The 57,671-nt window shown below is 51.4% G+C and carries 45 protein-coding genes, 1 tRNA gene and 1 pseudogene (1 of these 47 running past the window's edge); 19 read left to right on the forward strand and 28 right to left on the reverse strand.

What is annotated here, in order from left to right; genetic code table 11:
* Positions 1–42: 42 nt before the first annotated feature.
* From efeB to phoH, 4 genes are all read left to right on the forward strand, one after another.
* On the forward strand, positions 43–1,338 hold the full coding sequence (gene efeB / locus UC15_RS15130) for an iron uptake transporter deferrochelatase/peroxidase subunit (protein ID WP_112289208.1): 1,296 nt from the start codon (positions 43–45) through the stop codon (positions 1,336–1,338).
* A 272-nt stretch (positions 1,339–1,610) separates the two neighbouring features.
* Entirely contained in the window at positions 1,611–2,666 is a 1,056-nt protein-coding gene (locus tag UC15_RS15135) for an N-acetylmuramoyl-L-alanine amidase (protein ID WP_255563951.1), read from the forward strand.
* Positions 2,667–2,871: 205 nt separating this feature from the next.
* On the forward strand, positions 2,872–3,285 hold the full coding sequence (locus UC15_RS15140; RefSeq protein ID WP_112289209.1) for a hypothetical protein: 414 nt from the start codon (positions 2,872–2,874) through the stop codon (positions 3,283–3,285).
* A 63-nt stretch (positions 3,286–3,348) separates the two neighbouring features.
* Positions 3,349–4,137 (forward strand): phosphate starvation-inducible protein PhoH, encoded by a 789-nt coding sequence (gene phoH, locus UC15_RS15145; RefSeq protein WP_112289210.1) that lies wholly within the window; start codon positions 3,349–3,351, stop codon positions 4,135–4,137.
* 79 nt (positions 4,138–4,216) lie between these two features.
* Here the strand turns inward: phoH and UC15_RS15150 are convergent, their stop codons facing one another.
* From UC15_RS15150 to UC15_RS15165, 4 genes are read right to left on the reverse strand one after another with little or no spacing between them, the layout of a single operon-like run.
* Positions 4,217–5,062, reverse strand: coding sequence for an amino acid ABC transporter ATP-binding protein (locus UC15_RS15150; protein ID WP_232829903.1), 846 nt, complete (start codon positions 5,060–5,062; stop codon positions 4,217–4,219).
* A gap of 12 nt (positions 5,063–5,074) precedes the next feature.
* Entirely contained in the window at positions 5,075–5,992 is a 918-nt protein-coding gene (locus UC15_RS15155) for an amino acid ABC transporter permease (protein ID WP_112289211.1), read from the reverse strand.
* 27 nt (positions 5,993–6,019) lie between these two features.
* Positions 6,020–6,523, reverse strand: a complete 504-nt coding sequence (locus tag UC15_RS15160; RefSeq protein ID WP_112289212.1) for a GNAT family N-acetyltransferase — start codon at positions 6,521–6,523, stop codon at positions 6,020–6,022.
* A 15-nt stretch (positions 6,524–6,538) separates the two neighbouring features.
* A complete protein-coding gene (locus tag UC15_RS15165) occupies positions 6,539–7,468 on the reverse strand; it encodes an ABC transporter substrate-binding protein (RefSeq protein ID WP_198659716.1) in 930 nt (309 codons plus the stop codon).
* 364 nt (positions 7,469–7,832) lie between these two features.
* Between UC15_RS15165 and ispG the strand changes: the two genes are divergently transcribed.
* Entirely contained in the window at positions 7,833–8,954 is a 1,122-nt protein-coding gene (gene ispG / locus UC15_RS15170) for a flavodoxin-dependent (E)-4-hydroxy-3-methylbut-2-enyl-diphosphate synthase (protein ID WP_112289214.1), read from the forward strand.
* 172 nt (positions 8,955–9,126) lie between these two features.
* On the opposite strand, the gene UC15_RS15175 is transcribed toward ispG, so the two are convergent.
* On the reverse strand, positions 9,127–10,314 hold the full coding sequence (locus UC15_RS15175) for a M20 peptidase aminoacylase family protein (RefSeq protein WP_112289215.1): 1,188 nt from the start codon (positions 10,312–10,314) through the stop codon (positions 9,127–9,129).
* A 229-nt stretch (positions 10,315–10,543) separates the two neighbouring features.
* On the opposite strand from UC15_RS15175, the gene UC15_RS15180 reads away from it, so the two are divergent.
* From UC15_RS15180 to UC15_RS15195, 4 genes are all read left to right on the forward strand, one after another.
* Positions 10,544–11,530: an MsnO8 family LLM class oxidoreductase gene (locus UC15_RS15180; RefSeq protein ID WP_112289276.1), complete on the forward strand. Its 987-nt coding sequence runs from the start codon at positions 10,544–10,546 to the stop codon at positions 11,528–11,530.
* Between the two features lie 9 nt (positions 11,531–11,539).
* Entirely contained in the window at positions 11,540–12,895 is a 1,356-nt protein-coding gene (locus UC15_RS15185) for an LLM class flavin-dependent oxidoreductase (protein WP_112289216.1), read from the forward strand.
* A 153-nt stretch (positions 12,896–13,048) separates the two neighbouring features.
* Positions 13,049–14,026 (forward strand): oxidoreductase, encoded by a 978-nt coding sequence (locus UC15_RS15190; protein WP_112289217.1) that lies wholly within the window; start codon positions 13,049–13,051, stop codon positions 14,024–14,026.
* Positions 14,027–14,223: 197 nt separating this feature from the next.
* Positions 14,224–15,195: a chemotaxis protein gene (locus tag UC15_RS15195; RefSeq protein WP_112289218.1), complete on the forward strand. Its 972-nt coding sequence runs from the start codon at positions 14,224–14,226 to the stop codon at positions 15,193–15,195.
* A 62-nt stretch (positions 15,196–15,257) separates the two neighbouring features.
* Here UC15_RS15195 and UC15_RS15200 read toward each other — a convergent pair whose 3' ends face one another.
* From UC15_RS15200 to UC15_RS15245, 10 genes are all read right to left on the reverse strand, one after another.
* Complete coding sequence (locus UC15_RS15200) at positions 15,258–15,671, reverse strand: hypothetical protein (protein ID WP_157960990.1); 414 nt, start codon at positions 15,669–15,671, stop codon at positions 15,258–15,260.
* A 241-nt stretch (positions 15,672–15,912) separates the two neighbouring features.
* The gene (locus UC15_RS15205; protein WP_112289220.1) at positions 15,913–17,334 is read right to left on the reverse strand and encodes a hypothetical protein; all 1,422 of its coding nucleotides are present in this window, start codon (positions 17,332–17,334) and stop codon (positions 15,913–15,915) included.
* Positions 17,318–19,240, reverse strand: coding sequence for a hypothetical protein (locus tag UC15_RS15210; protein WP_112289221.1), 1,923 nt, complete (start codon positions 19,238–19,240; stop codon positions 17,318–17,320). The genes UC15_RS15205 and UC15_RS15210 overlap by 17 nt, the downstream gene beginning before the upstream one ends.
* Before the next feature lie 10 nt (positions 19,241–19,250).
* Positions 19,251–20,912 carry a hypothetical protein gene (locus UC15_RS15215; protein WP_112289222.1) on the reverse strand — a complete coding sequence of 554 codons (1,662 nt, stop codon included), beginning with the start codon at positions 20,910–20,912 and terminating at the stop codon, positions 19,251–19,253.
* A 9-nt stretch (positions 20,913–20,921) separates the two neighbouring features.
* Positions 20,922–22,757 carry a hypothetical protein gene (locus UC15_RS15220; RefSeq protein WP_112289223.1) on the reverse strand — a complete coding sequence of 612 codons (1,836 nt, stop codon included), beginning with the start codon at positions 22,755–22,757 and terminating at the stop codon, positions 20,922–20,924.
* A gap of 67 nt (positions 22,758–22,824) precedes the next feature.
* Entirely contained in the window at positions 22,825–24,975 is a 2,151-nt protein-coding gene (locus UC15_RS15225) for a hypothetical protein (RefSeq protein WP_112289224.1), read from the reverse strand.
* A gap of 21 nt (positions 24,976–24,996) precedes the next feature.
* The gene (locus UC15_RS15230) at positions 24,997–26,436 is read right to left on the reverse strand and encodes a hypothetical protein (protein WP_112289225.1); all 1,440 of its coding nucleotides are present in this window, start codon (positions 26,434–26,436) and stop codon (positions 24,997–24,999) included.
* A complete protein-coding gene (locus UC15_RS15235) occupies positions 26,433–28,226 on the reverse strand; it encodes a hypothetical protein (RefSeq protein WP_232829904.1) in 1,794 nt (597 codons plus the stop codon). Before UC15_RS15235 ends, UC15_RS15230 begins: the two co-directional genes overlap by 4 nt.
* Positions 28,186–29,658, reverse strand: a complete 1,473-nt coding sequence (locus tag UC15_RS15240) for a Hint domain-containing protein (RefSeq protein WP_232829909.1) — start codon at positions 29,656–29,658, stop codon at positions 28,186–28,188. The genes UC15_RS15235 and UC15_RS15240 overlap by 41 nt, the downstream gene beginning before the upstream one ends.
* Positions 29,659–30,659: 1,001 nt before the next feature.
* Entirely contained in the window at positions 30,660–31,157 is a 498-nt protein-coding gene (locus UC15_RS15245; protein ID WP_112289227.1) for a hypothetical protein, read from the reverse strand.
* 195 nt (positions 31,158–31,352) lie between these two features.
* Here UC15_RS15245 and UC15_RS15250 point away from each other — a divergent pair, with 195 nt between their 5' ends.
* Both UC15_RS15250 and UC15_RS15255 read left to right on the forward strand, forming a co-directional pair.
* The gene (locus tag UC15_RS15250) at positions 31,353–32,696 is read left to right on the forward strand and encodes a hypothetical protein (RefSeq protein WP_112289228.1); all 1,344 of its coding nucleotides are present in this window, start codon (positions 31,353–31,355) and stop codon (positions 32,694–32,696) included.
* 144 nt (positions 32,697–32,840) lie between these two features.
* Positions 32,841–33,908: an HNH endonuclease gene (locus UC15_RS15255; protein WP_112289229.1), complete on the forward strand. Its 1,068-nt coding sequence runs from the start codon at positions 32,841–32,843 to the stop codon at positions 33,906–33,908.
* 78 nt (positions 33,909–33,986) lie between these two features.
* On the opposite strand, the gene UC15_RS15260 is transcribed toward UC15_RS15255, so the two are convergent.
* A tRNA-Asn gene (locus UC15_RS15260) sits at positions 33,987–34,062 on the reverse strand.
* A gap of 264 nt (positions 34,063–34,326) precedes the next feature.
* Here UC15_RS15260 and UC15_RS15265 point away from each other — a divergent pair.
* Positions 34,327–35,351 (forward strand): annotated as a pseudogene (locus tag UC15_RS15265) (LLM class flavin-dependent oxidoreductase).
* A gap of 263 nt (positions 35,352–35,614) precedes the next feature.
* A complete protein-coding gene (katG, locus tag UC15_RS15270; protein ID WP_232829905.1) occupies positions 35,615–37,825 on the forward strand; it encodes a catalase/peroxidase HPI in 2,211 nt (736 codons plus the stop codon).
* Positions 37,826–37,903: 78 nt separating this feature from the next.
* Here katG and UC15_RS15275 read toward each other — a convergent pair whose 3' ends face one another.
* The 8 genes from UC15_RS15275 to UC15_RS15310 all read right to left on the reverse strand — a co-directional run bounded on the left by UC15_RS15275 (position 37,904) and on the right by UC15_RS15310 (position 45,609).
* The gene (locus UC15_RS15275) at positions 37,904–39,304 is read right to left on the reverse strand and encodes an FAD-binding oxidoreductase (RefSeq protein ID WP_112289230.1); all 1,401 of its coding nucleotides are present in this window, start codon (positions 39,302–39,304) and stop codon (positions 37,904–37,906) included.
* Positions 39,305–39,330: 26 nt separating this feature from the next.
* Positions 39,331–40,146, reverse strand: a complete 816-nt coding sequence (locus UC15_RS15280) for an ABC transporter permease (RefSeq protein WP_112289231.1) — start codon at positions 40,144–40,146, stop codon at positions 39,331–39,333.
* Positions 40,147–40,150: 4 nt separating this feature from the next.
* Complete coding sequence (locus UC15_RS15285; protein ID WP_112289232.1) at positions 40,151–40,978, reverse strand: ABC transporter ATP-binding protein; 828 nt, start codon at positions 40,976–40,978, stop codon at positions 40,151–40,153.
* Positions 40,975–41,889, reverse strand: coding sequence for an ABC transporter substrate-binding protein (locus UC15_RS15290; protein ID WP_369964407.1), 915 nt, complete (start codon positions 41,887–41,889; stop codon positions 40,975–40,977). The genes UC15_RS15285 and UC15_RS15290 overlap by 4 nt, the downstream gene beginning before the upstream one ends.
* Positions 41,890–41,971: 82 nt before the next feature.
* Positions 41,972–42,853, reverse strand: coding sequence for a creatininase family protein (locus UC15_RS15295; protein WP_112289234.1), 882 nt, complete (start codon positions 42,851–42,853; stop codon positions 41,972–41,974).
* 20 nt (positions 42,854–42,873) lie between these two features.
* Positions 42,874–43,344 (reverse strand): RidA family protein, encoded by a 471-nt coding sequence (locus UC15_RS15300; RefSeq protein ID WP_112289235.1) that lies wholly within the window; start codon positions 43,342–43,344, stop codon positions 42,874–42,876.
* Positions 43,334–44,614: a cytosine deaminase gene (locus UC15_RS15305; protein ID WP_112289236.1), complete on the reverse strand. Its 1,281-nt coding sequence runs from the start codon at positions 44,612–44,614 to the stop codon at positions 43,334–43,336. The genes UC15_RS15300 and UC15_RS15305 overlap by 11 nt, the downstream gene beginning before the upstream one ends.
* A 20-nt stretch (positions 44,615–44,634) precedes the next feature.
* Positions 44,635–45,609 (reverse strand): PDR/VanB family oxidoreductase, encoded by a 975-nt coding sequence (locus tag UC15_RS15310; RefSeq protein ID WP_112289237.1) that lies wholly within the window; start codon positions 45,607–45,609, stop codon positions 44,635–44,637.
* A gap of 212 nt (positions 45,610–45,821) precedes the next feature.
* Between UC15_RS15310 and UC15_RS15315 the strand changes: the two genes are divergently transcribed.
* From UC15_RS15315 to UC15_RS15335, 5 genes are all read left to right on the forward strand, one after another.
* Positions 45,822–46,745 (forward strand): LysR family transcriptional regulator, encoded by a 924-nt coding sequence (locus UC15_RS15315; RefSeq protein ID WP_112289238.1) that lies wholly within the window; start codon positions 45,822–45,824, stop codon positions 46,743–46,745.
* A 261-nt stretch (positions 46,746–47,006) separates the two neighbouring features.
* Positions 47,007–47,996, forward strand: coding sequence for an ABC transporter substrate-binding protein (locus UC15_RS15320; RefSeq protein ID WP_112289239.1), 990 nt, complete (start codon positions 47,007–47,009; stop codon positions 47,994–47,996).
* Between the two features lie 11 nt (positions 47,997–48,007).
* A complete protein-coding gene (locus tag UC15_RS15325) occupies positions 48,008–49,435 on the forward strand; it encodes an amidohydrolase family protein (RefSeq protein ID WP_112289240.1) in 1,428 nt (475 codons plus the stop codon).
* 27 nt (positions 49,436–49,462) lie between these two features.
* Positions 49,463–50,467 (forward strand): isopenicillin N synthase family oxygenase, encoded by a 1,005-nt coding sequence (locus UC15_RS15330; protein ID WP_112289241.1) that lies wholly within the window; start codon positions 49,463–49,465, stop codon positions 50,465–50,467.
* Between the two features lie 168 nt (positions 50,468–50,635).
* Positions 50,636–51,175, forward strand: coding sequence for a DUF2058 domain-containing protein (locus tag UC15_RS15335; RefSeq protein ID WP_112289242.1), 540 nt, complete (start codon positions 50,636–50,638; stop codon positions 51,173–51,175).
* Positions 51,176–51,357: 182 nt separating this feature from the next.
* Here UC15_RS15335 and UC15_RS15340 read toward each other — a convergent pair whose 3' ends face one another.
* From UC15_RS15340 to UC15_RS15350, 3 genes are all read right to left on the reverse strand, one after another.
* Positions 51,358–52,599 carry a PTS transporter subunit EIIC gene (locus UC15_RS15340; RefSeq protein WP_232829906.1) on the reverse strand — a complete coding sequence of 414 codons (1,242 nt, stop codon included), beginning with the start codon at positions 52,597–52,599 and terminating at the stop codon, positions 51,358–51,360.
* Positions 52,600–52,729: 130 nt separating this feature from the next.
* Positions 52,730–53,728 carry a LacI family DNA-binding transcriptional regulator gene (locus UC15_RS15345; protein ID WP_112289244.1) on the reverse strand — a complete coding sequence of 333 codons (999 nt, stop codon included), beginning with the start codon at positions 53,726–53,728 and terminating at the stop codon, positions 52,730–52,732.
* A gap of 374 nt (positions 53,729–54,102) precedes the next feature.
* Positions 54,103–55,656 carry a bifunctional UDP-sugar hydrolase/5'-nucleotidase gene (locus UC15_RS15350; protein ID WP_112289245.1) on the reverse strand — a complete coding sequence of 518 codons (1,554 nt, stop codon included), beginning with the start codon at positions 55,654–55,656 and terminating at the stop codon, positions 54,103–54,105.
* Positions 55,657–55,788: 132 nt separating this feature from the next.
* Between UC15_RS15350 and UC15_RS15355 the strand changes: the two genes are divergently transcribed.
* A complete protein-coding gene (locus tag UC15_RS15355; RefSeq protein ID WP_112289246.1) occupies positions 55,789–56,934 on the forward strand; it encodes a cytoplasmic protein in 1,146 nt (381 codons plus the stop codon).
* 101 nt (positions 56,935–57,035) lie between these two features.
* Here the strand turns inward: UC15_RS15355 and UC15_RS15360 are convergent, their stop codons facing one another.
* A protein-coding gene (locus UC15_RS15360) for an aryl-sulfate sulfotransferase (RefSeq protein ID WP_112289247.1) crosses the window boundary here: on the reverse strand, positions 57,036–57,671 show its 3' portion. It continues 891 nt past the right edge of the window; 636 of the gene's 1,527 nt are visible here — the last part of the coding sequence; its start codon lies off the right edge, out of view; it ends in the stop codon at positions 57,036–57,038.

Consider the following 57,671-nt stretch of genomic DNA (forward strand, 5'->3'; position numbering starts at 1 on the left):
CCCCCTTCGCAGGGGGGAGGAGCGTTACACCGAGGCATAGCAATGAGTCACAAAAACAATAATCAGGACGACATTTCTTCTTCACGCCGCAGCTTGTTAAAAGGCGTGGGATTGTTAGGCGGGGCATTTGCCCTGGGCGGCGCAGCGACTGCGCAGGCTGAGAAAGCACCCGGAGCAAAAAAAGAATACACGCCAGGCACCGTTTCCCCCGACGAGCGTTGGGGCAAGCAACCGTATTATGGCGAACATCAGGCGGGGATTTTAACGCCGCAGCAGGCCTCGATGATGCTGGTGTCTTTCGATGTGCTGGCCACCAACAAAGCCGATCTGGAGCGTTTATTCCGTCTGCTGGATTCACGTTTTGCATTTCTGACCACCGGCGGCACCGCGCCGTCATTGGATCCGAAATTCCCGCCGATGGATTCCGGAGTGATGGGCGCTGAAATTTATCCCGATAACCTGACCATGACATTGTCCGTCGGCGAATCGCTGTTTGATGAACGCTTCGGACTGGCACCGCATAAACCGCTGAAATTAAGCCGCATGACGCGTTTTCCGAATGATTCCCTCGATGCGAAACTGTGTCACGGTGACCTGTCATTGCAAATCTGCGCCAACAACAGCGATACCGTGGTTCACGCATTGCGCGACATCATTAAATACACGCCGGATTTGCTCAGCGTGCGCTGGCGTCGTGACGGCTTTATCTCTTCTCATGCCGCGCGCAGTCAGGGCAAAGAGACGCCGATTAACCTGCTGGGCTTTAAAGACGGCACGGCCAATCCGGATTCCAGAGACAAGCCGCTGATGGATAAAGCCATCTGGGTGACGCCAGATCAGGCTGAGCCAGCCTGGACAACGGGTGGCAGCTATCAGGTCACACGTCTGATCCCGTTCAAAGTGGAATTCTGGGACCGCACGCCGTTGCAGGAACAGCAATCCATTTTTGGTCGCCATAAAGCCACCGGCGCGCCACTGGGCATGGAAAAAGAGCACGATGTGCCGGATTACACCAAAGACCCTGACGGTAAAGTGATCCCGCTCGACGCGCATATCAGGCTGGCCAATCCGCGCACTAAAGAAACCGACGACAATCTGATGCTGCGTCGTGGTTACAGCTATTCGCTGGGCGTGACCAATTCCGGCCAGCTGGAAATGGGGCTGATTTTTGTCTGTTATCAGCATGATCTTGAGAAAGGGTTCCTGACGGTGCAAAAACGCCTGAACGGTGAAGCGCTGGAAGAATACATCCGTCCCAACGGCGGCGGTTTCTTCTTCACGCTGCCGGGCAATAAAGATGAAAGTCACTACCTCGGACAATCTTTGATCGAAGCATAATTGAGCTCCTCCCGCTGCGAAGGGGGAGGAACTCAATCCTGAAATCCTTTTTACGGCTGGTTACGCAATTCACGACCTGTTAATACTCCGCTTAATTCCTGAAAATCTCAGTAATGTCATGATGATAAATCGCCTAAATGATTTATCACGATGCCAGTTCTGAGATTGCTATGACCATCAACCATTCCCGCAGAAAACTGCTGATTTTCGGTATAGGACTGTCGCTGACGGCGCCGCGGCTTTACGCTGCGCAAAAGGCGGTACGCATTACCATGACGTCGGATGCCAGTCAGATCCACGTTGAATTACCCGCAGCCGATAAGCGTTGTCGCGTGTTTATACTCAGCGCGCCGGAGCGGGTGGTGATCGACATGCCGGTGACGTCTTTCCCCCCAGAACTGGAACATGCGCTGACCGTGGTGCGGCAGAAATTCCCGTGGGTGGCAGAAGGGCGTCTTGCCCATTTCAGCCCGGACGTGGCGCGTATTGTTTTGCAGGTGAAGGGTAAACCAGTGATTACGCGCAGTACGGAGAATGGCGTGCTTAAAGTCTCGATCACAGAACAGAATGCCGCGCAGAATTTGCCGCAGATAAGCCCCGTCACCACCACCACGCCGCGCGCAGAGAAACCGCTGCTGGTGATGATCGATCCCGGTCACGGCGGTAAGGATCCGGGGGCGATCGGCAATGAAGGCACTTACGAAAAACACGTGGTGTTGCACATCGCCAGACGGCTGCAAACGTTGCTGGATAAACAGCACGGTATTCATGCAGTGCTGACGCGTCAGGACGACGTGTTTATCCCGCTGTATCACCGCGTCAGTCTGGCGCATCAGCACCAGGCGGACCTGTTTATTTCCATCCACGCCGACGGGTTTACTAACGATCAGGTGTCGGGCGCGTCGGTTTTTGCCCTGTCTGAGCATGGCGCAGGCAGCGCGATGGCGCGGTATTTATCGCAAAGTGAAAACAGCGCAGACGTGCTGTACGACAACGATTTTAAGACCGACGATCAATATCTTAAAGAAACGCTGTTTGATCTCGACCAGCACGAAACCATTCATCGCAGCATGAATTTTGGCACGCATCTGGCGGCGAATATCGTCAAAGTCCATCACATGCACAGCCCGCATCCGGAGCAGGCAGGTTTTGCGGTTTTAAAATCTCCACGCATTCCCTCGGTGCTGGTGGAGACCTCTTTCATCACAAATAAACAGGAAGAAAAACTGCTCGGCGAACCGGTCTTTCAGGAGAAAATGGCCCGTGCGCTGGCAGATGGCATTGACAGTTACTTCGTCAATGAAAAGAAAAACAATCTGCTGAGCTGAGTAAAATTCAGCGTGCTTGCGGAGGATCTGAAAAAGATCCGCGTGATCCTATTGACGCCATCCACAAACTTTTTTACATTTTGGTAACGCAAATATTTCAGCTGTCATTATACTGAAATTATAAAGCGATAGTTTTTAAGATGTACAAGACAGGTTTTCACAAGGTGTACGGCAGGTGCCGTTAATAACACTGCGGGGAGCGCGAATGGTAAAATCCATGTTTGGGCTGGTGAACGAAAATAACATGCTTCACTGCTTGACTCGTTGTTATCGCTTAAATGCAAACGAGGGCAAGGCCACCGTCTCTCCAATATTGACGTCATCATTTGCAGTTTATTCCTGCCGCTTTTTACAACAATCATCATCCACGCAACCTCAACCCTGTTCTTTAAATGACCCCTCAATTGTTGATAAAAATGATGTGAATATCACTGGCTTTTATCCTGGATATCTCATTTTATGGGTCAGCGGTTTGTCATTATTGACGACATTGACAATGCCTCCTCGTGAACAGAAAACAACCAGGAGATTATTATCCAATCGCTTTGGTTTATTTTCCTCTTCACGTTATTCATTGGCTCTACTTGGTCTAAAAGGAGACCAAAACCTCATTTGTTAGTGAAACATAATCGTGCGGGCATTATGCCTTAGCGTTAAGTGAATCAAACTGTAAGGTGCCACTATGGGAAGACAGAAAGCAGTGATCAAAGCTCGTCGTGAAGCAAAACGTGTTATTCGTAATGATTCACGCAGTCACCGCCAGCGCGAGGAAGAGTCTGTGACGTCACTGGTACAGATGGGCGGTTTGGAATCGATCGGAATGGCTCGCGACAGTCGCGATACTTCCGTCATCGAAGCGCGTACTGAAGCTCAAGGTCATTACTTATCAGCCATAGAGAATAAGCAGTTAATTTTTGCCACCGGCGAAGCGGGCTGCGGCAAAACATTTATCAGCGCTGCGAAAGCGGCAGAGGCATTAATTCATAAAGAAATCGACAGAATTATAGTGACACGTCCGGTATTGCAGGCCGATGAAGATCTCGGTTTCTTACCCGGCGATATTTCTGAGAAGTTCGCGCCTTATTTCCGTCCGGTTTACGACATCTTATTACGTCGACTGGGTTCATCATTCCTGCAATATTGCTTGCGACCGGAAATAGGCAAAGTTGAAATTGCGCCATTCGCTTATATGCGCGGGCGAACTTTTGAAAATGCAGTGGTTATTCTGGATGAAGCCCAGAATGTCACGGCCAGTCAGATGAAAATGTTCCTGACCCGTCTCGGTGAAAACGTGACGGTGATCGTTAACGGTGATATTACCCAGTGCGATTTACCACGCGGCGTAGTATCGGGTCTCAGCGATGCAATGTCCCGCTTCGAAGAAGACGAGATGGTTGGCATCATTCAGTTTGGCAAAGAGGATTGCGTGCGTTCAGAACTGTGTAAACATACGCTGCACGCGTACTCTTAATTCCTTCCTCATTTCTGTAAAAAGCCCGGCGACTGGACTGTCCGGGCTTTCATCTTTTCACATCACCAGCAACCCGTATTTACAGCACTTTTTCCAGAAACCTGCGGGTACGCGCATGACGTGGACGGTCGAGCACCTGCGCCGCGCTGCCGGTTTCCACTACTGCGCCATCCACCATAAACACCACCTGATCGGCCACCTGACGCGCAAAGCCTATTTCATGCGTCACTACCACCAGCGTGACGCCTGACTGAGCCAGTTTCTTGATCACATCCAGCACCTCGCCAACCAGTTCGGGATCCAGCGCTGATGTGGGTTCATCAAATAACATCACTTTCGGATTGAGTGCCAGCGCGCGGGCAATGGCGATGCGCTGTTGCTGTCCGCCTGACAGATGGCGCGGCCATGCCAGTGCTTTTTCACGCAGGCCGACGGTGTCGAGTAATTCATATGCACGGGCGATGGCCTGTTTGCGGCTTAGCAATCCGTGAACCACCGGCGCTTCGATAATGTTATCCAGCACGGTCATGTGCGGGAATAAATTGAAATTCTGGAACACATACCCGACGTGAGTACGTTGCTTGAGAATGGCGCGTTCTTTCAGTTCATACAGCGTGTCGCCTTTGCGCCGGTAACCAATGTAATCGCCATCAATCTGGATAAAACCTTCATCAACCCGTTCCAGATGATTAATGGTGCGCAGCAGGGTGGATTTTCCCGAGCCGGAAGGGCCGAGGATCACCGTCACCGTACCCGGTTCGATGCTCAGACTGACGTTATCCAGCGCCTTGTGTGCGCCGTAATATTTACTCAGATTGCTGATGTCGATGCGCCCGACGGTCGCACTGTGCGGTTTAGGCACAAATTGCCGTTCTGCGGGAGCATCTGCCGGGCGGTTAACGAATAAATCAAAGGCTTCGGACATAGGATTTTCCCTTTAATGAGGACGGGCAACGCGCCACTGACGCAGACGCTGCAACGGAGTCGGCGCGACCTGACGAACGGTGCCGCGGGAGAAATAACGTTCGACGTAATACTGCAAAACAGACAGCACGGTGGTGATCAGCAGATACCAGATCGTCGCCACCATCAGCAACGGAATGACCTGCTGCGTGCGGTTGTAAATCACCTGCACGGTATAAAACAGTTCCGGCATCGACAGCACGTAAACAATCGACGTGCCTTTCGCCAGGCTGATCACTTCATTAAATCCGGTCGGCAGAATGGAGCGCAGCGCCTGCGGCAAAATAATGCGGAAGGTGCGGCGGTAAGCCGGTAATCCCAGCGCGGCGGCGGCTTCATGCTGCCCGTGCTCAACGCCTAAAATCCCGCCACGGATAATTTCTGCGGTATAGGCGGACTGCACCAGCGAAAGGCCGAGAACGGCAACCGAAAACTGATCCAGCAAATCCACCGTCGGGGTGCTGAAAAAGGAGATGGTGGTGAACGGAATGCCCAGTGACAGGTTGTCGTACAGATAGGAAAAGTTGTAGAGGATGATTAATACCAGCAACAGCGGCAATGAGCGGAACAGCCAGATATAGCCCCAGGCCAGCGCATTCAGCAGATAAGATTTCGACAGGCGGGCGAGGGCGAGAGCCGTGCCGAAAATGACGCCAAACAGGGTGCCCAGCAGGGTGAGTAACAGCGTCTTGCCCAGACCCGATAAAATCACCGGATCAAAAAACCATTGCCTGAACACGCCCCATTCCCAGCGGGAATTTGTCGCAATCGACTGAATAATCCCGAGCAGAATAAACGCCGAAAAGACGGCACCGGCCAGCCGCCACGGATAACGCGCCGGCACCACTTTCAGCGGGGGATGATTCACAGATGAAGGGGCATTTTCGCTCATAGTCTTTCTCTTTCTGTTTGCTGCTGATTACGACACCGGAACGTCGGCTGTCAGTTTCTTGGTAAACGGCAGACGACCGTCATAAGGAGGCCGGGAATAGACTTCCGGATCCAGTCGCGTATCGAACTGCGGCTGATAACCGTGAGATAAGTACAACCCGACCGCTTCCGGCTGGCGGAAACCGGTGGTGAGAAACACCTGCCGATAACCGTAAGCGGCAGCGCGGCGCTCCAGTTCATGCAATATTTTCTGTGCCAGCCCCTGACGGCGCAGCGAGCGGTGCGTCCAGATGCGTTTCAGCTCGGCGGTTTCGGCGTCGTATCGCTTATACGCGCCCATCGCAATGGGCGCTCCGTTTCTTAGCAGAACAATAAATGCGCCGTCGGGCCGGGCGAACACGCTGTCATCTTCAGGTTCTTTGCTGGCAAAATAGTCGCCGTAACGTTCACGGTATTCGCCGAATAAACCCTGAATCACCGGCGCAATCAGCGGATCTTCCGCTACGGTCTGGATAAATACGTCTTCGCTCATCGTGGCGTCCTCTGATTAATCGCCCAGTCCCGGCGGGTTAATTTCTGAATGGTCGATCTTCTCAACGCTTTCACCCCAGCGATCCAGCACTTTGATATAAGCCCCGCTGGCAATGGCGCTGTTCAGCGACGCCTGCACGGCACCCACCAGTCCGTTACCTTTTTTCAGCGTCACCGCGATATTGGCGGTTTTCGGCCAGCCGCCCGGCACCGTGCCGACCAGTTTGGTTTTGCCGGTCAGCAGTGCTTTATACGCACCGGTGACGTTAGGCCCAAAAGTGGCATCAGCGCGACCGGACTGGATCGCCAGCGTGGCAGCGGCGTCATCGGTGACATATTGCGGTTTCAGTGCCGGTAATCCCTTGGCCTGATTCTCTTTGTCCCAGGCCAGTAACACGGCTTCCTGATTGGTGCCGGAACCGACGATGATGCGTTTACCGGCGATATCCGGCGCGGAAGTAATGGATGTGATTTTGCTGTCGCTTTTCACGTAAAAGCCCAGCGTGTCCTGACGATAGGTCGCGAAATCAAACTTGGTTTTGCGATCTTTAGTGACGGTGATGTTGTAGATGGCAGCGTCGTATTTCCCCGACGTCACGCCCAGCGGCCAGTCTTCCCATGAAGCCGGCACCACTTTGAGTTTCAGGCCTAAACCGTCCGCCACCAGACGGGCGATATCGGCTTCGCTGCCGATCACGGTTTTGTTATCGCGGGCATACAGCCCGAACGGCGGGGCGCTCCCAAGAACCGCCAGTGCAACGGTCAGGGTGCCCGGTTCGACAAACTTAAAGTTTGCCGGGATTTTTGCCACGGCTTCCGGGCTTTTCGGCGTATTAATGGGGGTTTCATTGGCAATCAGATCAATTCCCGGCGCGGCGTATGCCGCTGATGAAAAACTTAATATTGCCGCGATGGCGGTGGCTGTGATGGTTGCGCTATGTTTCATCATTATTATTTTTACCCTGCATTCTTATTTTAAGGGGTGATGACCGTGAGGTGACGCTTTCACTATTCCCGAGTGTTACAGGGATGTAAAACAACAAAATTAAATAATCAAAGAGATAAAATAGAAATGCCATACGCAAAGGGCTTCGACGAAACATAAGTGATAAAGGCCAGCAACATTATTGATACCTTTTGGGGTGAGTTTTTCAAAAACGAAAAATAAAGAGGCACATGTTATTTTTGAGATTCACCTTAAAATATTCACATTTATCGGTGTATGGGGATCCCCTGAAGCACGTAGAATAAACTTTCATTCGGAAGTGATTTTTTAAGTTTTCCTGATTTTTATTTATAAGGATATATCCATGAGTGATGCTCAAAAAAGTCCAATCGTAAGACGTAAATCAACATTACTTTATGTGGGCAAAGTGCCTGTTGGCGGAGATTCGCCAATAACGGTACAGTCAATGACGAATACCAATACGAACGACGTGAATGCCACGGTGAGTCAGATCAATGCTCTTGAAAAAGCAGGCGCAGACATTGTTCGTGTATCAGTCCCAACTATGGATGCGGCGGAAGCATTCAGAATGATTAAGGAACAGGTGAATGTTCCCCTGATCGCAGATATTCATTTTGATTATCGGATAGCGTTGCAGGTTGCAAAATACGGTGCTGATTGCCTGAGAATAAATCCCGGTAATATTGGTAATGAAGCCCGTATTCGCTCGGTCGTGGACTGCGCACGTGACAAAAATATTCCCATCCGTATCGGCATCAACGGCGGTTCACTGGAAAAAGATATTCAGGAAAAGTATGGCGAACCCACACCGGAAGCCTTGCTGGAGTCTGCGATGCGTCACGTAGATATTCTGGATCGCCTGAATTTTGATATGTTTAAAATCAGTGTAAAAGCGTCAGATGTTTTTCTGGCGGTACAGTCATACCGTTTGCTGGCGGCACAAATTGTTCAACCTCTGCATCTGGGGATCACTGAAGCAGGCGGATTGCGCAGTGGTTCCGTAAAATCGGCGATTGGACTGGGCATGCTGCTGTCAGAGGGGATTGGCGATACTCTGCGTGTCTCTCTCGCCGCTGATCCTGTCGAAGAAGTAAAAGTAGGATTCGATATTTTAAAATCCCTGCGTATTCGCTCCCGTGGTATTAATTTCATTGCCTGTCCAACCTGTTCCCGGCAGGAATTTGATGTGATTAAGACAGTAAATGAACTTGAACAACGCCTGGAAGATATTACCCTGCCGATGGATGTGTCAATTATTGGGTGTGTCGTGAATGGGCCGGGTGAAGCATTGGTATCAACCTTAGGCGTTGCCGGAGGTCATAATAAAAGCAGTTTTTATGAAGGAGGCGTACGTCAGAAAGAACGTTTTGACAACGATAAAATAATTGACCAGCTTGAAAGTAAAATACGTGCCAGAGTCGCAATGATGAATCATAAAAATCATATTGATATGGTAAATGGATAATCCCAATAAAATTCGCAATGTTAATGTTTAAATAACAATGATTTTGCCGACGGGCAGTCCTGTTGCTGACAAATTTATAAATATTACAGATTTCATTTAAGCCTTTCTTTTAAGTCAAAGAGGTAAACGCCCGGAATAGCCGGGCGTATCTTCGCCAAAATACAAACAAACTTTATTTTTCCCTTGTTAATTCCTCCAGTACTTTTTCAGCCAGTTGCTGGAAATATTCTGCCGCCGGATAAATAGCCGATTCGTCGGGATTAAATTGCGGATGATGCAAACCGAAATCACTCGCCGAGCCGATGCTGACAAACGCACCCGGTACATGATGCAGGTAAAACGCAAAATCCTCGCCGCCCATTTGTGCCTGCGCAACTTCGGTTTTATAGCCAAATTCATCCGCTGCTTTCAGGCTGAACTCGGCCCAGCGCGGCGTATTGACTACCGCCGGTGGCCCGCCAAACCAGTGCAGTTCGGCTTTAGCGCCCAGTGCGTCCGCGACACCCGCGATGACTTTACGAATACGCTGCGGAATTTGCTCACGGATTTCGCTGTTGTGCGTGCGAACCGTGCCTTCGAGTTCGACGGTTTGTGGTAACACGTTCCAGGTATTGCCGCCTTCAATGCGTGTGACGCTGACCACCGCCGCCTCCTGCGCGCTGACATTGCGGCTGACCACCGTTTGCAGCGCGGTCACGATGTGGCTGGCGGTGACGATACTGTCGACGCCTTCTTCCGGATGCGCGGCGTGCGCGCCTTTGCCGGTCACGGTTATCTGGAAGCGGTCAACATTGGCGTAAAATGCGCCGCCTTTGGTGGAGAAGGTGCCGACCGGCAATTCAGGCGCATTGTGCAGACCAAAAATAGCATCCACGTTTTCCAGCGCACCGGCTTTTATCAGCTGCGACGCGCCGCCGAACCGTTCTTCCGCTGGCTGGAAAAACAACCGCACGCGGCCCGGAAGCTGGTCTTCACGCGCTTTAAGCAGATGGGCGGCACCCAGAATAACCGAGGTATGGAAGTCGTGTCCGCAGGCGTGCATTACGCCGGGCTGTTGTGAACTGAACGGCACGCCGGACGTTTCTTCAATCGGCAGGGCATCGATGTCACCGCGTAACGCCACCACCGGACCGTGTTCAGGGCCGATTTCCGCCACCACGCCGGTTTTCAACCCGAGGGATAAAATGCGGATCCCGGCTGCATTCAGCCATTGGGTGATTTTTTGCGTGGTAACAAACTCCTGATTGGATAATTCCGGATGCTGATGTAATTCACGGCGCCAGGCGATGAGTTGTTCTTCTAATCCTGATGCATTGTCTGCTGCGATGTTTTTCGTGTCTTCGGCAAGTGAAATGCTCATGGCGAAATAACCTTATTGTCTGAAAATGATTGTTACCCAAATGTAGCGGTTCATTTCATGCTAGCCAGAGAGAGGGAAATAACTAAATACTCAGTCGCTATAATTTATAGTCATTTTGCACACACGAGTGCATAGCAAATTACTGACTATAGAAACGTGTTTTTATTATTTAGCTTTGGTCGTATTTCATGGAACTCTTTTTGTCACAATGAATAAAAGGGATGCCCAGGTGAATTACCGACTGAGTTTATTAGATCAAAGCCCGATCAACGACGGGCAAACAGCGGCGCAGGCACTGGAAGCGACGCTCACATTCGCGCTAAAAGCCGAAGCGCTGGATTATCACCGCCTGTGGGTTTCTGAACATCACGACACCGAAAGGCTGGCAGGCAGCTCGCCGGAAGTGCTGATTGCCTGGCTGCTGGCGCGTACATCCCGGCTGCGGATCGGTTCAGGCGGCGTGATGTTGCAACATTACAGCCCGTATAAAGTGGCCGAGAATTTCCATTTGCTGGCCTCGCTGGCGCCGGATCGCGTGGATATCGGCATTGGCAAAGCGCCCGGCGGATTGCCGCTTTCTACCAAAGCCCTGCGCGGTCATACACCGGCAGATTCGGCACCCGGATTTCCCGCGCAGTTACTGCAACTGACGCATTATCTGACTCATCTTGATGACCATCTGGCTGGCACGGAAGCCCGTGCATTGCCGCGTCCGCCGGTCAGTCCGCAGCGATTTCTGCTGGGTGCCAGCCCGGAAAGCGCGCGGCTGGCCGCATCGCTCGGCTGGAATTTTGTGTTCGCCGGTTTTATCAATACATCGGAACAGGTGATGACAGAATCCGTGCTGGCCTTTCACGAATATTCTGCCGGACAGGGGCACGCGCTGGTCAGTCTGGCGGTGCTGGCAGCAGAAACCCGCGAACGGGCGGAAGCGCTGGTGGCTGAGCAACATAATTTTCGGGTCACGGTGGGCGACCGGCACGTTACGGTCGGCACCCGCGAACAGGCGGAGGCCTTTGTGCAACAGGCGGGCGCAACGCACTACCAGATTGAGCAGCAGAAGCTCAGCGTGTTGCACGGCACGCCCGGCGATATCCATCAGCAACTGCGCGATATTCAGCGCCGTCTTTGCGTGAATGAATTTGTGATCCACACCCCACTGACAGATGCCGCGGTGCGTCTGAAGTCCATCGAATTGCTGGCGGGCCAGCATTAAGGAGTTTTCATGAGCCATTCAAGTCATTCAGGCAATTCAAAAAGTATAAAGCTGGGTCTGATGCTGCACGGTGCAGGCGGACATATGAATTCATGGCGACATGAAAAAGCGCCTGCGGATGCCAGTGTGAACTTTCCCTATTTCCGCGATTTAGCCTTGCGCGCTGAAGCCGCAGGATTTGATTTTCTGTTTGTCGCCGACGGTCTGCACATCAACGAAAAATCGCTGCCGCACTTTCTGAACCGTTTCGAGCCGGTGGCGCTGCTGTCGGCGCTGGCATCAGCCACGCACAGCATTGGTCTGGCGGGCACCATTTCAACCTCTTACAGCGACCCGTTCACCGTGGCGCGTCAGCTGGCGTCCATCGACAATATCAGTCAGGGACGTGCGGGCTGGAATGTGGTGACATCGCCGCTGGCCGGTTCCGCGAAAAATTTCGGTAAAGATCATCCTGAACACGCGCTGAGATATCAGATTGCGGAAGAATATATCAATGTGGTGCAGGGTCTGTGGGATTCATGGGAAGACGGCGCGTTTGTGCGTGACCGTGAAAGCGGCGTGTTTTTTGATGCGGCGAAGCTGCACAAACTGAATCATCAGGGGCAATTCTTCTCGGTGGAAGGGCCGCTGAATATTCAGCGTTCGCCGCAGGGACAGCCGGTGATTTTCCAGGCCGGTGCGTCTGATGCCGGTATCGCGCTGGCAGGCAAATCTGCCGATGCGGTGTTCACTAACGCCCGTACGCTGGAAGAGGCGCAGGAATACGCCGCGAAATTGCAGGCGCAGGTCGCGAAAAATGGCCGTCATCCGGTCGGGATTTTCCCCGGCATCAGCCCGATAGTCGGTAAAACCGAAGAAGAGGCTGAGGCAAAATATCAGTATCTGCTTTCCCTGCTTTCGCTCGATGACGCGCTGGCGTATCTCGGACGCTTCTTCGACCATCATGATTTCAGCCAGTATCCGCCGGACGGGCCGTTCCCGGAACTGGGTGATTTAGGACAAAACACCTTCCGTTCGACCACCGACAGCATCAAGAAACTGGCGCGGGAAGAGAACCTCACGCTGCGGGAAATCGCCTATCAGACCACGCTGCCGCGCGGTGAATTCTTTGGTACGCCGGAACAGGTGGCTGACCGCCTGATCCGCTGGGTGGAAGAGGGCGGTGCCAGCGGCTTTATCATCAGCGGGCCGGTGCTGACGGAAGCGCTGGACGATATCACCCGGCTGGTTCTGCCGGTGCTGGTGGCGCGGGGTTACTGGCATCCTTCAGAAGCGCAAACCCTGCGCGAGCGGCTGGATATTCCTTTTAAAACTAACCGTTACAGCGTGCAGGAAACCCGCCGCGAGGCAGTCAACGAAAAATAGTTACAACATACTGAAGCTTTTAACTGAGCCCGCTCCGGTAGCCCCGAGCGGGCTTTTTGCTTTGCAGGGATCGGCGGGGGTTGTCTCACAGAAAAAAGGGGCGTAGGTTTCGACAAAACCATAAGAAATCTTTGAACTGATAAAGGAAATGAAATGAAAGCATTGGTTCTCGAACAACTAGACAAAGCCACTCTGGCCGAAGTGAAAGACATCGCTCTGCCGGAAATGGCCGAGGGCGACGTGCTGGTGGATATCAGCTGGTCAGGGCTCAATTACAAAGATGCGCTGGCCATCACCGGCAAAGGTAAAATTATCCGCCAGTTCCCGATGGTGCCGGGCATTGATTTCACCGGCCATGTAAAACGCAGTAACGATCCGCGATATTCGGCGGGACAAGCGGTGATCCTCACCGGCTGGGGCGTGGGCGAAAACCACTGGGGCGGGCTGGCAGAACAGGCCTGCGTCAAAGGTGACTGGCTGGTCGCACTGCCTGAAACGCTGCCTGCGCGCAATGCGATGATCATCGGCACCGCCGGTTTCACCGCCATGTTATGCGTGATGGCGCTCGAAGACGCAGGCGTGACGCCGGAAAGCGGCACCGTGCTGGTGACCGGTGCCAGCGGTGGCGTCGGCAGCACCGCCGTGGCACTGCTGCATACCCTCGGTTACACTGTCACGGCTGTGACGGGGCGTGAATCCACGCATGATTACCTGCGCAAACTGGGTGCCAGCGAAATTCTGTCCCGCGATGAGTTTGCCGAAACCCGTCCGCTGGAAAAGCAGCTGTGGGCCGGTGCCATCGATACCGTCGGAGACAAAGTGCTGGCTAAAGTGCTGGCACAAACCAATTACGGTGGCTGCGTGGCGGCATGCGGTCTGGCGGGGGGCTTTGGTCTGCCAACCACTGTGATGCCGTTTATTCTGCGTAACGTGCGTTTACAGGGTGTGGATTCCGTCTCTGTGCCTGCTGAACACCGTGCGGCTGTGTGGGAACGTCTGGCGAGTACGCTGCCGGAAAGCTTCTATCAGCAGGCCGCGACGGAGATTACGCTGGAGCAAGCACCGGCGTATGCCGAAGACTTTCTGAATAATAAAATTCAGGGCAGAACGCTGGTGAAAATCGGCGGTTAACCCTGTTCAGCCCCGGCATTTTCACGATGCCGGGGTGTTTCTCCGCTCAATTTTCCCGCCGCGCTAAAGAATTTCCCCAAACCAGCCGATAAATACAACGTCCCTCTGAGACAAAAAGAGAACGGAATTCCTTATTTTCCGAACGACGCACAGCGCAAACACCGATAAAAACGAATAACGACAGGCATGGGGAAAATATGGATAATTTTCAGCAAGAAATTGATGAGAGAACAAATCTCACTTCATCAAACCGGTTTGAGCTTTTGCTGTTCCGTCTTGGAACCTCGCCGGAAGACGAACAATCTGAACTCTTTGGTATCAACGTCTTTAAATTGCGCGAAATCGTGCCGATGCCGGCACTGACCAAAGCCGCAGGCATGTCATCGCCGATGATGGGCATGGCGAATATTCGCGGTGAAATTATTCCGGTGATTGATTTGCCCGCGGTGGTCGGCTGCGTGCCGAAAACCGGGCTGAACATTTTGCTGGTCACGGAATATGCCCGCAGCACGCAGGCGTTTGCTGTGGAATCCGTGGACGACATCGTGCGTCTCGAATGGAGTCAGGTGCTGGCCGCCGAATCCGGCGTCAAGAGCCGCAACATCACCAGTATCGCGCGTCTGGATAGCGACAAATCCAGCACCCGTCTGGCGCTGGTACTCGACGTCGAGCAGATCCTGCATGACATCATTCCGAACAGCAATATCGACATGGACAAGAAGAAAACCAGCGCGTTCAAACTGAAACCGGGCACGGTGGCGATTGTCGCGGAAGACTCGAAAGTCGCGCGTCAGATGCTGGAAAAAGGCCTGAACATGATGGAGATCCCGGCACAGATGCACGTGACCGGTCTGGAAGCCTGGAATAAAATCCGCAAACTGGCCGAAGAGTGCAAAGCAGAAGGGCTGCCAATCGCCGATAAAATTTCCTTCGTTCTTACCGATCTGGAAATGCCGGAAATGGACGGTTTTACGCTGACGCTCAATATCAAGCGTGACGAGTTCCTGAAAAATATTCCGGTGATTATCCACTCCTCATTATCCGGCAGCGCCAACGAAGATCACGTGCGCAAAGTCGGTGCCGACGGCTACGTGGCTAAATTCGAAATTAACGAGCTGGAAGCGGCGATCCATAAAGCGCTGGATGCGAAGAAGATTGCGCACGTTTAATTTTATAAAAAATTGATTTATAAAAACCCCGCCTTTTGTTGTGCGGGGTTTTTATTATTTACTTATTGAAGCGCAAACATTTGCCATGCACCTTTAATATTCTTCAGTTCAATATTACTGATCAGACAATGGTTAGGGCTATTTGGCAGCGGATCGGTGGAGACAGTGGCATTTTTATTCACCAGAGTGGATGCGTTTGTTCCACCAGCCTGTTTCAGGCCGGCCGGATGACCGGGATCTGTCGCAATTAAGGCTTCGACTTTGGCCTTATCAACGCCGGAAACGGTTTTCGTACAGAGTGCTGAAACGTTTTGTAATCTACCCGGATAACCATCCTGAGTGGCGTAATTCGCATCCGTATTGGCGGCACCGTAACGGATAACCAGCGCGCCTTTAGGCACATCATTCACTTTCGCAAAACCTTGTGCGGATACCAACATACCTGCGGCAATAACGAACATATAGTTGTGTTTCATCAGAACCTCGATAACAGAGTGTTTTTGTGGTGACGATGCAGAATGTCTGCATTGTCATTTCTCATAAATTGGATACAGACAGATTACAAAACTGAATATTCTCTGAACGTTAAACGTTACGTAACAGGGTTAACGTCGTGAGTTTCACGTCAGCTTTTTCGCATAGGCATGACTCCTGAGCAGGTTATTATTTACCGGATTTTTGAATGTCTTTATTTACCGGTGTTTATATCGGATAAATTCACGGAACATAAATTATCTCAAAAGTTGAGGTTTGGTTATTAAGGTCCGTTTTACTGCCGTCGACGTAGCGGATTTGCAAATCGTATTTATAAACCGTCTTTTTATCCGGATGGAGGATGAGGTCAATAACCGGGACTTTCACCGTGACCTGATGGTCCGGACTGGCTTCATTTAACTCAAATGTCTGGTTGCTGATATTGACCAGCATACGGGCGATAGGTCGCGGTCCGGATGAACTGTAAGCTTTCGGATCACTTTTAAAGGTCAGCGTATTGGAGATATCTGCCGGTGCCGACTGGGTAATAAAATCGAGCGGTTTATCTTTGTATTTGTCGTCTAACGCAATTTTCATCGGCAGTTTGTCAGGATTAAATCCCGTGAACTGAACCTCTACTTCCCCTTTGAGTAACAGGCTTTGCTGAGATTTAGAAAACAACGCATCCCAGATTGTCACAAACTGACTGACGGGCAGGGTGAATGAATCGGCAATCCCGCTTTGCAGGTTGATCAGCGCATTTTTCTCCTCCGTCTTGCCTGCGGGCAGTTCAAGCTGCAACGCCAGCGTATCGGCGTTGGCAAACGGCACCAGTTTGCCGTCTGACTGTTTTTGCAAAAACTGATCCCTGGCATTGGCGATGCGATCCTGATTAACCTTCGGCAGTAAAAAATAATCCAGCGACACGGTAACCTGATCCAGGCTGGTGGCGTTTTCCGGTGCTGAGAATGAAAACGACAGCATGGGTTTAAGGTCAGTGCCAAGCCCCACCTCGAAGGTATCGGGCAGATAGTACAGGTAACTTTTCAGGACATAATCCTGATAATAGTTGTACGCCACGTTGTGATAAACCAGTGGCAGGAGCGTCAGTTGCAAGCGCGCTGGCGGTGGCAAAATGCCCTGATAAATATACGGATAGTAGTTTTGTGCAAAGTAGAAAACTTTAGGGTCGGTAATGGTATTGATAATGCTGTGATCGGTGGTGATGGCAATCACCAGCGTGGTCTGCGCATCAAAATCCGACAGGGCGCGCAGCAGGGCATCACGTTGAGCTAACTCATTCAGCTCCAGTTCCGCCTCATAGGTGTTGTCCGTTCCGGCCTTAAGCACTTTATCGAAGATCATCTCTTCGGGATTACCGAAGGTGCTGTAGCTCAGCACAACGTAGGGGATTTGAGGCACCTGGCGACTCAGCGTGAAATTAAGCATCATCTTCCAGCTTGTGCCGTCGGTGCTGGTGGCAATCTCGTAGCGTGTTTCTCCTGAAACGACTTCTGTGCAGACTTTGGCGGCCAGATCGTCCGCCTGCACGGCCTGTACCGCCCGATAGCGTAAGTGCTTTTCGCTGATATCCGGAAATTGTTCGCGGGCGTTTTGCAGAATAATTTGGTTCAGCGTCACCAGGTTATTAAGAAATATATTCATCTTTTTCCTCAGCATATTCGGTTTGAGCCAGCGTTCTGAAGTGGTTCAGAACGGGTGACGTCCACAGGTATCGCCCGTCGTGCCGGCGGTAAAGCGGGCTTTCCGGCTGACCGGCAGGTAATTGCCAGCGGGCCAGTGCATTGATCACCGGCGTGAGCTGCGGAACGCCGGCTTGTCTGGCGTAGATCAAGGTGGCGTGCCATTCGCCGGGATGGGCGTAATAAGGCGTCAGTAAACTGAGCCTGTCGAAGTCATCACCACTCCATTGCACCGCCTGACTCAGCATGTTGAGAATGCGCGTGCAGGCAGGCGGCATGACACCGCCGTCGTCCGCAAGCCGATGCAGCAAAATCAGCGCATTAGTGTTAACGCAGCAATCAAGCTGGCTGATGTCGTTGTCATCCTGCATCCAGGTGTAAAAACTCTGACACTCCGCCCACTGGTGCTGTCCGGCCTTCAGACGGGGATCAACCTGTCGTACCTGATAACCGTTCATCTGCGCCAACGTTTGCCTGACCTGCATCCGCGAGATTCGACCAAACTTATAAAGCAGCTCGGTGATGATGGCCGTGTCATCAATATCGGCGCATATTTTCTGGTTCTTCATCCATTGGGGATGAGCGTCCGGCGGCCAGAAACTGAAGTGAGACGGGCGGATTTCGCAGGCAGTTAAAAAATCGAGCGCCTTTTCGATACACGCTGCCGTCTGCGGGGTGTATGCCAGCGTGCGTAAAACCTGCGCTGTGACAAACGCATTTTCGTCCTGATGCCAGCGACCGTCGGGTGTTCTGACATGTGCCGCAAAGGCACCGCTGGCGCACTGTTGCGCCAGCAGCGTTTTCAGACCAGGACTGCCGGGTTGCGCGGTGGAAGACGTCGGCTTTAACGGCAGGACGTTAAAACGCGAATTCTGCGGACTGAAGGTGCAACTGAGTCCGCTACGGCTCTGCCTGTCCACCGAAAAACCCACCACGTTGAACTGCACGGGAATTTCTGCGGTCATCACCTGCTGCAATAAAGGCAGGGTGTGATCGTTTTGCCGCAGCAACGCCTGTACGCCGGGAAATACCCGCGAGTTATCACCAAAGAAACTCGCGGCCATCACAAACAGCGTCACGCTTTCCGGCGCGCCATCCTGACCGCAGGACAGACTAAAACCGTAGGTGGTTGGCGGAAAAGTCTGTCCGTTCAGGGTTTGCGCCAGTGCCTGTTCCAGTAAGGACGTCAGCGCCGGTAACAGGGATCCACATTCGAAAAAACGCATCACGGTGGCAATATCCGCGTGGGTGATGCGCGCGCTGTGCCACTGAAAATAATACTCACGCGGCGCATCAGCCTGCTGCGGGTAATAGCCGACCATCAGTAATGACAAACCTGCCCGCCGGCAGGCAGCGGAAGAAAACTTTTCCACCGCGCCGGGCAAGCTGACTTGATCCAATGCGTCGCCATGCACTTCCGAATACACCTTGGTTTTCACCCCGTCAGGAGAATATTTTCGCCCCAGCCAGGAGCCAAACCGCAACGGCTGCGTGCTGCGGCTTTGTATTTCCTCCATCGCGGCAAAACAGGCTTCAACGTTATCCTGCGGCGAACCAGCAACGATATGCTGCACATGCCGGGAGAAAGCCGCCATCCGGCGGTTTTCGGTAAAGCGCGGCAGAAAAGGATCCAGCGTGCAGGCCAGCGCCTGCGGTTTTGAGGTCGCGACCGTGAATTCCAGCGGGCAGCCGTTATAGGCCAGCAGGCTGGCATTAAATGCCGCAGACAAGCCACCGGAGGTCAGCCGCGCCTGAGTAAAACGCGCGATCTCCGGTGCCAGTGTTGCCCGCAAATGAGGCGCGGCCCGGCAAAGCGCATCCACCAGGGCGTTCCATGCCACCGGGAGTACGGTATTGAGCTCGGTCATCGTCAGCCGCCTACGCCACAGCCGGAATAACGATGCCCGCCGGGTTTTCACTGCCTTCGAGCGTCGAGGTTTTACCGCCGACCAGGAAGTACGTAATCTTGTAATTAACCAGCCAGGGCTTCTCGGTCAGGCAGCGATATCTGAAGGTCTGCGGCTCTTTGTTATCCTCGCTGAAGGTGTACTTTTTGCTTTTTTTGCTCTGCTTGTCGTCGAGATAGGTCAGTTCGACGATCACCTGATTACAGTTTTCCCACGAGAACGTCTTGTCGAGGCGAATTGAGATTTCGTTGAATGTCAGCACGGCGGCGGGGTCGAGGTTCAGCAAGGTTGAAGCCGATTGCGATTTTGGCTGGTAACTGCTGCTTCCTTCCCAGCCGGAGGTGGCGGCGGATTTGAAGACAAACTCACTCTGGATATCAAACAATTCGTTGACGTTGCTGCTGCGGGAAATGTTTTTGTTCCAGGTGCCGTCATCGGCGGTGAACGCCGGAGCGGTGTAAACCTGTTTGTTGTAGCCGATTTTAAAAGTCGCGGCTTTAATGCCGTATTCATCAAAGCCGTCCGGCCCCAGCACGGTGAAATCAATTTTCTGGAAGAACGGATCGTTGACGTTGACTTCAATAAAGTAGGGCGCCTCTTTTTTGGCGTGCAGGATGTCGCTGCCAATAAAGTTTTGAGGCACGGCTGACTGGCTGATGGCTTTCGATGAGATGTAGTTAAAGTTCAGTGCTTTGGTTTCTTCGATGCGCACCATTTTTATCTCCAGCGAGCCGCTGGGGAACAGGCCACCTTTACCGCCTTCTTCTCCGTCTTCTTTCTTATCGCTGGCGATCAGAGAATCCAGAATGGAAGAACTGGCGGATTTTGCCTGGGTATTGCTGTCATCGTTGAGGCTGAGCGAGGCGGTGAAGAAGCTTTTGAGGATCTCTTCTTTGACGAACTGCAACGCCCATTCCTTTTCCTTTTCCGCCTGATCACCCGGCATACTTTCGGTGATTTTGATCACCAGTTTCTGATCCTGCTGCAACTTCTTGATGACGCTGTCAAAACCGAGCCAGAAACTGGCCGGTGTTTCTACCGGGATCGGAATGTTAGCACCAAATTTAAGATCGAATTCTTTGTACAGGCTTTCAAATTTGGCTTCCACTTCCACCTTTAAGGCAGGCGTGATGCCGGTAAAACTGAGGTTGTAGGCTACCGCCGCCGGTGCCTGCGCCTGATTAAAGGCGGCTTCCAGAATGACCGCCTGTTCCGGTGTCAGTTTGGCGCTGAAGATGGCGCTGTTCTTGCCAAACAGGCTGGGACTTTGGGCGCTGATCAGCTCGCCATTGGTGCCCTCTGCGCCCAGAACAAAGAAATTCACCGTGCCTTTATCGAAAGGAACCTGAGCCTTGCGGGGGGTCACCGGCTTAACCTTGAGCTTGCTGAGATACTCTTTAAATGCGCTGTCGAGCACATCTTCTTCAATGGACGTATCCACTTCAAAATTGATGTATCCGCCTTGCTGACCGCTGCCGTCACCGGTGTATTTGATCAATGAAAAGACCGGCTTTTTATCATTCTGCGCGATGTGAATGTCACCGGGTAAATACCAGAACTGTGAGTCATCAGAATCATCGGCAAAGAAGGTAATGTTATTGATGGTTTGGGTTCTTTCTCTGAGTAATAACATGGCGTTTCCTTAATTGAGGTTGGCGATATCGATACTGTCTTGAACGGTGGTGGTCTGGATGTGCTCGGGTTTGTCTTTACCTTGTCCCGGCTGGTAAATGAACCAGATATCGAGATCGACGCTGAGTCGTGCAGGGTCGGGCTGATCGGCGCTGAAACACTGAACGGCGGCATCGGATTCGGTAAATTTAAAAACTTGTTGCAGGGTGGCGTTGCTGTCAGTTGCCGACCAGGCATAACTGGCCGAGACGATCACTTGCCCGACCTCCTGCCAGTCGAGGGTGGCGGAAAGCATTAACACCCGCTGGTGATACAGGCTGGAGAACAGGGAAACAGTCTGGCTGGTCGGCTCATTCATCTCCGCCGCTATGTGAGGAGAATTGACGGCGCTGCTGTAGTCCTTGATGACCTCAAACAGATACAAATCGGGATTGGGCAACGTGACCGGATAATGCACCGGCGGCGAACCGGCGGTTATCTGAAAACTTTTCGAGACAACGGAGGCAGGCAGCAGCATATGACGACAGCGCAGGGTCACCAGCACGGACTGATACCAGTTCCAGTCAAACTGGCTGGCCGCCGCGATGAGAAAATCATAGCGGGCATAGACTGAATCCAGGTCGAGGTAAATATCGTCCAGTTCGGTGTACAGATCGCCGGAGCTGACTGAATTCACACCGCCGAATGGCTGATTAAAATAGACGGTAAAATCGTACCCGACCGGCCAGAGCATTTTCCCGGTTTTGGGGTCGAGAATGCTCGGTGCCTTGAAATGCTTTGGCTGCACATCGCCGTTGCGAAAAGTAAATTGCTGAATATTTTCGCCATAACGCAGGCGCGCCATTACCAGCTGTACATTGCTGTCCAGTTCGGGCGTCAGTAAGCTAATTTGCACCTTACGGCTGGCAAAGAAATCATCCTGCAGATCACTCTGGCTGATCACCCGATCAGGCTGATAGTCCGTGCCTTTGACCAGTTCACCGAACAACGCCTGCGGATAAAGTGAGCGTTGCACTACTGTGGTTTCGGTCAGCTTGCCGCTTATACGACGTTGCTCAATGTCTTTAACCGACACCCGTTGCAGATAAAAACCCGCGCGGGGCTGGGTTTGCGCAGGCACATCGGCAAACACCGGGGTGAAAAACTCACTCAGCAGGATCTGCGTCAGTTCAGCACCCGCCTGGGCGATATGCCCGTCGGGATCGGTTTCCCTGACTTTGATGGTCACCACTTTTTCGCTGATCAGACGCGACGAGGTTTTCTCGATATCGACTGAAAAAACCAGCAGGCTGAAGCCGAACGATTCCTGCAGGAATTCATAAACCTTGTCCCAGCTCGCCTCCAGTTCAAAGCTGGCAGGGGGTAACTGTTGCAGATAATCGATTTTGTAACTGACCGCGACCGGTGTCGCTTCCGGCGTTTCCATCAGCTTCGCCAGCAGGGCGATATCCGCTTGCTCAGACAATCTGGCCAGCAGATAACAATTTTGCTGGTCGTTTAACGCCGTCTTGCTGGTCTGCCCGCTGATAAAGCCGGGAATATCCAGCGTGGCACTGCACGAAATCGCCTGCAACGGTAAAAGAATGGCATCGCGCGGGATGTCCGGGCTGGCATCGGCCGCCGCGCGCGCGGCTTCCGGGCTGCTGGACAACAGGGGCTGCAATGACAAGGTGGCATAGTAAACGGTGGCCGGTTCGCGGCTGTTTCTGAAAATCTGTAACTGAACGGCGGGCTGATTGTCGTGCGTCACTTTGATGCACGGCGCAGCGGCGCAGTAAAAATACAGAGCGCTGTCCGGGTCGGCACGGATAAAACAAATGTTTTGCACTACGATCTGGCTGTTCATAGCGACAATCCTGCGTTGCGAAAGTAAAGGCAGGGCAAAGACTCCTTGCCCTGCGTTTTTCAGAGCATCAGAAACTCACCACCACGATTGAGGTGGTATTCGACACCGTCTTGTCGATGGTTTTCTCTTCGCCCTGATCGCCGTAGTACAGGGTCGAGGTATAGGTTATCTCAGGTTCGTTACCACTTTCTGCCTGCATGAGATCGAAGGTCAGGGACTGGGTCAGCGACTTGCTGTCAAATTCGGTCACCACCAGGCTTTGCGTTTCGCTGAAGTCCCATTTCGGGTATTTGACCGTCATTTCAAAGGTGATCAGCGACACCTCCTTCTGCGTATATTTGAAGATGATGGTGTACTTCTGCTGTTTCGGCAGGGCGTTTGCGATCAGGATCTGGTTGCCATGTATCAGCCCGTAGCCCGGTAACTGCGGACTGGTCTCAACCCCGGTGGGAATGTAAGTCAGGCTGTCGCCATCGATGGCATAGTAGTCCGCGGAGTAATAAATGGGTTTTTCCACGGCGGTGCCGATCGGATAAATGAAAGGCTTAGGTGGCACGCTTGCGCTGATCACCTGGCTGCTGGTTTTAAGTTCGACGCCTTTATCCGGATCGGAATATTGGGTTTTAACCACCACCTGGCTGAAGACTTTCCATCCCTGCGGATCGAGCAGAGTGGAAATGTCGGCAAACACTACGCCGCATTGGGCGGTATTGATGGTGATAATCAGATCCCGGTCGCTTTGGATCTCGCCAGAATGATAGGGCTTGGCCTGTAACCCGCTGAAATTGACGGTATAGGAGTATTTAAAGGCGCGCCCCAGTTCAGGCTTGATATACCATTTGCCGGTTTTTTTCGGATCCATATCTTTAGGGCTAAACTGCAGGGTGCTTTGATTGTCTTTGTCGTAAATGGCCGTCACGACAATATTGGCAATGTTATAGGTGGACAAATCCTGGGTGACAAAAAATTCAGGCTGTATGTATTGATAGAAAGGATCGTTGAGGTCGTACTCTTTGAAATATTCTTTCAGATTGTCTTCACCCACGATGGACTGAATGGACGGCAACTGGGTTTGCGGCGCAATAGCAAACGACACGACCGAGTTTTCGTCATAAACGCGGGTAAAGCTTTTGGTCTGGCTCAGGCTTTCCTGGAATTTCCCAAAGTTGCCTGCGTCATTAAGCATATCCAGGCTCATGTCCAGCCCGGTCTGACTGCTCAGGATTTGCTCAACCTGCTTCTGTCCCCACGCCGTCAGACCTTCTTTCCATTTAATGTACTGATCGGGTGTCATGCCCATTTCTGCCGCGGTCAGCCCGACCTGGACATCAATTTTGATCGCACCTTTTTCGATGTATTCCCGCTCAATCTTTTTCTCATCCGCCGACCACGTATGGTAAGAAATAGTTTGCGTGACGGACTTGGTGATCTCGCTGTCGTAGCTGACCGTGACTTTGGCGGCGGGCAGGGAGGCATCGAGATTGAAGTTAAAACGAACGCCCACGCTGGAGTTCTTATCTGTGCCGGTCAGCACATCTTCAAACAGGGTGGCACCTTCGCCGGTCAGCGTCAGACCGAACACGGTGCGGTTATCACCCAGACCGGATGGCGATAACGGGGTCGGGATCTGACGATAGAATTTCTCATTATCATCAAGAATTAATGTGGCCTGCGCCGAGGTATACGATGGCTGTAACAGCTTAATTTTCTGCGCTTCTTCCGGCAACAGCTCCGGCAGGAACTGATCATTGCCTTTGCTGCTGTCGTACAGCGAGACAAACTTGCTGGCCTGCTCAGCATTCAGACCGGTATTTTTCAGCGCCGTGTCCATGGCTGCTTTCTTGGTCTGGTTTTCAGGATCCGCCACCGAGGCCTGTTCAGCTTTCACATAGGTGACAATCAGCGTCGATTTCGCCGTCAGCTGGCCCTGAATATTGCCGTACAGTTCCGCGCGGATTTTGATTTGCAGGTCTTCGGGAGGCAGCGGCAACATCACGGTAAACTGGGTGTAACCGCCTTGCATATCTTCGCCGCGATACTTGTAAAACATAAAGCTGGGGCTTTTGTCATCCCTGGCGACAAATACCGGAATTTCTGGCACCACGTAATACGTGTTCTTGTCGAGGCTGTCGCCGTAACAGGTACAGATATACTCAGTTTCGCCCAGATACTTATCAGTAGGGATTTTGATCGACTGCTGCAAAGCGGTAGTTAACATAGGGTGTTCCTCTTGTTTATATCACTTGTTGTATTGCAGTTTGACGGGGCTGACGGTGGCCTTCAGGCGGCCAGAGTCGTAGGTTTTGGGAAACAATGTATTTTTCAAATCGCCGATCCAGCTGTACTCAATTTCGCCGTTCAGACCGGCAAAATGCGTGTTGATCCACCAGCTGGTCTGCCACTGCGCCTGGCTGGAAAAGGCGAAGTTAAAAGATTGTCGTTTTGCCACACCGGCAGGCTGATACGTGGCCGTGCCTTTGATTGATTTGAAGTCTTTTTTCAGGGATTCGGCTTCAAACAGAACGCTGTAAAAACCCAGTTCCTGCGGCGTAAGCGCGATATCGTCCTGCCAGCGAAGCGGCGTCTCGTAATCGCTGTAGTCAGAAAATTTCACCCTGAGCGTGATTGTGCTGATGTCCGATGTGGTTTTAAGCGTGACCGGTGTGAAGTTGGGCCACGGCATCGGCGTCTGCTCATCGCCGTAATACAAATCAACCGACATGATGTTGAAGCCGGACGGGTTGAAACCGAGGCTGACGTGACATTCGCGGGTAACCACCGGTTTGTCCGGGCGGCTGGGTTCAGGCAATGGCGTCGGGGTAAAACTGATGATGTTACCGGCGGGTAACTTGCCCAGCAGCTCAGCGATATCCTGTTGTTGTGCCAGTACATATTGTTGCGGCACGCTGTTGCTGTAACTTACGTCATAGCTGATGTGGTTGGGGATCTCATCCACGGAATGGATATTACGCAGCGTATTACAGACCAGCAGGGATGCCGTACTGACCAGCGAATTTCTCACCAGCGCCTGTGTCTGTTCCGACGGAGTATTATCAAACTGCTCCGGCATGGTGATCGCCCCGGCATCAATTTGCTGATTTATCAGCAGCGCCACAGCATCCGGCTGGCGCGCACCTTCATTGAACGCCAGTGTTAAAAATGCCACCCAGTCCGTTTCCAGCCTGGCTGCCGCACGACTGCTGACACTGAACTGGCTGCGGGGCAGCAGATACACCTGGTTTTTGTCCCCTTTGATCGCATTCTCCAGTTGTGCGCTTTCCGCATGGGTCAGCGCCATACGGGATTCTTCGAACTCAACGTCATAGCTGTCCGGTTCAGGCTGGCGGATAAAGCGCAAAAACAGCGACTGACTGACATCGGCCTGTATCAGGTTTATTTCACCCGGCGACGGGATGAAATGCGCCCTGATATAGGCTTCTAACGCCGCGGTATCGACGGGCTGATTCGGCGCGATAAAAGTTGCCATTCCGCCGCCGGGGCTGGTCAGTAATTGCAGTGCGCTGATTTGCCCTGCGGGCGTGTCCTGCACAACCTGCGGGATAAAACTGCCATAGGTGTAGTCCTGCGGTTGCCGCGTCTGGTCGTGAAAGGCAAAGGCCCGTCCAAGCAGGAAGAAGTTCTGCAACATGTGTTGCGGGTTGTTCGCGTCAGTGTTCATTTTTCACCTTTATAATCAATTGTCTGATCGCCGGTCACCACAGCCGACCACGTGCCTCCTTCGCTTCTGTAGCGATATCCGCAGGCATAAATAGAGGTGACCGTCCACTTGTAGTCGAATGTGTTTTGCTGATGAGTGAAGCTCCGGGGCGTGATGTGTATCGGAATTTGTGGTTCAAATTCGAATGTTGCCGCGGTTATGCCTTCCGGCAGATTGACCGTTATCCGCGCCTGTTGTGATCCGAACTGTGGGAAACTGTAGGCTCCGATAGTGGTGGTCAGCGTCACCGGCGCGGGTAGCGGGACCACGCCGGATCCTGATAACGCGCGGGCTTCAACGTCGGCAAAGGTATTGCCGATAACCGGATAGCTGAAAACGGGCGTTTTTGCGGTTAACACGAACTCCAGCGGCCAGCCGTCAGAATGACAGGTTCCGTGAAGCGTACTTTGCAGGGCAAAGCCTTCATCGAGGCTGATAGTCAGAAACTGACACGGCAAGGCAGCGGGATCGAGCACCAGGAAAGCGTCATTGCAGGGCAGTGCATCACTCTCCTGCCTGTGCCATTTTCCTCCCTGCGAATAGTTAACGCGGATTTGGTAGAAAAAGGGGCTCGCAGCCAGCGAACTGGTAAAAAAGCTAAACGACAAACGGCTCTGATCCGGCGTCAGTATCTGGGTCTGAGTCTGTTTCTGCGGATAAATATCACCAGCCGGTAAGGTGAGCTGAATATCCACAGAGACACTGCTGTCCAGCCCGGCCGGGACGGTATAGAAAACGTCGATCGCCCGTTTGCCTTCCGGTAATGGTGGCGTGGTGGAACGGTGAATAATGGTATCCGGCGCTGTTTTTGCGATTTGTTGCGCAGCGGCGAAGGGATCGAGCAAAAAGGATAACGGACGCAGGGCAAGCATTTCGGTATCAAGGTTGAATATCACCCGCCCGCTTTGCGGCTGGGCTTGCAGGCAGATCATGGCCGTATTGTTATTCGCCGGACCCGCACAGGGTGTACCGGTTTGCTCGTATAGCCGGTCAAGGAATGCCTGACAGAAAAGACGTATCGCGGCGGGATCGTTATCCGGCACCGCGGGGCTGACAGTCAGCGGCAGCAGGCGGATATTCTGGTACAGATATTGGGTCAGCTGGTCGTAGCTGAACGCGACCTGACTGCCGTCAGCCGTGGGTTTGCCCGGCACGTCGCGGGTTAACGTCAGCATCAGCGCATGGGGATCAAATTCGACGGAATAAGGCAGGCGCGGAGACACGCCCTGAACAAAGCCGTCCACCCGCGCATTAAATCCGACCGTTTTATCCAGCAGGGTATTTTCGATCAGCTGAGTACTGTCTGAATTCAGCAAAATAATAAACTGGATGTATTGTGCCGAATACCAGGTCGCATCAAAGCTCTGTTCCCGCAGGGCACTGTGATATTCAACCGGCACGTCAAACCCCAGGCTGCCCGCGACCAGCGGCAGAATATTCACCGCCTTATCCGGGTGCTGTTGCTTAAATTCTGCCAGGCTTTCTCCGCTGGCATACTGAAGTTCAGTGGTGAAGTTGAGCCAGCCATAAATACTGTCTGCACTGCTGCTGCGGACAATATCCAGAGAGAAGGGCAACGGGTCAGCCGCCTGAATACCGAGAGATTCAGGATAAAGGTAATAAGCATCACTCTGCAGATAACTGCCGATAAACCGCTGCGTGGCGGTCGTTATCATATTTTGAAAGTCCGGATATCCCTGATACATGATGTTACTCACCCGTTGCGTTGAGATGGTTTTGATAATCTTCATGCCATTCTTCGAGGAGCTGGCTCAGGATATTCACGGGTTGCTGATGATATTTATCTTCATGCAATCTTTGCATCTGGATATCACCCACCAAAATATGATTGGCGTACAGGGTATTTTCATCTGTCTTTTCAGCAGACAGTTGCAGGTTAAAAACAGTCGCTTCATTGTTCTGTGGCTGAATGTCAGTTATTTCAGCCTCGCCCGTGAGGGTGAGCAGTTTGTCCGCTAATTTAAGTTGTCGGGCAATAATAATGCCCGCAGGCGTGATAAATGGATGGCCGGGACTGGTAATGACGTTGAGTGTATTATTATTCCGATCCCGCGCAGAGATTTTAATACAATGCTGTTCCTGACCGGTAGTGATGTTTTCTACCCTCAGCGAGCCATTATTTATTGTTTTGACGCTGTCGCCGGTTCTGATCGCTGAGATCACTTTCTCACTGCCGTCATGCATCATTATTTTGGTGTTTTCGTGCAGGCAGCCGTAAACGATTTTCATCGGCTTAATAGTCACGGTATTTAAAAATAGTTGGCCGGGAACAATGTTTTTGGGCGCGTTAGTGATAAATGCCGCGACGCTCTTGCCTGACACATTAAGAATGAGCTTGAAAACATAATAAACCATTTCGCCGGAATCAAAGTTGACCTTATTAAACTTTAACCAGTTAAGATCCCAGTTGATTTTGTTACCGGCAACGGAAGAGTTTTTAGCATCGAAGAAATCAAAGCCTGCGTAGGGCAGGATCGGGTCACCGCCTGCACGGGTGCGTATCAGATAAATACTGCTCATTCCGTTGACCGGTTTGCCGCCGCTGACATCAATATCCCCGCCGTAGGTGATGTAGCCTTTAATCGGGACGCTGACGATGCCGTCCCATGAACTGGTTTGCCGGTAATCGCAGTCAGGCTCGTCGCGCGTTAAGCAGATTTTAATTTCGTTGGGATTTTTAATCGTTCGCGGGGAGTCATTGAATATTTCTTTCGGATAACTCTGGGTAGTAATGATTTCCGCGCCGTAAAAGGTTTGATTATTAATGGTTTGCGCGAAAGTATAAATTACCGTCACCGGGGAACCGGCCACACCCGGATATACGCCGTCTGCGCTGATCACGCAGTCTGACGCGTTAACGAAGTTCTGGGTATATTTCACCGCACCGGTATTGCTGGCCTCGCCATCAAATAATCCCAGCGTTTGTGTCACATTGGTGGCAGAAACGGGGAGTGAGCCAACGGCATCGGTACGGTAGTTTTTCCCGTCCACAGTATCAACGCGCACAATGCTGTATACCGGCCTGACGGTGTCAGTGGCTGCCTGGCTCAGCAGGCCGGCACTGCGTTTAAGTCGTTTGGTTTCCTGCCAGCACTGCGTAAATTGGGGGGAGCGACCCGATGTCAAACCGGAAAGTTTTAGCTGGATATCATAAAAATTCACCAACTCAGTGTTGCCGGGTTCAATAATAAAAACCCCTTTATTTCCATACTGGTTGATAACATTTTTAATAATCCTTTTTTCATCTGCTGTATAAGTTTGTGTAGTCATATCATCGGCACCCAATAAAATTCAGACATAAGGCTGCGCAAATGGCATTGAGAAAAAATGCCATCAGGATCCATACAATGATTGAATCATTGTTAAGTTAGTTTGTTGAATAAACAGAAACCAAACTTTTTCAGCCTGATATTGGGAGCAGGGTGTCACAGTGACTGCCATAAACAACTTCGGGCAATAGTCTGCGAGACCTTAATATTTCAAAGGGGCAAAGTGGAATGATTATTATCAGCGACATGTCCTGACATGCAGGCACGCCTTTTTTAAAAAACACAGTCAAATGTTCATATGAGTATGTGTTCCATAATGAGAGCTAATTATTGTTTTCGCTGCGCGTCATTGCTGACTTAATCAACAATAGCAACAAAGCAAAGAAGATCAATCAACCCATAAAAAAATATTAAGAATTATCTGGCAGCGAAAAAAGAGGAGATGTGCAGTGTCGCAAGTGGCAAGTCAATGAAATCTCAATGGGTTATGTCGCAGGATGTCGTGTTTTATTCACCTAAGTATGTCAGCGTGATGTTTTTAATTAATTGAAATTAATGATTAAAAATATTTTTTTCGCCATTACTGAAAATGACATTTGTTATGGAGAGATCGGACGAGTGACTGACCGAATTCAGGCCGCCCGACAGGCAGGTTTGTAGCGGGGGTGACGACGATTCAGACGCTCAATGCCAGGTTTTCAGACGGAAACCGATCAATACATAAGATTGTGTAATGTTTATAAGGGCATAAAGTCCGGGCAGGAAAAATCGCTTTGCACGTGGCTTATATCTCAGCTTCTAAGAATTCAATAAATGCACTTACTTTTGAAGTAAGTGCAGAGGGTAGGAACCCAATAAACCCGGAGGTTTGGTGAGGGGACTACGCCATACCCGCTACTCCGGCTGCATTTTTCTGTTCCAACCAAAAGTGTCGGCACAGGGGGCTAACCATTGACGGATTTTGGAATTGGATGACAATGCCTCGGGTTCGAGCAAGCGCGCTCCGAAATTGGCATGCCGGAGGAAGCGCATATCCAGGCATTGCTCAAGTTGCCCAACCAGCAGGGGAAAATCCATCAGGCTGTATAGCCGGGGCCATTTGATCAATTTTTGATAGCGCAGTTGTGCCGACTCGATGCGCAAGTCATCATTCGGGCGCCACTGAATGTTGAACAGATTGTCATGACGCGACAGGTCGACCAACCAGTTCCCGTTAGATGGGATGCGCAACTCCAGTTTCAGGCTTTCAGGCCGCAACTTGTTGCGCTTGTAAAACCAGTGCTCAGGCGGTTCGTTGGTCAGGTCGACGGAACACCCGCTATATGACACCTCCGCGACACCGAACCTTGCAAACCATTCGGCGACTTCGGGGTGGGTAGAGTGGTCGAACATATTTTGCATGCTCCTTAAAAAGCGTCATATAGCCCAACAGATTATCGCTCATAGTAGCTCAATAACATCCTTTTGGGCTGGTATGTGGCAGAAGCGGACGTAGCTAAGGAAATAGATTAAGGATTATGGCATCATTAATCAGCAGAATATGCTAATTAACCACTCTATAACTAATAGGAAATTTTCGGAGTAAATATGGAATTTGAGATTAGTCATGAATTCTTACGCGGAATAAAATTTAACCTTATAGACCGTGATAAAACCATGCATTTTCATGGTAAGTGCCCTCACTGTACAACTACGATTGAGTATCACGAAGTTCACACATCTTCAACTACACTTCCAGGAAGGAGCATCATTATTCCTGATATAGAAGAGGATGGCGTGATGATTGGGACCTGTGATAAATGTGCTGGAATATTTAAAGTTAATATCGTGAATCCAGACTACTCTGGACCTAGTAGAGGTTGGGAGAAAAAAGATTTTTATATAAACTCTGACAATGATGAGGCCAAACAGTTCAAATACAAAGATCTACCACTGCTAACAGACTTCATTGATAAAAACACTGTATTAACAGAGATGAATACGGATTACGATTTTTACAACTACCCTCTTTACATATGTGATGACTGTGAAGAGAATCTGGAAATAATTTCATTTGAGCTTCTTAAGAGTAAATGGGAAATAATAGCGAAAAAACACTGGGAATTCACAAACTGGTCTCTCTCTCAATCTAGAGGACCTGCGCCAAATAATATTGTGATTAAGTTTCCTTTTGAATGTAAATGCGGAAAAAAACATGATGCGAATTTTGTAAGTCGATATCAAGAAAATAACACATTTGAGGCGCAAGTATTCTCAATTGTGAATATATTTGGTTCAAGAGATCTATCAGATGTTATTTTTGGCGTTTATACGAAAACTACCATAATGACATGGCTTTATAAATTGATCGCTAGGTGGAATTTCCTTTATGCAAAAATCTACATAATATCTCCTTTTGTTGGTCATCAGTTCCTTAAAAGCCAAGGAAAAGTAGATTCTTGGCTTAATGTGCTAAACCGTTTAAACCCAGAAAACACCTCCATGTTAGTAAGGAGTGGTCAATCTAAAGTGTTTAAAGAGTCCTTTTCAAAAACAAATGAAATAAGCTATGAGCAGATGGACAGTTTTAACTTGGGTTCCGAGTTGATTGGCGAATTAAAAAATAAAAATGATTTTCATGCCAAGATATACTGCGCTATTAGCAATGGAAGATGTGAAATAATGAATGGTTCAAGTAACCTAGTTGAAGGGAAATCATATGAAGTAATTAATTTTGATGTGATAGACTCTTACACAAAAACATTTGAAAAGTTTTTAAAACCTCTAGGCATTGATAATATATCTAATGATTTGGCAAGTTTGAGATCAAATGAATATTCCCTGATCTTTGATGAAAATAATTCATTCAATGCATTTACCTATCATCTTTATCCCGAGGATTACATCAACTTTTCAATTTTTAACATCAATCCCAATTCATCGCGACGATGAAAAAAGTACTAGTTAAGCGTGTGAGTCGCATGTCCGATTCTCGCTCATAGCGGACCTTTTCTTACTAGAAGTCCGCTTCATGACAGAAGCGGACTAATATTAAATCACCAAAACAACAATGTTGTTTGTTGACGGAGAGTACTTTTGAAATTGAGCAAAGATGGCTATCCACAGGGGCAGTTGGTACGGGCTGTATGGGACTGTTGTGACGATCTCTATGAGAAACTAGATAGAGCCCCTTCCCGACAGGAATTTAATGATGAAATTGGCAAACGCGAACCTCACCGTATTGGTATTAGTACACATTCCCGCCAATGGGGAGAGTGGATGCGTCATCATCATTTCTCAACATATGTTGCCGATGTATCGTTCATCATTCCTGAAGAAATGCACTATCCACAATATCTCCGCGTCTGGTATGCAGTAATGCAACTCGGTGCATCCTCTGCTAAAAACATTGTTAAGTGGATCCGTAACAGCAATGCTCCTCTGAAAGAGACCGAGATTCGTATTCAACTGGATGCATTAACTGTTAATAGCAATTCTCGGCATCGGTATCTTGGTAGCCGTAAAAGCTCTCGTAGTGACTTAGGTAACCCATACGACTTGTTATTTCGTACAGGAAACCTACGAAATACACTATATGAACTATATGTTCAGGAGCTGCACGGTACATGGGACATTGGCGAAGATGGCAGAACGCCAATTCAGACTACTGTTCCAAGGCCATGTGATCGGCTTGTGGTTGAAGCAAGAGATGAATTATTCACTGAATTCCCTGAGAATGAAGGCGACTTCCGATTAAAGGCTTTGCGCGAGGTTATTGTCAGGGAAGGACAACCCATATTTAGACGAAAGCTCATTGAAGCTTATGATGGCAAATGTGCGGTAACCGGGTGTTCGATCCAGGTGTTGCTTGAGGCTGCCCATATTACCCCCTATGCTGGAGCCTGGCATACCCGAGCTCAGCATGGTCTGTTACTGAAAACAGATATTCATACTCTATTTGATCGTGGTTTGCTCTGGATTGATACCGAAATGAAAATAAGGCTGGCAGAACAGTTAGCGGGGACAGAATATGCAGCATTGGATGGTCGATACCTACGGTTACCAAAAGATAAAAAAAACTGGCCGTTAACAACCCATTTGATAAACCATCGGCGATATTGGATTGAAAATAATAATGACGATGAGAATGCCGAACTCCAGTAACGTCGGCTCCTACCTCATCGCAGACACCCCCAAACACAAAAAGCCCGCCTAAGTTTCCTTAGGCGGGCTTCTCTAATTTGGCTCCTCTGACTGGACTCGAACCAGTGACATACGGATTAACAGTCCGCCGTTCTACCGACTGAACTACAGAGGAATCGTGTGAACGGGGCGCATGATAACGGGGGATGAAGTCGGGAGCAACGGTTTTTTTACTTCTGCGTTTCAATGGGAGAGATTTTGTTCAGGTTATTAAAAAATAAGCAGAAATGACCCATGTCCTTCAAATAAACTGAACCGCTTTGTTAAACAACTGATATTTATTCTCATCCTGAGGCGCGTAAAGTAAACGTATCATTGCGCCAGTCCTCAAACGAGCGGGCTGGCACATCGCTTTGCGCACTTTGAGGATGCATTTACGATGAAAAATATTGGATTTTTATCATTTGGTCACTGGACACCGTCGCCTCAGTCAGGCACCCGCTCGGCGGCGGATGCTTTGCTGCAATCTATCGATCTGGCTGTCGCAGCCGAAGAACTGGGCGCGGACGGCGCGTATTTCCGCGTGCATCATTTTGCCCGTCAGCTCGCGTCACCGTTCCCGCTGCTGGCGGCGGTCGGCGCGAAGACCAGCAAGATTGAGATCGGCACCGGCGTTATTGATATGCGTTACGAAAATCCGCTGTATATGGCGGAAAGCGCCAGCGCGGCAGATCTGATCTCCGGCGGGCGTTTACAACTGGGTATCAGCCGGGGTTCGCCGGAACAGGTGATCGACGGCTGGCGCTATTTTGGCTATCAGCCAGCAGAAGGGGAGACGGAAGCGGATATGGCGCGGCGTCACACCGAAGTGTTGCTGGATGCGCTGCGTGGCGAAGGTTTTGCGAAACCGAATCCGCAACCGATGTTTCCAAATCCACCGGGAATGTTGCGTCTGGAACCACATTCTGAAGGCTTGCGTGATCGTATCTGGTGGGGCGCGGGTTCGAACGCCACTGCCGTATGGGCGGCGAAACTGGGGATGAATCTGCAAAGCTCGACGCTGAAAGATGACGAAACCGGCGAGCCGTTCCACATTCAGCAGGCGAAACAAATTCGCGCCTATCGCGAAGCCTGGGCCGAAGCGGGACACACACGTACGCCACGGGTATCGGTCAGTCGCAGCATTTTTGCCCTGATGGATGACCGCGACCGTGCTTATTTCGGCGGCAGCAGTAATGACGGCGATAAAGTCGTTTCCTCGACGAGAAAACCCGGGCAATTTTCGGACGCAGCTACGCGGCTTCTCCTGAGTTTTTGATCGAACAGCTCAAAAAGGATGAGGCAATTGCCGAAGCCGATACATTATTGCTCACCGTGCCGAATCAGCTCGGCGTGGATTACAACGTGCATGTGATTGAATCGATTCTCAAACACGTTGCGCCTGCGATGGGCTGGCGTGAGTAACCGCTGAAGAAAGTTTTAAGAAAACAAAAGCCTGCCTTTGGAAACTCAGGCGGGCTTTTTTCATTTTGCGACACTCGCAAAGAAGCCCCGGCGATTAAGTGGCTATTCTATAATCAGAGCAAAAAGCATTTTGATGATTAAACACGCAAAAATCGCACATAAGTCCTAAGGCAAAGTCTATCAAATACATAGGGTGATTCAGATGTGAGTTGTTTAAATCCGCGTATAGAGTAGCAATGAGACTACATAACAGGAGTGTGAGCATGAGCAGTTCTATTGATGAAGAAGCAAACGACGCAAAGCCAATTGTTGAAGCAGACAGAGAAGCCAGTGCCGGTAAATGTCCTTTCCATGAAGGAAACACCAATAAAGCCTCTGGCGGCGGGACCAATAATCGTGACTGGTGGCCTAACCAGCTCAGGGTTGACCTGCTGAACCAGCACTCAAATCGCTCAAACCCGTTGGGCGAAACTTTCGATTACCGCAAAGAATTCGCCAAACTGGATTACTCCGCATTAAAAGCCGACCTCAAAGGGGTGCTCACTGCTTCGCAGCCCTGGTGGCCGGCGGACTGGGGCAGTTATATCGGTCTGTTCATTCGTCTTGCATGGCACAGCGCCGGAACTTATCGCTCCGTTGACGGGCGCGGCGGTTCAGGTCGCGGCCAGCAACGTTTCGCACCACTCAACTCCTGGCCGGATAACGTAAGTCTGGATAAAGCACGCCGACTGTTGTGGCCGGTGAAACAAAAATACGGTCAGAAAATTTCCTGGGCCGATTTGTACATTCTGGCGGGTAACGTGGCGCTGGAAAACTCCGGTTTCCGCACCTTCGGTTTTGGTGCCGGGCGTGAAGACGTCTGGGAACCGGATCAGGACATTAACTGGGGCGACGAAACCACCTGGCTGGAACATCGTCATCCTGAGGAACTGGCGAAATCACCGCTGGGCGCTACGGAAATGGGGCTGATTTACGTCAACCCGGAAGGCCCGAACCACAGTGGTGATCCGGCTTCCGCTGCGCCGGCCATTCGTGCCACGTTCGGCAATATGGGCATGAACGATGAAGAGATCGTCGCGCTGATTGCCGGTGGTCACACACTCGGTAAAACGCACGGCGCAGGCCCTGCCGATCAGGTGGGTGTTGACCCTGAAACCGCACCGATTGAATCACAAGGTCTGGGCTGGAAAAGCAACCACGGCAGCGGCGTCGGCGCGGATGCCATCACCTCTGGTCTGGAAGTCATCTGGTCGCAGACTCCGACGCAGTGGAGCAATTACTTCTTCGAGAACCTGTTCAAATACGAGTGGGTGCAGACCCGCAGTCCGGCCGGTGCGATTCAGTTCGAAGCCGCCGATGCGCCGGATATTATTCCTGATCCGTTCGATACGTCGAAAAAACGCAAACCGACCATGCTGGTGACTGACCTGACGCTGCGTTTTGACCCGGAGTTCGAGAAGATTTCCCGCCGTTTCCACGGCGATCCGCAGGCCTTTAACGAAGCCTTTGCCCGCGCATGGTACAAACTGACCCACCGCGATATGGGACCAAAAGCCCGTTATATCGGACCGGAAGTGCCGAAAGAAGATCTCATCTGGCAGGATCCGTTGCCGGTTCCGGTGTATCACCCGACAGGTGCGGATATCGCGCAACTGAAAGAGAAAATTGCCGCGTCGGATCTGAGCATCAGTGAGCTGGTGTCAGTGGCGTGGGCGTCGGCGTCGACCTTCCGTGGCGGCGACAAACGCGGAGGCGCGAACGGTGCGCGTCTGGCGCTGCGTCCGCAAAGAGACTGGGACGTGAACGCCGTTGCAGCCCGCGTGCTGCCGGCTCTGGAATCTATCCAGCAGTCCGTGCAGAAAATGTCTCTGGCGGATGTGATCGTGCTGGCCGGTGTGGTCGGTGTTGAAAAGGCGGCGAAAGCGGCTGGCGTTGATATCGAAGTGCCATTCACGCCGGGTCGTGTGGATGCGCGTCAGGATCAGACGGATGTTGAGTCGTTCGAATTACTGAAACCGAAAGCGGACGGTTTCCGGAACTACCGCGGTGAATCAGCCAATACCTCGACAGAAAATCTGCTGATCGACAAGGCGCAGCAACTGACCCTGACCGTGCCGGAATTAACGGTGCTTGTGGGCGGATTACGTGCGCTGGGGGCTAACTATGACGGCAGCAATCTGGGCGTGTTCTCGGAAAACACCGGTGAACTGAACACCGATTTCTTCGCGAATCTGCTGGATATGCGTAGCGAATGGAAACCGACGGATAGCACCGGCGAACGTTTCGAAGGCCGTGATCGTGTCAGCGGAGAAGTCAGATTCGCCGCCACGCGTGCCGATCTGGTGTTTGGCTCGAATGCCATATTACGTGCCAACGCTGAGGTTTACGCCAGCAGTGACGCCAAAGAGAAGTTCGTGAAAGACTTTGTCGCGGCGTGGACCAAAGTGATGAATCTGGACAGATTCGAGCTTTGATCTGAACTTTGATCTGAAATAATCGTTTGAAAGCAAAAAGCCCGCTTAATCTTGTTAAGCGGGTTTTTTTTCATTCATTCATTCATTCAATAAAAGAGGATCGTTATCTAATTTCAGGGTGTCGCGGACATCCCAGCCGCGGAGCTTGCCGGGGTTAAGTAATCCACTGGGATCAAGGCAGTTTTTAACCGAAACGACGTCAGGTTTAATTTCGCCCTGTTTGCCATCTTCAATTTGATAAACATGCGGGTTATTTATTTTTACGTCATAATCACGGAACGTCATCATTATTTCGTTCAATCTTTCTTCGGTGGAATAACGTACTAATTGTAAACCACTGGCGGTTATATTTCCGTCATTGTCGCGCAGGAACTCAATATGCGAAATAACTTCATCGCCAAATAAATTCGCCATGTCGATAATCTGCTGGCGATAATTCGAATAATTAAACGCCGTCTGCAAATAGGTCAGGGTGCTGTCAATTTTCAGCGCATGAAGTGTGGTGTGGTTCCAGCAATATTCCATCAGCGACGCATTGGCCTCGCGCGCTTCTCCGGCGGACTGGCGCACGGCGCTGTGGCCGCGGTACTTTTCCAGCAGATGGGCACAAAACCCTTCGCTTTCCTGTGCAATCACGCTGATCACTGCGTGCTGGCTGGCCCGATAATGTCCGTTCAGATGGCTGAAGTATGACGGGATCGGCGCGGCGAACAGCGCCAGCTGGCGTTTGACCAGCCCCGGTGAACGGGCAAAGGCGTTGGCGTAATCCAGTGCATCGGTAAAATCATCGAAAACGTCCAGCCGTTCAATCCACTCATGAACCGGTGCCAGCGCCAGTTCCACCTCGAGCACAATGCCGTTGCTGCCGTAGACATGATGCAGCAGCAGTGCCTGCGGGGCAGGAACGTGCAAAATGCGCGGTTCGGCTTCCATGGTCATGACTTTAACGCTGAGCACATTGCCCGGTGCGCCGAGCGGGCCGTAGTTGATTGAGCCGATACCGCCAAAACCGCCGCCGTACAAGCCGCCGAGGCTGGCGAGCCGGTAAGTGGAGGGCATACAGCGCAGCTCCCAGCCTGCCGGACGGGTCAGGGTTTCAATCTCTGCCAGCCGGGTCCCCGCCTGGGCGCGCACCACGCCGTCAGCCAGTTCGCAAACCTGATTAAAGCCGGTCATATCCACCAGAATGCCGCCTTCCAGCGGCACCAGCTGGCCGTAGTTGCCGGTCGCGCCACCGCGCAAAATCAGCGGTAACTGGTGCTGAACGCAGGCTTTCACCAGCAAAATCAGCTCTTCTTCGCTGCGCGGCCTGACCACCGCATCGGCCTGTTTATCTTCCAGCTGCTGTTTGAGAACGGGACTGAACCAGTGAAAATCGCGCGAAAGGCGTTTGACCTTTGTCGCCTGCAAAGTCCAGTCGAGATCGGGAAGCGCCTGCTGAATCAGGGCAAGCGCCTGCTGACGTTGTTCACTGTTCATATTCTTCCTGCCTGAATTAAATGAGGTTAATGAGATTGCACGGCTTCGCTTTCATGCCAGGCGCTGAGGACGCGTTTCGAAATCCACGACATCACGCCAAACAGGGCGATACCGGTGAGTGAAATGAGCAGCAGCGCAGCAAACATCAGCGGAATGTCGAGCTGATATCCCGCCTGCAATATCTGATAGGCCAGACCGGTGTTATTGCCGCCGGTGCCCGCCACGAATTCAGCCACCACGGCACCGATCAGCGACAAGCCGCTTGAAATGCGCAGCGCGCCGAAAAAATACGGCAGGGCAGAAGGAATGCGTAAGCGGAAGAGGATCTGCAGACGGCTGGCGTGGTTCAGCTGGAAATAGCTCAGCAGGCCCGGTGATACGCTGCGCAGTCCCTGCGTGGTATTTGAAATAATCGGGAACACCGCCATCAGTGTCGAACACACCACCAGCGACAGCGTGGTGTCCTTAACCCAAATGATGATCAGCGGCGCGATGGCCACGATCGGCGTCACCTGCAAAAACACGATGTACGGGAACAGTGCGGTTTCCACAAAGCGGTTCTGCACCAGCACGAAAGCCACTAACGAACCGATGACGATCGAGAGCAAAAACGAGATCAGGGTGATTTTCAGCGTAAACAGCAGCGACATCATCAGCGAACCCAGATTGGTCCACAGACTTTGCAGCATTACCACCGGTGACGGCACCAGAAACTGAGGGATTTTGAAATAGCTCACCCACCCCTGCCACAGCAAAATCACCACCACGGCGACCACCGCCGGATACAGCACTTTGCGAAACGTGGGGTTGTTGATCCACGGAGAAGCTTTTTGAGTTTGCATACCGTTACTCCATACCCGATTGGCTGGCTTGCAGCAGGCTGTCTTGTAACTGCTTCGCATAGCGTGAAAACGCCGGACTGACGCGGAAATCTTCGCTGCGCGGGAAGGATTCGGTAATGGCGATATCTTCCACCACGCGCCCCGGACGGGCGGCCATCATGATCACCCGCTGCGACAGAAATACTGCTTCGTGGATCGAGTGGGTGACGAACACCACCGTCAGCCCCTGTTCCCGCCACAGGCGCAGCAGATCGCTGTCGAGCTTGTTGCGGGTGATTTCATCCAGCGCGCCGAAAGGTTCATCCATCAGCAGCAGTTTCGGACGCGTCACCAGCCCGCGGGCAATCGACACACGCATCTGCATACCGCCCGACAATTCGCGTGGCAGGACGCTGGCAAATTTACCCAGACCGACCAGCTCCAGCGCCTCACTGACGCGGGTGTTGGCTTCGGCGCGGGGAACACCGGCGAGATCCAGCGGCAGGCGCACGTTATTTTGCACATTGCTCCACGGCATCAGCGTGGCTTCCTGAAACACGAACGACAGCGGCACCTGTGTTTTTTCCCGGCTGTCGCGCCGCCACAGCACCAGCTTGCCGTCGCTGGGTTCTGTCAGCCCGGCGACCATTTTCAGCAGTGTACTTTTGCCACATCCTGACGGGCCGAGCAGGGTGACGAATTCGCCCTGATTGATGGTCAGATTGACCGGCAAAAGAGCGCGCGTGCCATTGCTGTAAATTTTTTCCGCCGACAGCACTTCGATAGCGGGAACCGGCGGAGGATTGGCTGAGCGGACATCGCTCATCACGGTCAGTTTGGGGGCTGAATTCATGGCATTACCTTCGCGTCTTTGATCATGTCGAGGGTATAAGTCTGCTCAAACGGCACTTTATCCGCGTCGATCAGTTTGTTTTTCACCAGCATGTCCCAGGTCTTTTTCAGACGTGGTTCCGTGATGATGCCGATACCGCTGGTTTGCGCGTCGCCGCCGGTCACCAGCTCATACTTCTTCATCTGCGCGATACCGAAGGCAATCTGGTCGGCTCCCATACGCGGGTTGGCCTGGGTGATTAGCTGGTTGCCCGCGGTCGGATCCTGCAAATATTCTTTCCAGCCCTGCATCGAGGCTTTCACGAAAGCCGCCACCGCTGCCGGGCGTTTTTTAACGGTATCCGCCATGCAGATAATCGAGTTGCCGTACGGCGGATAACCCCAGTCGCTGAGCATGTAGACGTAGAACGGTTTGCCGCCTTTTTCGATCGAGAAAGGCTCGGAGGTGACATAACCCTGTTGCACCAGATTATTGTCCGCCAGGAAGGGCTGCACGCTGAAGGTGTAAGGGCGGATTTTGGCGCTCCCCAGCCCCAGTTCACTCTTCGCCCACGGCCAGAAAGAGGTATAAGCCTCCGTCGCCAGCAGGAAGGTTTTGTCTTTCAGCGCCTGACCTTTCTCCACTTTGTCATGGCTGATAAACACCGTCGGCGAATGCTGGAACACTGTCGCCACGGTCACCGCATGTACGCCTGCCTGCCAGGTTTCCAGCGCCTGACCGTTGTCTCCGAGCGTACAGTCAGCCTGTCCGGCGGCCATCAGTTGCATCACGTTAACCTGCGGGCCGCCCATTTTGATGCTGACATCCAGACCGGCGGTTTTGTACAACCCTTTGGCCTGCGCCTCGTAAAAACCACCATGCTCCGCCTGCGCGTACCAGTTGGTCAGAAAGGTAAATTTCTCTTCCGCCATGCCGGAGGTGGAAACCCCGGCCAGCAGCACGGCCAGCAGGCTGTAAGTGAAGGGATGCTGTGTTTTCATCGTGAGAATTCCTTTATTCAGAGGCCAGAGAAGACGAAGGAGGAGTGAAGCTGGTTTGCACAAAGCCGTTCCAGTGGTGTTTTCCCCAGGTGGGCTCGCTGCGGGCTTTCCATTGCATGTGATGGATTTCGGTGATCGCCTGCGCCCAGCTCGCCGCCAGCGAATCAAGGATTGCATGACCCTGTTCAGCGGTCGCGCCGGTCGGGTCGCCGATCACGCCACTCGGGCCAAAATCATAGGAAGCCCAGGCGGCGGCAGGACGGCCTGATGACAGCGTCGGGCACGGGAACTCCGGCGGATAATTGGCGACCGCGTGTTCGATGTGGACACATTCCGGTGCCAGCGCCAGCATCACCGCTGTTTCGCTGTGACCGGCGTGCATCGCCATTTTTTGCTCCAGCGGACTCAGGAACTGGTTTTCGACATTCGGCACGCGGAACACGTCGTGCGGGATCATGATCATGTCGCCGTGACGCAGGCGCATTTCCCGCGAGGCCATTTGCAGCACCTGCGGTTGTCCGCCATGACCGTTAATCATCAGCAGCTTGCGGAATCCGGCGCGGTACAGCGATTCGGCAATTTCTAAAATCGTCTGCAACAGCGTGTCGCCGGTTAAGGTCAGCGTACCGGGGAAATTCAGGTGTTCGTCAGATTTGCCGTAGGTAATCGGAGGAATGGCGTAAGCCGGAATAGCTTCCGGCAGCCGCGCCAGCGCGTGACCCGCCACACCGGAGGAAATCACGCTGTCAACCGAACACGGCAGATGCGGCCCGTGCTGCTCAATCGCGCCGGTCGGCAGAACGATCACCGTATTGGCTTTATCAGGCAGGGCAGCGATGGCCGTCCAGCTCAGAAAAGGGAGAAAACGATTTGCAGGAATATAACCGTTAATCATGCTGTGCCTCGGGTCTGACGTTATTGGGTTGAGCGGGATTGCGGTAACCAGGCGGTGGCTTCGACTTCAATCAGCACCCCGGCATCTGGCAGCATTTCACTGACCTGCACCACGGTGGAAACCGGCGGTTGTCCGGGATAAAAAAGTTTTCTGACCCGGCTGTAATACGGGAAGTGATCGAGATTGCGAAAATACTGCACCAGCTTGATCACATCGCTCATTTGCCCGCCCGCGTCTTCGATGGTGTGGCGGATGCTTTCCAGCACATACCAGCTCTGAGCGAGGATCGGCCCCTGTTTGGCATCGGTGGAGAATTCGCCAGTTTCGCCCAGCAGCAGCCGCGCTTCGGCGGGGATATCCTGAAAACCACGCACGATAGTTGCCGTCTGCGGGTTGACGGGAATGATGCCGGAGAGAAAAACGAAATCACCGGCGCGACGCCATGCGGCATATCGGGCGAGCGGTTTGCCCGCTCCTGCCTCAAGACTCATGCGATAACTCCTGATTCCAGTTGCGTTGGTGGGTCAGCCTGCCATGGCGGATAACCAGGCGGGCTGCGCTGTGTAAAGGCCAGGTCAGGCTGTCGCTGCCCGGAAAGAGAACCAGACTGGCATCGCTGCCGGGGGAAAGCGGCAGTCCGCCCTGATCATCACCGGTCAGGGCGGCGACATCGCATATAAGCCGTGACTGCTGATCAAAAATGTCATTCAGCTGAAGCGCGAACAGGGCGCAGCTCAGCGTATCCAGCGGGTCATAACTGCCCGCCGGACAAAAAGCGTCCTGCACGTTATCGCAACCGAGCAGCAGCGGAACGCCCGCCGTCTGCGCTTCTTTCAGCAGGGTGATGCCGCGCTGGCGCGGCGTGCGGCCGGTGACGGCATCCTGTAACAACAGGTTGGTCATCGGTAGCGCAATCAGGGTGACGCGTTGTTCCGCCAGCAAACTCAAAATCTCCTGCGCCTGTTGTTCACTGCCCGAAGCCAGCGCACAGCCGTGGCTGCAACAGATGTGGCCGCTGAAATCAGTTTGTGACAGGTAATCAGCCAGCCAGCTCAGGCCGTGTGCCACCGGTGAAAGCTCTTCGTCGATATGCAAATCCAGATTCAGTTTCCAGCGTGAGGCGCTTTGCATCAGATTGCGCATCGCCGCCGGATCCCAGTTTGAGGAGTGAATAAATCCGCCCAGCAGACAATGCTTTCCGCTTTCTGCGACTGCGCGGGCAATACGGTCAGCTGTGCTGGCGTCGGCGAAAAGGCTCAGCGGCGCCAGCGCGACCCGTTCCAGCGTGACGCCGGAGTACGCCATCTTGCCCAGTTCAAGCCAGGCCAGCGGCGGAGCCACGTCGAACCAGTCTATGTGGGTGCGTAAACGGGTCACACCATTCGCCGCTGCCCACGCCAGACCCTTGCGGGCACGCTGACGCAAATCATCCGCCGTCCAGTGCTGACGATCCTGATGCAGGGTTTCAATCGCCGCCAGCAGACCGGGTGTCGACGGGCTGCTGCGGGCAATGGTGAAGGTTTTATCGAGATGGGCGTGGGGTTCAATCAACCCCGGCAGCGCCAGTGTGCCCCGGGCGTTCCACAAATCATTTTGATCTGGCTGATAAGGCGTCACGCTGGCAATTTTGCCTGCGTCAAAACGCAGATCTGCCGTAACCGGTTCGCCAGCGTGTAAAGGCCATCCGGCGGGAAGCAACCACGCGGGCAAACGAGCGTTGGCTATGCCGTTCAGCGGTGTGGTGGGATCGGGTAGGTTCATTGTGTCGCTCCGTGTTGACATTACAGGTCGAGAACCAGAACGGGACTTTTGGATCGAGAACAGCACAGCGTTATTTGCGTGTTTTCGGCTTTCTCTTCTTCTGTCAGCACGCAGTCGCGGTGATCGGGAATACCGTCGATCACATCAGTGATACAGGAACCGCAAATACCCTGTTCGCAAGACAGCATAATATCGACTCTGGCGCTTAATAAGACTTCAGCAATGCTCTGTTTCGGGCCGACTAAATAACGTTGCCCGGTGGAGTTAAGCTGGATATGAAATGCCTGATTTTCTGCATCCTTACCAATATTCGCATTACTGAACCGCTCGAAAGATAATTGATTTTCCTGCCAGTGATGGGTGCGCATAATGTCTTCAAGGCGCTGAATAAATCCGTCCGGCCCGCAGGCCAGTACCCGCGTATTCTCATCCGGCTGACATAAACTCAGCGGCGTGTTATGGCGCAGGGAATCGTTTGCGCTGCTGTCATGTATAAAGACATTTTTCGCTAAGGCGGGCGCAGTTAAGCGCGGCAGAAACGCGATGTGTTCACTGTCTGAAACAGAGTAATGCAGTTCAAATTCAATCTGTTGCTTCGCAACGTGTTCCGCCATTGCCAGCAGCGGCGTGATGCCGATACCACCGGCAAAGAAGAGATATTTACCGGCGTCGGGCAAAGGGAAATGATTGCGCGGCGCCGAAATGGTCAGGCTGTCGCCGGGGCGGAAATGATGATGAATAAAGTGCGAGCCGCCGGTGGAGTCTTCCGCGAGTTTCACGCAGATTTCGTAATACTCCCCATTGCCGTTTTCACCACAAAGAGAATATTGCCGCGGACCGAGTTCCGGAATAAAAACGTCAATGTGTGCGCCGGGAAAATAAGGCGGTAATAGATTGTCGTCCTGCGCAATAATCTGCACGGAAATATTACCCGTACCATTTAACTTCACGGTTTTGATTGTGACAGGAATTATTCCGGCATCTTTCATCGTCATTTACCGTATTTTCTCTGATGAATCATTCATAAAAGGGGCTTCGATCTGTTCACCGCATAACCCGCTGTCTTACGCAAATGACTGCGCAGAGCCGGGCAGATAAGCGGTGAAACGATTGTTCCCGTTGCATTGAAAGCTACGTTATTGTTATAAAACTGTTGCGTCCAGCGCTTTGATTCGCACATCCCGTTGCATAAAAGAGAGCACTCCCTATGTTCGCATTCTCCCGATTTCTGCTGTACTTCACCGAGGTTGCCCGTCAGGGATCGTTTCGTAAGGCGTCCGAAACCCTGCATGTTGCCGCATCGTCAATTGACCGGCAGATATTGCGGGTTGAAAAGGAACTGGCGATGCCGCTGTTTGAACGTCATCCCACAGGTTTACGGCTGACGGCGGCGGGGGAGTTGTTGCTGCATGCTGCCAATAACTGGAAAAAGGATTTTTCGCGTGTTCTGGAACAGCTCGACGATCTGCGCGGGTTGCGGCGCGGGCACGTACGGATTGCCACCATTGATGCCATCAACCGGCAATTTTTCTCGTCGATGCTCAAAAAAGTGCACGTCGATTATCCGAATATTTCGTTCACGCTGACCACCATGAATAACGTGGATATTCAGCAGGCGCTGATGTCCGGCGATGCAGACTTCGGACTGATGCTGAATCCGCAAAGTTCCCGTGAGTTGCAGGTGCGTGCTTTCGCCGAAATTGAGCTGGGCATTGTGGTGCCGAAAGGGCATCCGCTGGGCGACAGAAGCGGCGTGCGTTTCAATCAGTGCATGGAATATCCGTTTATCCTGCCCGCCGCACCGCTGATGCTGGCCGAACCGGTGCAGGCGCTGATGAATATCAACGGTGACAGGGTTCGCGAAGTCGCGGTGTCCAATAACATCCACATGATCCGTTCGCTCATTAAAGAGAAAATGGGCATCGGCATTCTGTGCTGGCTCGATATCATGGATGAAGTGGAAAGCGACGAGTTGCAGTTTATTCCGCTGACCGATCCGCAATTAAAAACCTTCACGCTGTCCCTGTGCGTTGCCCCTTCACGGCAGCTTTCTCTTGCCGCTTCGATGATGCTCAAACAACTGGAGATGTTATTCAGCCAGATCCAAACGGCGGGGCGTGAACGGCACTGATTGCACGCTTTTGGTGCTTCACGCTCTGTGATGAATCAAAGGTTGCAGGGCGTGAGACGTAATTATCCCGTCAAGCCGCAGGGAAAGCGCATCTGCGAAGTTGGCATCGTTTTTGTATAGTTAAAAGTGAGTAGAAGCGGTCAGTGCAGGTAACTGCGCGGGACATTGCTCAGCAACCATTTCGCGGTTCATTTTGAGCCGGTCAGGGGGGCTGAGCCGCGTTTGCTTATCCTCCCTCCGGCGATGATTAGGAGAGGAGCAATGAAGTCAATTTCCCGCATTCCCCTGTCTTGCTGCGTGCTGAGCACGCTGATTACTGGTGCTTACTCACTGTCGGCGCAGGCCGATGAGAAAATCGCGCTGCTGACTTCCTGGTACGCGCAGGCTGAACAGGGCGGCTATTATCAGGCGCTGGCGACGGGCATTTACAAACGTTACGGGCTGGATGTCAGCATTCAGTCCGGTGGCCCGCAGATTAACGGCATGCAGTTGCTGTTATCCAAACGCGCTGACGTGATTATCGGTTATGACCTCCAGTTGCTCGAATCGGTGCAGCGCGGTTTTCAGGCCAAAGCCATCGCGGCTCCCTTCCAGTTCGACCCGCAGGGGTTACTGACCCACGCTTCCGTGACGTCGCTCGACGGCCTGAAAGATAAAACTATTCTCGTTTCCAGCTCCGGGCAATCGACCTGGTGGCCGTGGCTTAAAGCACGCTATCAGCTCAGCGATTCTCAGGTTCGCCCGTACACCTTCAATATTCAGCCCTTTGTCGCGGACGAGAACGTAGCGCAGCAGGCGTACGTCAGCTCTGAAGTGTTTCAGGCGCAAAAGGCAGGTGTGAAATCCAATTTCTTCCTGTTCTCGGAGCACGGCTATCCGCCTTATGGCGGCATTCTGATCACCCGTCCTGACCTTATCAGCAGCCGCAAAGAGGCAATGGCGAAATTTGTGCAGGCATCGATGGAAGGCTGGGTGAGTTATCTGCAAAACCCGGCGGCCGGTAACGCGCTGATCAAAAAGGATAACCCGAAAATGACTGACGACCTGCTGGCCTGGGGCGTTCAGCAAATCAAAGAGCATCACCTGATTGACGGCGGCGATGCGGTGACGCAGGGCTGGGGCATCATGACCGAAACGCGCTGGCAGAAAACCCGTGATTTCATGGTCAACGCCAAACTGCTAAATGCGGATACCGACTGGAAGCAGGCGTATACCACCGAATTTGTTGAGCACATGCAGGTTAAACCCTGAGGAGCGTTGCGATGTCCTCTGACTCTTTACTGATTAAAAATGCTCACGCCATCCTGACCGGCCTGCCGGGCGACGGGGCGCGTCACGCCGGACCGGATATTCGTGTGCGTGATGGCGTGATTGAGGCGATGGGCTCCCTGACGGCATTGCCGGACGAACGGCTGGTTGATGCCCGCGACTGCGTGGTGTATCCGGCGTGGGTCAACACTCACCATCATCTGTTTCAGTCATTACTGAAAGGCGAACCTCAGGGGCTGAACAAAAGCCTGACCGCGTGGTTAAGCGCCACGCCTTACCGCTTTCGCGCCACGTTCGATGAATCCACATTCCGTCTCGCGGTACGTATCGGCCTGACAGAGTTGCTGCGTTCCGGTTGCGCGACGGTGGCGGATCATAATTACCTTTACTGGCCGGATATGCCGTTCGATACCTCGGAAATTCTGTTCAGCGAAGGGGAAATGCTGGGAATGCGCATTGTCTTATGCCGTGGTGGCGCAACGCAGGGGCGGGCGATTGAGAAGGATTTACCGCAGGCGCTGAGACCGGAAAATTTCGATGATTACATGGCGGACATGGAACGGCTGGTGGGGCGTTATCACGATCCGAGACCGACGTCGCTGCGCCGCGTGGTCATGGCACCGACTACCTTGCTGCATTCTGCGCCCGGCGCGCAGTTGCGCGAAATGGCCAGACTGGCGCGCAGTTTAGGGATCCGCCTGCACAGCCATCTGTCGGAAACGGTGGATTATCTCGATGCGGCACGCGCTAAGTTCGACATGACGCCGGTGCAGTTTTGCGCGGAACACGACTGGCTGGGGGACGACGTCTGGTTTGCGCATCTGGTTAAGTTACTGCCGCAGGAGATCGCCATGCTGGGACAAACCCGCACCGGCATTGCGCACTGTCCGCAAAGCAACGGACGTCTGGGCAGCGGCATCGCCGACCTGCTGGCGCTGGAACAGGCGGGCGTGCCGGTTTCGCTGGGCGTTGATGGTGCGGCATCCAACGAAGCCGCCGACATGCAAAGTGAAGCGCATGCCGCGTGGCTTTTACAGCGCGCGCGTAAAGGCATGATGGCGACACCGCGCTATGACGGCGGCACTTTTGAGGGCGGCGGCGATGCGGCATCCATCGAAGATGTGGTGCGCTGGGGCAGCGCGGGCGGGGCGCAGATCCTCGGTCTGCAACAGAGCGGCACCGTGCAGGTCGGTATGCTGGCGGATATCGCCATTTACCGGCTCGACGATCCGCGTTATTTCGGCCTGCACGACATGGCAATCGGCCCGGTGGCCTGTGGCGGTCGCGCTTCACTGAAGGCGCTGATGATCAATGGCCGCGTGATCGTCGAAAACGATGTTATCCCCGGTCTGGATCTGGACGCCATGCGCCATGACGCGATGGCTGCCGTCCGTACCCTGCAACAACGTGCTGCGCGCTAACCTAATTGATAAAGAAGGATAAGAATAATGACGCAATCAACTCAAACACAGTCTGCTCAAACAGCAGGTTATGCATTACAGGAACTGGAAAAAGAAGCCGGAATGGGGGCGATGGGTGAAGAGACGTTTGCCCGTGAAGTGCGTTGTATAGACCTGTCAGATTTCGAAAACCGTAAAAGTGAGATCGCGGATGAACTGTGGAATGCAGCCGTCGAAATCGGCTTCTTTCAGGTGAGCAATCACGGCATCGCACTGAGCGATATCCGTCAGGCATTCAGCATGACAGAAGATTTCTTCTCGCTGCCCGACGCGGTAAAAGCGCAGTATCCGCTGGCGCGTAACGCTGGCTGGGAGAATAAATCACAGGTGCGGCCGTCAACCAAAACGCCGGATCAGAAAGAGTCCTATCAGATCACCCGCCCGCTGATGGACAAACTGTGGCCAGGCGAACAGGAACTGCCGGCGTTCAAAGACACGATGCTGAGTTTTGAATCGCAATGCTGGCAACTGGGCATGAAATTGCTTTCCTGTTTCGCGCTAAAACTGGGCTTCCCGGAGCACTTTTTCGAGCAGGCGCACAATCCGGAGGAGCAAACCTACCAGAGTACGCTGCGTATGCTGCACTACTATGCCACCGAACAGTCGGAGCAGGGCATGTGGCGCGCCGGTGCGCATACGGATTTCGACTGCCTGACGCTGCTTTTCCAGCGTCCCGGTCAGGGCGGATTGCAGGTTTGTCCGGGCAAAGACAGCGAAAGCCAGCAATGGACCAGCATCGAGCCGCGCGAAGAGGTGATCACCTGCAACATCGGCGACATGCTGATGCGCTGGAGCGACGACCAGTTGCCATCAAACTTCCATCGCGTCAGAAGCCCGCTGCCCGGTGAATATCAGGGCGCGCGCTACAGCCTGGCATTTTTCTGTCAGGCCAATAAAGACGTCGAAATTCTGGGGCCGCAGGCGAAGTATCCGGCCATCAGTGCCGAAGATTATCTGCAACAGCGCATTCAGGCGAACTTCGCTAAGGGATAAGCAGAGCCGGTAAGCCTAAGCCCGCTGAAGTTTTCTGAGGCGGGCTTTTTATCGGGCACAATTCGACGACTAAGAACCTGTCACTCAGCATTCAGGTTCTCCGGCCTGTATAGGCTTAAAAATTACGGTTATAATCGCTGAAATTTTTCAACGGATTTAGAAACAACGATGTCAAAACTCACCTTACAAGAACAGTTGCTGAAAGCGGGATTAGTCAGCAGCAAAAAGATGGACAAAGTGCAGAGAACGGCAAAAAAGTCACGCGTTCAGGCACGTGAAGCCCGTGCCGCTGTGGAAGAAAATAAAAAAGCCCAGCTTGAGCGTGATAAACAGCTGAGCGAAGAACAGAAGCAGGCGGCGCTGTCTAAAGAGTATAAAGCGCAGGTAAAACAGCTGATTGAAATGAATAAAATCGTCATTTCGAAAGGCAATATCGATTTCAACTTCACCGACGACAAACTGATCAAACGCATCGCCGTGGATAAAACCACTCAGGCGCAGCTGATCAGCGGCCGTCTCGCTATTGCGCGTCTGGTTTCTGAAAAGAGCGGCGAGAGCGAATACGCCATTATCCCTGCCAGCGTAGCGGATAAAATCGCGCAGCGTGATGCCAACAGCATTGTATTAAACAGCGCACTGAGTCAGGAAGAGCAGGACGAAGATGATCCGTATGCAGATTTCAAAGTGCCAGATGATTTGATGTGGTGATAAGTGGTTTGAGCTGATGATGAATAAAAAGCCCGGAAGGGCTTTTTATTTGGGTTGGATATTTTTCACATTACCTCTGTGAGCCGGTGACGAATACATATTGCCAGATTCAAAAGACAGGCGGCTATCGATATCAATTTATTCTGTTGAATGATGGCTTCGCCGCGGCTCACTCTGAGGACTTAAGACACTTTTACAGATGTCTGGCTGGCAGCGGCCGTATGGACACTCTTTTTTTGCAGGCCCCGGTTTGCGGAAGAATTGTTCACGTTGACCAACAGTGTCGTTAGCGTGAAGGCGAAAATAAACACCGCGATACCCACACAAATATAACTAAGCACCTGGTAGCGATCATAAATATACATTAATGGAGATAACAGTACGGCAAGTCCATAAGAGTTAGCTTTTACTGAAAGTAATGAAAGTACCATTCCTCCTAATGCTGAACTCAGTAACATTATCGTAATTGCACGTATTCCTGACCTCATCACAATACCAAACAGCGCGGGTTCCGAAACACCAAGAAGCTGGGTCGCCGTAGCTGAAATACCTGAGGTCTTAAAGGCCATGTCACGAGATTTTAAAGAGATAGCCAGACATACTGCAGAGTTAGCAAAACCGTACATTGCACATACTGTAATTAAGGGATTGAAGCCTGTTCCTGCAATCAGGGAGGTTTCGATCATAATAAACATATGGTGCATTCCGGTCATCACGGCGATGGGATAAATGAACCCAATCAGTAATCCGCCAATACCCGCAGGCAGGGAGAGAAACTGTTGAATTGCCATCACGGCATAGTGTTCAAAACCATGAACCAAGGGCCCCAGTAGCAATAAAGCTATCGCGATGGAAAGCAGAATCACTACGAATGGGGTGAATATAAGATCCATCGCGTTGGGCATTTTTTTGCGGAAAAAGATTTCGATCTTAGCACCGATAATTCCGGTAATGAGAGCAGTCAGAATGGAGCCCTGATAACCCACCAGTGGAATAAATCCGAAAATATAAATAGGTTGGGCATGACCATAAGCGACCTCATACGCATTAGGCAATGCGGGAGATACCAGCATCAGGCCAATCAAAAATCCAAGAACAGGGGTGCCACCGAATTTTTTAAATGCTGACCAGCAAATAAAGGCTGCGAGAAAAGCAAATGCCGTATCGCAAAGAACCGTCGTGAGTGTTTTTATATAAAGTGGAATGTCCTGAGGAGCACTACCGACATAAGACAGCACGGTATCATTGAGTATTACTCCTTTTATACCGAGAAAAAGTCCTGTCGCCCCAAGGATGGGGACAATCGGAACGAATACGTCAGATAAATTTCGCATGCCGCGCTGTAGTTTTCCGGTATTCTGTTGGATTATTTCGTCTTTACTTACTTCATTAATATGAAAAGCCGCAGAAAACTCGTTATACACCTTATTTACTATTCCTGTGCCGAGGATAATCTGATATTGTCCGGCGTTGAAAAATACCCCTTTGACCTCACTGATGTGACGTATTATTTCGTCATTTGTATGAAATCGATACCATATTTACTTAAAAAATTTATGCTGACTCTCTGATCACTAAGTCTGACTTAAGCAGGGCTGAGTCATATTCATAGCGCTGACCATTTATTAAAGAGAGTAAAAACTCAACAGAAATCCTCCCCAGCTCATCAATGGGTTGATTGACAGTCGTCAGGGGTATATTGAGCATTTCTGCAACTGGGAGATTATCAAAACCTAAAATTGCAATATCTTCCGGGACGCGCTGGCCATGAAGTAACAAAGTGGACATTAGCCCGCATGCAACCTCGTCACTGCCTGCAAAAATGGCATCGGGTCGGTTATTTTGAACCAGGCTCTGGAGATTGTGAGCTATTGTCTGGCCGTGCTTATAGGTGTGCATATGCCGAAATATCCACTCATCGTGAATGGTAAGGCCTGCCTCATTCATCGCTGTAACGTAACCGTTATTTCTTCTGCTACCATGACCTGTTTTCTCAAAACTACCGCCGGTCGAGTAAGCTATTTTGCGATAGCCTTTGCTTATTAAGTAACGAATAGCATCACGGGTGGCTGTCTCATCATCTACTCTGACGATCGGCAGTGACGATGAAGTTATACTGGTATTACAGAGCAGAATAGGACCATATTTTTGATACTTCTCAATCACATTTTTATCGCTTTCAACTGAGCAAAGGATCAGCCCATCGATAATTTTTTTCTTTAACAAGTCTAGGCAGTTTTTCTCTTCATCTGGGCTGTTGTGGTTTTGAATAATAAGTACCGAATAACCATTCTTGCGTGCATTCACTTCCAGAGCATCTACCAGACTGGCGAAGAAGGGGTTGGTAATCCTCGAGATCAATACGCCAATACGATGCGTTTTTATTCCCCGCATCTGTTGGGCAACGGTGCTAGGTTCATAATCCAGGGCCTTCATGGCGGAAAGTATTTTTTCCCGCTTGTCGTCGGAAATATAGGGATGCTGGTTTAGAAAACGAGAAACCGTAGTGACGGACAATCCTGCTTTTTTTGCTACATCTTTGATAGTGGCCATGAGTTCTTATGAAATCGATTTCACATGGTTCTGAGATAGATGAGATCGAACGGAAATGGCAACGCGGTTTTTTTATTACATGACTGACTTCACACTAAAATTAAATAATGGCTTGTTCTCCCTGACTGAGCTGCGCAATGCCTAATTCTTGTATGACGTCATCGTCGCGAGGTTGTAATACCAGTTAACCAGCCTGTCTGGAATTGGCTCAAGACACACCACAAAAGCCAAAAGCCCCGTTTAAGTTTCCTTAAGCGGGCTTTTGTAATAGGGTTTCTCTGCCGGAATTTTCCCCGGAGATACATGAGCATGTAAATCGTTGGTGTAATAGGTCGCCACATCCTTTGCGCTAACTGATGCGGCTAACAAAACATTTATTTTTTCACATCAGCAACGCGCATACCGTTAAGTTGTTCATCGGTGATGGTGTTACCTGCTTTAAAGTAATCGATCACAGCTTTGTAAACAGAATACCCACCTGTTGTATTACGCACATTACCCTCGGTAAACGCGGTGAAGCCGTCACCACCATCAGCAAGGAAGTTTTGGGTAGCAATGTGATAAACCGTCGCATCCACAATCGCCTTACCATTAAGGGTAAGCTCCAGGACCCGTTGTCCAACGGGTTTACTGCTGTCGTATTTCATTTCCAGACCTTTTGAGACCTGCAACACTCCGTTACTTAAACTTGCGCCATGTTCCATCAAACTACGTAATTGTTTACCGGTAAGATCCATAGTGACCAGATCGTTAGGGAATGGGAACGTACTAATAACATCGCCCATCGTAATCGTGCCAGACGGGATCTCGCTGCGGATACCGCCTGAGTTAGTTAAGGCTAACTGTGTGTTTTTACCCGCAGCGGCCAGCAAAGCATCCGCAGCCAGGTTGCCCAGTGATGCTGATTCACCATATGCACGTGTTAATTCAACCGGCGACTGCGCCACTTTCTGTCCTACCACTTCATCGAGTTTCTTATTCCAGCCGTCGATCACCTGCTTCGTTTGCGGATCGGGCTTCCACTCATCTGCGTAAATGGTTTTAAGTTCGAAACTTTTCATCGTAAAGCTATGTGGCTTCGTATAGTCCAGTACCAGTTTCCCCACATCGATACCGCCGCTATCGGTCGAGAGGATTAGCGTATTGCCTGCTTTAATCGGTTCCGGCGTACCGACATGCGCATGTCCGGTAATCAGAATATCCAGACCTTTCACCTGGTTTGCGGTTTGAATATCTTTATCCAGCGCACGACGCACATCGGTGCTGCCTATACTGGACTGACGGGCAGGCGTGCCTTCATGAACCAGCAATACGGTCAAATCCACTTTGTCCTTAAGTTCATCGATATAACGCTGTAACCATTTAATCTCATCCCGCGCTTCAATACCTTCGCGCATTGCAGCAGAAACCGTATCATTGAAGGCAAATACGCCGTGCAAACCTATAACGCCAATTTTCACGCCATCTTTTTCAACAATGGTATATGGCTTATCCCAGAATGCTTTATCACTGTTCTGATAAAAAATATTGCCCTGCACAATAGGGAATTTCGCCTGGCTAAGCTGGAGTAACGCATTATCCCAGCCATCATCAAATTCATGATTGCCCATTGTGACCGCATCAAACGGCATGGTATTCATAATATCGATAATGGCCTTGCCCTTCGTTAGGCTGCTAATATAAGGGCCGGTAAAATAGTCACCTGCATCAAAAAACCAAGTTGCTTTACTTTTGGCTTTTTCCTCTTTTACCAGAGTGGTGATATTCGCCCAGCCACCCACATCCCGTTTACCGTCAGCAATCCATGGCACTTTATAAGGTTCCACATGAGCATGGAGATCATTAGTATAAATAATAGTGAGATCCTTGGCGCAGGCCCAAAATGGTAACGTCAGCAGAATACCCGCTGCGATTAATTTTATCTTCATAATCAATTCCTTTCAGTTTTATAAAGACTCGCTACTTTACGTTCTGAAAGGGTTTTAAATGCGTGTCTGCTCACACAATTAAGCAAGAGTTATGGGGCAAAATCATCGACCCATTGAAATCGTTGGTGACTAATATTGACTCTGTTTACCATTAATACCTGCAAATCGTTTGGTTGCCGCAATTTAGGGCTGCCAATCTCCGCATCTGCAGATTACAGTTGGCCAGACTACAGACTGGGATATCCAGCATTGCACTGTCGTGCATGTGGGAGTTATCCCCCTCTGTTTGATGAACAACAATTTAATGACTGGCTGTCTGCTCACTTAAGTGCATATGCCTCAGAAAACGGTCGTTTTTGTCCTGAATGTTATTGCAACAAAACTATTTGCTATGGTCATAACCCGCGGGGAACACAGCGAGTTCAGTGCCGTGTCTGCAGAAAAGTCTGGACACCCAAACAGCAAAAACAAAGAAAAATAATCCCTCCGGAAAGAATTGAAACTGTGTCACTTATTGTGCCCTTCCAGGGGAGTAGTGCAGAACAGAAACTGTATGTTCTGCTCAGTTTCGATGCCACCTTCGGTAATATTCTTCATATCTCCACAAATTTTACTCAGCATTTCATTGGTGAAACTCTGCGGTACCGGTGGCGCGGGAGAATTGAACCTGATTTGCATCATAGCGATATCGTAAATCGCGTCGATTTGCGCGAGACGCAATTTCTGAGACGGAGCCAGTTTGATGAAATTCAGTATGGAAGTGCGGTTCTTAAACGTAACGCCAGAGGTGCAATTTTGCGTCCAGTTATCGCGGCTCACGGGCATTTCCGAGTACTGAGCATCCTTTTTCCTAAGGTAAAAGTACATGTTATTTCACACGAATGTTTTCTTCGGGGAGCCGTCATTACTGTTTGGGCAGATCTGTTTCGCCAGCGGCAAGCTGAGCTTTGGTTTATAGAAGAAGAAATAAATGACACTGAGAGTAATATCCCCTGGAATTTTCAGGGAATAACACAGCATGGCTGGTGGCAAGGCCAATGGCAGCTTTGGGCGCAGAAGAAAAATCGTAAGATGGTTTGTTCATTAACGGGCGGGGATAGCAATAACGCTGAAACGCTCTCTTTAACGGCCAGCAGGCACTTTATCCACTGGCTATACCAACAAACTAATTTTACCCGCAGTGCTCAATTATCCGCAGGGCGCGTAACGCAATTAATATGTGACCTTGCGCATGACTATAACGGTAAACTTACAAGTCCTGTTGAGACAGGTTTTTAAATACTTGGCATATAGGGTCAAGGGTTCATGTAGATACATGAACCCTTTTAACATAGGCAATTATATCAATTGATTCTGTTATTTATAATTACCTGTTTTTATTAATTTGCAGTAATCGATGCCGTAGTGATTAAGTCAGATAGCTCCGTTTGGTTAAATAATCGTGCACGATAGGACTCAGCAGGGAATTGAGGCGCGCCATCAGGTTGAGAAGTTACATCGTAGATAGTCGCTATCATATTGCCGTTCACATCGGAAATAAAGAATGAACGGGCATGGTTGGTGAAAATAACGAAGTAATCATCATGGTCAAACACTCCTCCCATAAAATCAGTCCATTGGACGATGGGGGTCGTTGGCAGTTCGATAGGTGCTTGAATTTCCACTGCTGTTTTTGCTGCTAAGTCTACAGCATAGAATAGAATACGAGCAGGAGGTGTTGAATAGGTATCGGTTGTCGCCTTGTCATTTATCGGGCGAATAACAGGATTTCCATCCGCATCAAGACACGATCTATTATCAAAGACAGATAAAACAAATTTCCCCACCGTTGGGTCGATATTTTCTGCAAATGCACTGTTATTAGTGATGCACACAGTGTGAGCACCATTTTCAAAGTGAGTAATACCGGAGTTATCAATATGAATAGTTTCCGGGTTTACGGGGAATTGAGGATTGAAATTACCTGTATCGATCACCCACAAGATACTACCATCAGCGACAGATATGCCAAAAGT

The sequence above is a fragment of the Rahnella sp. AN3-3W3 genome (assembly GCF_003263545.1).
Classification (GTDB): Bacteria; Pseudomonadota; Gammaproteobacteria; order Enterobacterales; family Enterobacteriaceae; genus Rahnella; species Rahnella variigena.

What these genes read in the sequence shown, in the direction of transcription:
- UC15_RS15325 (WP_112289240.1), top strand. Translation starts at nt 48,008, where the DNA reads ATGTCCTCTGACTCTTTACTGATTAAAAATGCTCACGCCATCCTGACC.
- ispG (WP_112289214.1), top strand. Translation starts at nt 7,833, where the DNA reads ATGAGTGATGCTCAAAAAAGTCCAATCGTAAGACGTAAATCAACATTA.
- UC15_RS15195 (WP_112289218.1), top strand. Translation starts at nt 14,224, where the DNA reads ATGGATAATTTTCAGCAAGAAATTGATGAGAGAACAAATCTCACTTCA.
- UC15_RS15290 (WP_369964407.1), bottom strand. Translation starts at nt 41,889, where the DNA reads ATGGCGGAAGAGAAATTTACCTTTCTGACCAACTGGTACGCGCAGGCG.
- UC15_RS15160 (WP_112289212.1), bottom strand. Translation starts at nt 6,523, where the DNA reads ATGAGCGAAGACGTATTTATCCAGACCGTAGCGGAAGATCCGCTGATT.
- UC15_RS15285 (WP_112289232.1), bottom strand. Translation starts at nt 40,978, where the DNA reads ATGAATTCAGCCCCCAAACTGACCGTGATGAGCGATGTCCGCTCAGCC.
- UC15_RS15200 (WP_157960990.1), bottom strand. Translation starts at nt 15,671, where the DNA reads ATGAAACACAACTATATGTTCGTTATTGCCGCAGGTATGTTGGTATCC.
- UC15_RS15210 (WP_112289221.1), bottom strand. Translation starts at nt 19,240, where the DNA reads ATGACCGAGCTCAATACCGTACTCCCGGTGGCATGGAACGCCCTGGTG.
- efeB (WP_112289208.1), top strand. Translation starts at nt 43, where the DNA reads ATGAGTCACAAAAACAATAATCAGGACGACATTTCTTCTTCACGCCGC.
- UC15_RS15280 (WP_112289231.1), bottom strand. Translation starts at nt 40,146, where the DNA reads ATGCAAACTCAAAAAGCTTCTCCGTGGATCAACAACCCCACGTTTCGC.
- UC15_RS15275 (WP_112289230.1), bottom strand. Translation starts at nt 39,304, where the DNA reads ATGAACAGTGAACAACGTCAGCAGGCGCTTGCCCTGATTCAGCAGGCG.
- UC15_RS15185 (WP_112289216.1), top strand. Translation starts at nt 11,540, where the DNA reads ATGAGCCATTCAAGTCATTCAGGCAATTCAAAAAGTATAAAGCTGGGT.
- UC15_RS15295 (WP_112289234.1), bottom strand. Translation starts at nt 42,853, where the DNA reads ATGATTAACGGTTATATTCCTGCAAATCGTTTTCTCCCTTTTCTGAGC.
- UC15_RS15215 (WP_112289222.1), bottom strand. Translation starts at nt 20,912, where the DNA reads ATGTTATTACTCAGAGAAAGAACCCAAACCATCAATAACATTACCTTC.
- UC15_RS15235 (WP_232829904.1), bottom strand. Translation starts at nt 28,226, where the DNA reads ATGAAGATTATCAAAACCATCTCAACGCAACGGGTGAGTAACATCATG.
- UC15_RS15155 (WP_112289211.1), bottom strand. Translation starts at nt 5,992, where the DNA reads ATGAGCGAAAATGCCCCTTCATCTGTGAATCATCCCCCGCTGAAAGTG.
- UC15_RS15300 (WP_112289235.1), bottom strand. Translation starts at nt 43,344, where the DNA reads ATGAGTCTTGAGGCAGGAGCGGGCAAACCGCTCGCCCGATATGCCGCA.
- UC15_RS15245 (WP_112289227.1), bottom strand. Translation starts at nt 31,157, where the DNA reads ATGTTCGACCACTCTACCCACCCCGAAGTCGCCGAATGGTTTGCAAGG.
- UC15_RS15335 (WP_112289242.1), top strand. Translation starts at nt 50,636, where the DNA reads ATGTCAAAACTCACCTTACAAGAACAGTTGCTGAAAGCGGGATTAGTC.
- UC15_RS15310 (WP_112289237.1), bottom strand. Translation starts at nt 45,609, where the DNA reads ATGACGATGAAAGATGCCGGAATAATTCCTGTCACAATCAAAACCGTG.
- UC15_RS15330 (WP_112289241.1), top strand. Translation starts at nt 49,463, where the DNA reads ATGACGCAATCAACTCAAACACAGTCTGCTCAAACAGCAGGTTATGCA.
- UC15_RS15250 (WP_112289228.1), top strand. Translation starts at nt 31,353, where the DNA reads ATGGAATTTGAGATTAGTCATGAATTCTTACGCGGAATAAAATTTAAC.
- UC15_RS15320 (WP_112289239.1), top strand. Translation starts at nt 47,007, where the DNA reads ATGAAGTCAATTTCCCGCATTCCCCTGTCTTGCTGCGTGCTGAGCACG.
- phoH (WP_112289210.1), top strand. Translation starts at nt 3,349, where the DNA reads ATGGGAAGACAGAAAGCAGTGATCAAAGCTCGTCGTGAAGCAAAACGT.
- UC15_RS15350 (WP_112289245.1), bottom strand. Translation starts at nt 55,656, where the DNA reads ATGAAGATAAAATTAATCGCAGCGGGTATTCTGCTGACGTTACCATTT.
- UC15_RS15205 (WP_112289220.1), bottom strand. Translation starts at nt 17,334, where the DNA reads ATGAATATATTTCTTAATAACCTGGTGACGCTGAACCAAATTATTCTG.
- UC15_RS15140 (WP_112289209.1), top strand. Translation starts at nt 2,872, where the DNA reads ATGGTAAAATCCATGTTTGGGCTGGTGAACGAAAATAACATGCTTCAC.
- UC15_RS15165 (WP_198659716.1), bottom strand. Translation starts at nt 7,468, where the DNA reads ATGAAACATAGCGCAACCATCACAGCCACCGCCATCGCGGCAATATTA.
- UC15_RS15220 (WP_112289223.1), bottom strand. Translation starts at nt 22,757, where the DNA reads ATGAACAGCCAGATCGTAGTGCAAAACATTTGTTTTATCCGTGCCGAC.
- UC15_RS15305 (WP_112289236.1), bottom strand. Translation starts at nt 44,614, where the DNA reads ATGAACCTACCCGATCCCACCACACCGCTGAACGGCATAGCCAACGCT.
- UC15_RS15150 (WP_232829903.1), bottom strand. Translation starts at nt 5,062, where the DNA reads ATGTCCGAAGCCTTTGATTTATTCGTTAACCGCCCGGCAGATGCTCCC.
- UC15_RS15135 (WP_255563951.1), top strand. Translation starts at nt 1,611, where the DNA reads ATGACGTCGGATGCCAGTCAGATCCACGTTGAATTACCCGCAGCCGAT.
- UC15_RS15345 (WP_112289244.1), bottom strand. Translation starts at nt 53,728, where the DNA reads ATGGCCACTATCAAAGATGTAGCAAAAAAAGCAGGATTGTCCGTCACT.
- UC15_RS15315 (WP_112289238.1), top strand. Translation starts at nt 45,822, where the DNA reads ATGTTCGCATTCTCCCGATTTCTGCTGTACTTCACCGAGGTTGCCCGT.
- UC15_RS15190 (WP_112289217.1), top strand. Translation starts at nt 13,049, where the DNA reads ATGAAAGCATTGGTTCTCGAACAACTAGACAAAGCCACTCTGGCCGAA.
- UC15_RS15225 (WP_112289224.1), bottom strand. Translation starts at nt 24,975, where the DNA reads ATGTTAACTACCGCTTTGCAGCAGTCGATCAAAATCCCTACTGATAAG.
- UC15_RS15230 (WP_112289225.1), bottom strand. Translation starts at nt 26,436, where the DNA reads ATGAACACTGACGCGAACAACCCGCAACACATGTTGCAGAACTTCTTC.
- katG (WP_232829905.1), top strand. Translation starts at nt 35,615, where the DNA reads ATGAGCAGTTCTATTGATGAAGAAGCAAACGACGCAAAGCCAATTGTT.
- UC15_RS15175 (WP_112289215.1), bottom strand. Translation starts at nt 10,314, where the DNA reads ATGAGCATTTCACTTGCCGAAGACACGAAAAACATCGCAGCAGACAAT.